Origin of the sequence: Flavobacterium aestivum (genome assembly GCF_026870175.2) — a bacterium.
Lineage (GTDB): Bacteria > Bacteroidota > Bacteroidia > Flavobacteriales > Flavobacteriaceae > Flavobacterium > Flavobacterium aestivum.
This window is the reverse complement of the sequence record NZ_CP113977.2, coordinates 57,672-115,342: the sequence shown is the minus strand read 5'-3', so window position 1 is coordinate 115,342 and position 57,671 is coordinate 57,672. Positions and strand designations below refer to the sequence as shown.

58 protein-coding genes (2 of these 58 cut by a window edge) are annotated in these 57,671 nt (G+C 33.6%); 33 read left to right on the top strand and 25 right to left on the bottom strand.

What is annotated here, in order from left to right; all coding sequences use genetic code 11:
* The 4 genes from OZP08_RS00615 to OZP08_RS00600 all read left to right on the top strand — a co-directional run.
* Positions 1-1,478: the 3' portion of a hydrolase/aminopeptidase gene (locus tag OZP08_RS00615; RefSeq protein WP_268847820.1), read on the top strand. It extends 370 nt beyond the left edge of the window; only the last 1,478 of its 1,848 coding nucleotides appear in the window; its start codon lies off the left edge, out of view; its stop codon occupies positions 1,476-1,478.
* 173 nt (positions 1,479-1,651) lie between these two features.
* Complete coding sequence (locus OZP08_RS00610; protein WP_268847819.1) at positions 1,652-2,209, top strand: carboxymuconolactone decarboxylase family protein; 558 nt, start codon at positions 1,652-1,654, stop codon at positions 2,207-2,209.
* Positions 2,210-2,273: 64 nt separating this feature from the next.
* The gene (locus OZP08_RS00605) at positions 2,274-2,687 is read left to right on the top strand and encodes a nuclear transport factor 2 family protein (RefSeq protein WP_268847818.1); all 414 of its coding nucleotides are present in this window, start codon (positions 2,274-2,276) and stop codon (positions 2,685-2,687) included.
* A 67-nt stretch (positions 2,688-2,754) separates the two neighbouring features.
* A complete protein-coding gene (locus tag OZP08_RS00600; protein WP_268847817.1) occupies positions 2,755-3,633 on the top strand; it encodes a helix-turn-helix domain-containing protein in 879 nt (292 codons plus the stop codon).
* Here the strand turns inward: OZP08_RS00600 and OZP08_RS00595 are convergent.
* A complete protein-coding gene (locus OZP08_RS00595; RefSeq protein WP_281322731.1) occupies positions 3,630-4,874 on the bottom strand; it encodes a glycosyltransferase in 1,245 nt (414 codons plus the stop codon). The genes OZP08_RS00600 and OZP08_RS00595 overlap by 4 nt on opposite strands.
* A gap of 112 nt (positions 4,875-4,986) precedes the next feature.
* Here OZP08_RS00595 and OZP08_RS00590 point away from each other — a divergent pair, with 112 nt between their 5' ends.
* From OZP08_RS00590 to OZP08_RS00570, 5 genes are all read left to right on the top strand, one after another.
* Positions 4,987-5,568, top strand: coding sequence for a MiaE family protein (locus OZP08_RS00590; RefSeq protein WP_268847816.1), 582 nt, complete (start codon positions 4,987-4,989; stop codon positions 5,566-5,568).
* Between the two features lie 65 nt (positions 5,569-5,633).
* Positions 5,634-8,390 carry an AsmA family protein gene (locus OZP08_RS00585; protein WP_281322730.1) on the top strand — a complete coding sequence of 919 codons (2,757 nt, stop codon included), beginning with the start codon at positions 5,634-5,636 and terminating at the stop codon, positions 8,388-8,390.
* A gap of 229 nt (positions 8,391-8,619) precedes the next feature.
* Positions 8,620-9,414 carry an MlaE family ABC transporter permease gene (locus tag OZP08_RS00580; RefSeq protein ID WP_281322729.1) on the top strand — a complete coding sequence of 265 codons (795 nt, stop codon included), beginning with the start codon at positions 8,620-8,622 and terminating at the stop codon, positions 9,412-9,414.
* 104 nt (positions 9,415-9,518) lie between these two features.
* A complete protein-coding gene (locus tag OZP08_RS00575) occupies positions 9,519-10,295 on the top strand; it encodes an ABC transporter ATP-binding protein (protein WP_281322728.1) in 777 nt (258 codons plus the stop codon).
* A gap of 3 nt (positions 10,296-10,298) precedes the next feature.
* The gene (locus tag OZP08_RS00570; protein ID WP_268847809.1) at positions 10,299-11,276 is read left to right on the top strand and encodes an MlaD family protein; all 978 of its coding nucleotides are present in this window, start codon (positions 10,299-10,301) and stop codon (positions 11,274-11,276) included.
* 178 nt (positions 11,277-11,454) lie between these two features.
* Here the strand turns inward: OZP08_RS00570 and OZP08_RS00565 are convergent, their stop codons facing one another.
* Positions 11,455-12,690, bottom strand: a complete 1,236-nt coding sequence (locus OZP08_RS00565; protein WP_268847808.1) for a bifunctional folylpolyglutamate synthase/dihydrofolate synthase — start codon at positions 12,688-12,690, stop codon at positions 11,455-11,457.
* A 129-nt stretch (positions 12,691-12,819) separates the two neighbouring features.
* Between OZP08_RS00565 and OZP08_RS00560 the strand changes: the two genes are divergently transcribed.
* From OZP08_RS00560 to OZP08_RS00550, 3 genes are all read left to right on the top strand, one after another.
* Positions 12,820-13,515 (top strand): MotA/TolQ/ExbB proton channel family protein, encoded by a 696-nt coding sequence (locus OZP08_RS00560; RefSeq protein WP_268847807.1) that lies wholly within the window; start codon positions 12,820-12,822, stop codon positions 13,513-13,515.
* A 4-nt stretch (positions 13,516-13,519) separates the two neighbouring features.
* Positions 13,520-13,915 (top strand): ExbD/TolR family protein, encoded by a 396-nt coding sequence (locus tag OZP08_RS00555; protein ID WP_281322727.1) that lies wholly within the window; start codon positions 13,520-13,522, stop codon positions 13,913-13,915.
* A 123-nt stretch (positions 13,916-14,038) separates the two neighbouring features.
* Positions 14,039-14,659 carry a hypothetical protein gene (locus OZP08_RS00550; protein WP_268847806.1) on the top strand — a complete coding sequence of 207 codons (621 nt, stop codon included), beginning with the start codon at positions 14,039-14,041 and terminating at the stop codon, positions 14,657-14,659.
* 212 nt (positions 14,660-14,871) lie between these two features.
* Here the strand turns inward: OZP08_RS00550 and OZP08_RS00545 are convergent, their stop codons facing one another.
* From OZP08_RS00545 to OZP08_RS00530, 4 genes are all read right to left on the bottom strand, one after another.
* The gene (locus tag OZP08_RS00545) at positions 14,872-15,774 is read right to left on the bottom strand and encodes an energy transducer TonB (RefSeq protein ID WP_268847805.1); all 903 of its coding nucleotides are present in this window, start codon (positions 15,772-15,774) and stop codon (positions 14,872-14,874) included.
* A 136-nt stretch (positions 15,775-15,910) separates the two neighbouring features.
* Complete coding sequence (locus OZP08_RS00540) at positions 15,911-17,137, bottom strand: Glu/Leu/Phe/Val dehydrogenase dimerization domain-containing protein (protein WP_268847804.1); 1,227 nt, start codon at positions 17,135-17,137, stop codon at positions 15,911-15,913.
* A 164-nt stretch (positions 17,138-17,301) separates the two neighbouring features.
* Positions 17,302-17,877 (bottom strand): chalcone isomerase family protein, encoded by a 576-nt coding sequence (locus tag OZP08_RS00535; RefSeq protein WP_268847803.1) that lies wholly within the window; start codon positions 17,875-17,877, stop codon positions 17,302-17,304.
* Positions 17,878-18,072: 195 nt separating this feature from the next.
* Positions 18,073-19,140 carry an anhydro-N-acetylmuramic acid kinase gene (locus OZP08_RS00530; protein WP_268847802.1) on the bottom strand — a complete coding sequence of 356 codons (1,068 nt, stop codon included), beginning with the start codon at positions 19,138-19,140 and terminating at the stop codon, positions 18,073-18,075.
* A gap of 210 nt (positions 19,141-19,350) precedes the next feature.
* Here OZP08_RS00530 and OZP08_RS00525 point away from each other — a divergent pair, with 210 nt between their 5' ends.
* Positions 19,351-20,490: an acyl-CoA dehydrogenase family protein gene (locus OZP08_RS00525; protein WP_268847801.1), complete on the top strand. Its 1,140-nt coding sequence runs from the start codon at positions 19,351-19,353 to the stop codon at positions 20,488-20,490.
* 122 nt (positions 20,491-20,612) lie between these two features.
* Here the strand turns inward: OZP08_RS00525 and OZP08_RS00520 are convergent, their stop codons facing one another.
* Positions 20,613-22,925, bottom strand: a complete 2,313-nt coding sequence (locus tag OZP08_RS00520; protein ID WP_281322726.1) for a glycosyl hydrolase family 95 catalytic domain-containing protein — start codon at positions 22,923-22,925, stop codon at positions 20,613-20,615.
* A gap of 456 nt (positions 22,926-23,381) precedes the next feature.
* On the opposite strand from OZP08_RS00520, the gene OZP08_RS00515 reads away from it, so the two are divergent.
* The 9 genes from OZP08_RS00515 to OZP08_RS00475 all read left to right on the top strand — a co-directional run bounded on the left by OZP08_RS00515 (position 23,382) and on the right by OZP08_RS00475 (position 29,282).
* The gene (locus OZP08_RS00515; protein WP_268847797.1) at positions 23,382-24,059 is read left to right on the top strand and encodes a Crp/Fnr family transcriptional regulator; all 678 of its coding nucleotides are present in this window, start codon (positions 23,382-23,384) and stop codon (positions 24,057-24,059) included.
* 87 nt (positions 24,060-24,146) lie between these two features.
* A complete protein-coding gene (locus tag OZP08_RS00510; RefSeq protein WP_268847796.1) occupies positions 24,147-24,569 on the top strand; it encodes a DM13 domain-containing protein in 423 nt (140 codons plus the stop codon).
* Positions 24,570-24,571: 2 nt separating this feature from the next.
* Entirely contained in the window at positions 24,572-25,471 is a 900-nt protein-coding gene (locus OZP08_RS00505; RefSeq protein ID WP_268847795.1) for a hypothetical protein, read from the top strand.
* Between the two features lie 20 nt (positions 25,472-25,491).
* Positions 25,492-25,953 carry a YHS domain-containing (seleno)protein gene (locus OZP08_RS00500; RefSeq protein ID WP_268847794.1) on the top strand — a complete coding sequence of 154 codons (462 nt, stop codon included), beginning with the start codon at positions 25,492-25,494 and terminating at the stop codon, positions 25,951-25,953.
* A 6-nt stretch (positions 25,954-25,959) separates the two neighbouring features.
* On the top strand, positions 25,960-26,349 hold the full coding sequence (locus tag OZP08_RS00495; RefSeq protein WP_281322725.1) for a DoxX family protein: 390 nt from the start codon (positions 25,960-25,962) through the stop codon (positions 26,347-26,349).
* A gap of 1 nt (position 26,350) precedes the next feature.
* Positions 26,351-26,839 carry a DinB family protein gene (locus tag OZP08_RS00490; protein ID WP_281322724.1) on the top strand — a complete coding sequence of 163 codons (489 nt, stop codon included), beginning with the start codon at positions 26,351-26,353 and terminating at the stop codon, positions 26,837-26,839.
* A complete protein-coding gene (locus OZP08_RS00485; protein WP_281322723.1) occupies positions 26,827-27,537 on the top strand; it encodes an NRDE family protein in 711 nt (236 codons plus the stop codon). The genes OZP08_RS00490 and OZP08_RS00485 overlap by 13 nt, the downstream gene beginning before the upstream one ends.
* 66 nt (positions 27,538-27,603) lie before the next feature.
* Positions 27,604-28,638, top strand: coding sequence for an ATP-grasp domain-containing protein (locus OZP08_RS00480; RefSeq protein ID WP_281322722.1), 1,035 nt, complete (start codon positions 27,604-27,606; stop codon positions 28,636-28,638).
* 5 nt (positions 28,639-28,643) lie between these two features.
* A complete protein-coding gene (locus OZP08_RS00475; protein WP_268847789.1) occupies positions 28,644-29,282 on the top strand; it encodes a hypothetical protein in 639 nt (212 codons plus the stop codon).
* Positions 29,283-29,287: 5 nt separating this feature from the next.
* On the opposite strand, the gene OZP08_RS00470 is transcribed toward OZP08_RS00475, so the two are convergent.
* The gene (locus OZP08_RS00470; RefSeq protein WP_268847788.1) at positions 29,288-29,857 is read right to left on the bottom strand and encodes a GNAT family acetyltransferase; all 570 of its coding nucleotides are present in this window, start codon (positions 29,855-29,857) and stop codon (positions 29,288-29,290) included.
* A 173-nt stretch (positions 29,858-30,030) separates the two neighbouring features.
* Between OZP08_RS00470 and OZP08_RS00465 the strand changes: the two genes are divergently transcribed.
* From OZP08_RS00465 to OZP08_RS00450, 4 genes are read left to right on the top strand one after another with little or no spacing between them, the layout of a single operon-like run.
* Entirely contained in the window at positions 30,031-30,708 is a 678-nt protein-coding gene (locus tag OZP08_RS00465; protein WP_268847787.1) for an SDR family NAD(P)-dependent oxidoreductase, read from the top strand.
* 26 nt (positions 30,709-30,734) lie between these two features.
* A complete protein-coding gene (locus OZP08_RS00460; RefSeq protein ID WP_268847786.1) occupies positions 30,735-31,094 on the top strand; it encodes a four helix bundle protein in 360 nt (119 codons plus the stop codon).
* A 20-nt stretch (positions 31,095-31,114) separates the two neighbouring features.
* Positions 31,115-31,714 carry a SprT-like domain-containing protein gene (locus OZP08_RS00455; protein WP_281322721.1) on the top strand — a complete coding sequence of 200 codons (600 nt, stop codon included), beginning with the start codon at positions 31,115-31,117 and terminating at the stop codon, positions 31,712-31,714.
* A 36-nt stretch (positions 31,715-31,750) separates the two neighbouring features.
* Positions 31,751-32,806 carry a mannose-1-phosphate guanylyltransferase gene (locus OZP08_RS00450; RefSeq protein WP_268847784.1) on the top strand — a complete coding sequence of 352 codons (1,056 nt, stop codon included), beginning with the start codon at positions 31,751-31,753 and terminating at the stop codon, positions 32,804-32,806.
* A 76-nt stretch (positions 32,807-32,882) separates the two neighbouring features.
* Here the strand turns inward: OZP08_RS00450 and OZP08_RS00445 are convergent, their stop codons facing one another.
* The 5 genes from OZP08_RS00445 to OZP08_RS00425 all read right to left on the bottom strand — a co-directional run bounded on the left by OZP08_RS00445 (position 32,883) and on the right by OZP08_RS00425 (position 37,351).
* Complete coding sequence (locus tag OZP08_RS00445; protein WP_268847783.1) at positions 32,883-33,644, bottom strand: ABC transporter ATP-binding protein; 762 nt, start codon at positions 33,642-33,644, stop codon at positions 32,883-32,885.
* A complete protein-coding gene (locus OZP08_RS00440; protein WP_268847782.1) occupies positions 33,641-34,390 on the bottom strand; it encodes an MlaE family ABC transporter permease in 750 nt (249 codons plus the stop codon). The genes OZP08_RS00445 and OZP08_RS00440 overlap by 4 nt, the downstream gene beginning before the upstream one ends.
* Positions 34,391-34,458: 68 nt before the next feature.
* The gene (locus tag OZP08_RS00435) at positions 34,459-35,307 is read right to left on the bottom strand and encodes a glycosyltransferase family 2 protein (RefSeq protein ID WP_268847781.1); all 849 of its coding nucleotides are present in this window, start codon (positions 35,305-35,307) and stop codon (positions 34,459-34,461) included.
* A gap of 99 nt (positions 35,308-35,406) precedes the next feature.
* Complete coding sequence (locus tag OZP08_RS00430) at positions 35,407-35,934, bottom strand: methyltransferase domain-containing protein (protein WP_268847780.1); 528 nt, start codon at positions 35,932-35,934, stop codon at positions 35,407-35,409.
* Between the two features lie 358 nt (positions 35,935-36,292).
* A complete protein-coding gene (locus OZP08_RS00425) occupies positions 36,293-37,351 on the bottom strand; it encodes a 3-oxoacyl-ACP synthase III family protein (RefSeq protein WP_281322720.1) in 1,059 nt (352 codons plus the stop codon).
* Between the two features lie 303 nt (positions 37,352-37,654).
* Between OZP08_RS00425 and OZP08_RS00420 the strand changes: the two genes are divergently transcribed.
* On the top strand, positions 37,655-37,834 hold the full coding sequence (locus OZP08_RS00420; protein ID WP_281322719.1) for a hypothetical protein: 180 nt from the start codon (positions 37,655-37,657) through the stop codon (positions 37,832-37,834).
* Positions 37,835-37,895: 61 nt separating this feature from the next.
* Here OZP08_RS00420 and gcvP read toward each other — a convergent pair whose 3' ends face one another.
* Positions 37,896-40,745 carry an aminomethyl-transferring glycine dehydrogenase gene (gcvP, locus tag OZP08_RS00415; RefSeq protein ID WP_268847779.1) on the bottom strand — a complete coding sequence of 950 codons (2,850 nt, stop codon included), beginning with the start codon at positions 40,743-40,745 and terminating at the stop codon, positions 37,896-37,898.
* Between the two features lie 231 nt (positions 40,746-40,976).
* On the opposite strand from gcvP, the gene OZP08_RS00410 reads away from it, so the two are divergent.
* Entirely contained in the window at positions 40,977-41,789 is an 813-nt protein-coding gene (locus OZP08_RS00410; protein WP_281322718.1) for a UbiA prenyltransferase family protein, read from the top strand.
* On the opposite strand, the gene OZP08_RS00405 is transcribed toward OZP08_RS00410, so the two are convergent.
* The 9 genes from OZP08_RS00405 to OZP08_RS00365 form a co-directional block, all read right to left on the bottom strand.
* Positions 41,784-42,245, bottom strand: coding sequence for an SRPBCC family protein (locus tag OZP08_RS00405; RefSeq protein ID WP_268847778.1), 462 nt, complete (start codon positions 42,243-42,245; stop codon positions 41,784-41,786). The two genes, OZP08_RS00410 and OZP08_RS00405, sit on opposite strands and share 6 nt — an antisense overlap.
* Positions 42,242-43,153, bottom strand: coding sequence for a TIGR01777 family oxidoreductase (locus OZP08_RS00400; RefSeq protein WP_281322717.1), 912 nt, complete (start codon positions 43,151-43,153; stop codon positions 42,242-42,244). The genes OZP08_RS00405 and OZP08_RS00400 overlap by 4 nt, the downstream gene beginning before the upstream one ends.
* Positions 43,154-43,155: 2 nt before the next feature.
* Entirely contained in the window at positions 43,156-43,977 is an 822-nt protein-coding gene (locus OZP08_RS00395; protein ID WP_268847777.1) for a thiol-disulfide oxidoreductase DCC family protein, read from the bottom strand.
* A 75-nt stretch (positions 43,978-44,052) separates the two neighbouring features.
* Positions 44,053-44,556, bottom strand: a complete 504-nt coding sequence (locus OZP08_RS00390) for a GbsR/MarR family transcriptional regulator (protein ID WP_268847776.1) — start codon at positions 44,554-44,556, stop codon at positions 44,053-44,055.
* A gap of 93 nt (positions 44,557-44,649) precedes the next feature.
* Complete coding sequence (locus tag OZP08_RS00385; RefSeq protein ID WP_268847775.1) at positions 44,650-45,309, bottom strand: SanA/YdcF family protein; 660 nt, start codon at positions 45,307-45,309, stop codon at positions 44,650-44,652.
* Between the two features lie 136 nt (positions 45,310-45,445).
* Entirely contained in the window at positions 45,446-47,473 is a 2,028-nt protein-coding gene (locus tag OZP08_RS00380) for a M3 family metallopeptidase (RefSeq protein ID WP_268847774.1), read from the bottom strand.
* Between the two features lie 298 nt (positions 47,474-47,771).
* The gene (purE, locus tag OZP08_RS00375; RefSeq protein ID WP_268847773.1) at positions 47,772-48,257 is read right to left on the bottom strand and encodes a 5-(carboxyamino)imidazole ribonucleotide mutase; all 486 of its coding nucleotides are present in this window, start codon (positions 48,255-48,257) and stop codon (positions 47,772-47,774) included.
* A 90-nt stretch (positions 48,258-48,347) separates the two neighbouring features.
* Positions 48,348-49,499: a 5-(carboxyamino)imidazole ribonucleotide synthase gene (locus OZP08_RS00370; RefSeq protein ID WP_268847772.1), complete on the bottom strand. Its 1,152-nt coding sequence runs from the start codon at positions 49,497-49,499 to the stop codon at positions 48,348-48,350.
* Positions 49,500-49,579: 80 nt separating this feature from the next.
* Positions 49,580-50,128 (bottom strand): HEAT-like fold family protein, encoded by a 549-nt coding sequence (locus OZP08_RS00365; protein WP_281322716.1) that lies wholly within the window; start codon positions 50,126-50,128, stop codon positions 49,580-49,582.
* Positions 50,129-50,220: 92 nt separating this feature from the next.
* On the opposite strand from OZP08_RS00365, the gene hpt reads away from it, so the two are divergent.
* The 5 genes from hpt to OZP08_RS00340 all read left to right on the top strand — a co-directional run bounded on the left by hpt (position 50,221) and on the right by OZP08_RS00340 (position 56,319).
* Positions 50,221-50,751 (top strand): hypoxanthine phosphoribosyltransferase, encoded by a 531-nt coding sequence (gene hpt, locus OZP08_RS00360; protein WP_268847770.1) that lies wholly within the window; start codon positions 50,221-50,223, stop codon positions 50,749-50,751.
* A 32-nt stretch (positions 50,752-50,783) separates the two neighbouring features.
* Positions 50,784-51,356, top strand: a complete 573-nt coding sequence (locus tag OZP08_RS00355) for an adenylate kinase (RefSeq protein ID WP_268847769.1) — start codon at positions 50,784-50,786, stop codon at positions 51,354-51,356.
* Between the two features lie 259 nt (positions 51,357-51,615).
* Positions 51,616-52,839 carry a hemolysin family protein gene (locus OZP08_RS00350; protein WP_281322715.1) on the top strand — a complete coding sequence of 408 codons (1,224 nt, stop codon included), beginning with the start codon at positions 51,616-51,618 and terminating at the stop codon, positions 52,837-52,839.
* A gap of 84 nt (positions 52,840-52,923) precedes the next feature.
* Entirely contained in the window at positions 52,924-53,925 is a 1,002-nt protein-coding gene (gene obgE / locus OZP08_RS00345) for a GTPase ObgE (protein WP_268847767.1), read from the top strand.
* Between the two features lie 249 nt (positions 53,926-54,174).
* Positions 54,175-56,319, top strand: a complete 2,145-nt coding sequence (locus tag OZP08_RS00340; protein ID WP_281322714.1) for a S46 family peptidase — start codon at positions 54,175-54,177, stop codon at positions 56,317-56,319.
* 127 nt (positions 56,320-56,446) lie between these two features.
* Here OZP08_RS00340 and OZP08_RS00335 read toward each other — a convergent pair whose 3' ends face one another.
* Positions 56,447-57,436, bottom strand: a complete 990-nt coding sequence (locus tag OZP08_RS00335; protein ID WP_281322713.1) for a glycosyltransferase family protein — start codon at positions 57,434-57,436, stop codon at positions 56,447-56,449.
* A 19-nt stretch (positions 57,437-57,455) separates the two neighbouring features.
* Positions 57,456-57,671, bottom strand: partial view of a UDP-2,3-diacylglucosamine diphosphatase gene (locus OZP08_RS00330; RefSeq protein WP_281322712.1) — the 3' end only. It continues 600 nt past the right edge of the window; the window shows 216 of its 816 coding nt (coding positions 601-816); its start codon lies beyond the right edge, outside the window — the gene reads right to left on this strand; the stop codon is at positions 57,456-57,458.

Below are 57,671 nucleotides of genomic sequence, written 5' to 3'. Positions count from 1 at the left end.
TTTATTACAATACAACCAAAGATGCTGTTGCATTGCAATGGTTGACACCACAACAAACTGCAGATAAGAAGAAGCCATTTCTTTTTTCACAAGGAGAGAGTATATGGTCACGTACTTGGATTCCGTGTCAAGATTCTCCAGGAATTCGATTTACATATTCTGCGAAAGTTACTGTTCCTAAAGATTTAATGGCAGTAATGAGTGCAGTTAATCCGCAACAAAAAAACGACACAGGAGTTTATACTTTCAAACAAGACAAAGCGATTCCTTCATATTTAATGGCGATTGCTGTTGGAGATATTAAATTTAAAGCTATAGATGATCGTACCGGTGTTTATGCTGAGCCATCTTTACTTGAAAAATCAGCTTGGGAATTTGCCGAATTGGGTAAAATGGTTAATGAAGCAGAAAAATTATATGGCCCTTACCGTTGGGGAAGATATGACGTACTGGTTCTTCCGCCAAGTTTTCCTTATGGAGGTATGGAAAATCCAAATCTAACATTCCTTACTCCTGGAGTAATTGCAGGAGACCGTTCGTTGACTAGTTTATTAGCACATGAATTAGGTCATAGCTGGAGCGGAAATTTAGTTACCAATGCTACTTGGGATGATATATGGTTGAATGAAGGGTTTACAACTTACGTTGAACATCGTATTGGCGAAGCTATTTTTGGTGAGAAAGAAGCAAAAATGCAAGGTGTTTTAAGTCGTAAAGTTTTGAACGATAATATAGCAGAATTTGGAAATACAAACCCGGATACCCGTTTGAAAGTAAATACAACAGGGAAAAACCCAGATGATGCAATAAACGAAATTCCGTATGTGAAAGGGTATGATTTCTTAAAGGTAATTGAACAGGCGGTTGGGCGTGCTAAGTTTGATGTGTTCATTAAGAATTATTTTGATGCTCATGCTTTTCAATCCATTACAACAGAAGATTTTGTAAGCTATCTGAACGAAAACCTGATAAAAAATGATAAAGCTCTAGCTGATAAAATAAAAGCTGAGGAATGGATCTACAAACCAGGAATACCATCAAATATTACATCTGTTATTTCAGAAGATTTTAATGTAATAGACAGTATTCAGAAAAGCTGGAGAAAAACAGGTGTAAAAGGATTGAGTCAGAAAATAAAGTCTACAAATGAGAAACAGCATTTTATAGATTATCTTCCAGAAGATATTACCATAAAGGAAATGGCTGAAATTGATGCTGAGTTTAACTTTACAAAAGGTGGGAACTTCGTGATCAAACGCCAATGGTTTGTGCCTGCAATTCGTCATCACTATACTGTGGCATATCCTGCAATAGAACAATTCATGATTGCAACCAGTAGAACAGGATCGTTAGCGACACTTTATAAAGAAATGGTAAAAACACCCGAAGGAAAAGTTTGGGCAAGGCAGATCTTTAATAAAGCAAAACCAGGTTATCATTTAACAACTGTTCAAGACATTCAAGGTCTGTTAAAATAAGTTTTGCAGATTCATGTAAACATACCCGATTACGTTAAGTAGTCGGGTTTTTTGTTTTGTAAAAATAACGCCAGGAAAATAATCCATCACGTAGCGTGAATTCTCCATGTTCCTAAAAAATCTATCGTCGCATCTTTGTATTGTCAATAAGACATAACATAAAAACCAAAAAGATGACACGATTAAAAGCATTATCACCAGAAGAAGTAACAGGAAAAACTAAAGAGTTATTCAACGCTGTGCAAGGCAAATTAGGTTCAGTTCCTAACATGATGAGAACGATGGGAAACTCTCCAGCAGTATTAGAAGGTTATCTGAATTTTAGTGGTGCATTAAGTCACGGTACACTTGGTGCGAAAACAGGCGAGTTACTTGCTTTGTCTATTTCAGAAAGTAATTCATGCGGTTATTGTTTGGCAGCACATACCTTTATAGGAGAAAATTTAGCCAAAATTGATAAATCAGTTTTGCAAGCTGCTAGAACAGGAAATGCATCAGACTCAAAAACAACTGTTGCTCTACAATTTGCAAAAACGTTGGTAAACAAAAACGGATTGGTAAATGACGAGGATGTAAATGCTGTTAAAAACGCTGGATTTTCAGATGGAGAAATCGGTGAAATTGTTGCACATGTGGCTTTGAATATTCTAACGAACTATTTCAATAATACTGCAAATACCGAAATTGATTTTCCAAAAGTACCTAGCTTAGAATTAGAAATTAATAAGTAAAATAATATATACTAAAGATAGTTATGATTATTTTGATAACTATCTTTAGCATAAAAAAAAGAATATGGAAACACAGAGACATCCTTTACCACCATTTACAATGGAAACCGCACTTCTAAAAGTACAAGCTGCAGAAGATGCATGGAATACTAAAGATCCTGAAAAAGTTGCACTTGCTTACACTATTGATACGGAATGGAGAAACCGAACGGAATTCATTAACGGGAGAGAAGAAGTAAAACAATTTTTGACTCGAAAATGGGAAAAAGAACGAAACTACAAACTTAAAAAAGAATTATGGGGTTTTCGTGAAAACAGAATGGCGGTTCGATTTGAATATGAATGGCAGGATCATTCTGGGCAGTGGTTTCGCAGTTATGGCAATGAACTATGGGAATTTGATGAAAATGGCTATATGCAAAAAAGATTTGCCAGTATCAATGATCTGCAGATCAATGAAACCGATCGTAAATTATAATTTTTAAAGGACACAAAGGCTCTAAGTTTTGATAGGCTTAGAGCTTTTTAAATCAGAAGCTCATCGCATGGATTCTCAAAATGTTTTTACCTTAATCAATCCGCAAAACGGAAATCTGGCATTCAAATTGTTTTATTTTGATGATAACAGTCATTATGATCATTTGCAACGCAATAATTATTATTCTCTGATATGGGTAACCAAAGGCAGTGGAAAGGTAAAAGCGGACTTTGCCGAACATAGTTTTGAAGAAAATTCATTGTTAGCCTTTTCGCCATATCAGCCATTTATGCTTTGTGTAGAAGGAAAAATTCAAGGTGTGGCAATTCATTTTCATCCTGATTTTTATTGTATTCACATGCATCAAAAAGAGGTTTCTTGTAATGGTGTTTTGTTTAATAATATTTATCAACCGCCATTTACGTTAATTGATGAAAAAGCAGCAGAAACGTTTAATATGGTTATAAATCAAATAAAAGAAGAAGTGCAAAATGCAGCATTGGCACAATATGAATTATTAATCTCCTATCTAAAAATATTTCTAATAACCGCTTCACGATTAAAAGCGGAACAACAAGAGAAAATTGAGTCAATTCCAGATGCAAAAGAACCGTTTATTCTTCAAAACCTAAAAACGGCTATTGAGGATAACTTTAAAACAAAACATTCAGCGGGAAATTATGCAAGCTTACTAAATATATCACCCAAAGCTTTGGCTAAAATAGCCAAGACCTATTTCAACAAAACCTTGACTGATCTTATTGCAGAAAGAATTATTATAGAAGCCAAAAGAGAATTGTATTTGACTAATAAAACGATAAAAGAAATTGCCTATGAGTTAGGGTATGATGACGAGCATTATTTTAGTCGTTTTTTTAAAACCAATGCAGATGTTTCTCCACAACTCTATCGCGAAACTGTAGGTTTTGGTAGGGCAGAAGCTTAATTTTTATTCTTAGCTTCAATCCATCTCGACATGTATTTTGTACTATTCAAAGTGTGATGTTGCAGCAAAGAACCCATGAAATTATTTAAACGGTGTTGCTGCAAATTTGCAAGTAAAAATAAGATTCTAGAAATGAAGTTATCTTTAAACAACTCTTTAGAATAACGATGATTAATAATGGCAATTCCGTTTTGTTGTGCAACTTTCCAAAGCTCTTTGTCTTGATACAATTGTACGGCAGCTTTTGTGAATTCATGTGCATCATCAGTTACAAATCCATTCCAAGGTAAATTACCATGCATAGATTCTGCGCCAATACTTGTTGTAACACTTGGAGTTCCGCATTGCATGGCTTCAATCAGCTTTCCTTTTATCCCTGCTCCGAATCGTAAAGGAGCCAAAACTACTCGGGCATTCTGTACTACTTCCTGCGCATTAATCGCACGCCCCATAATGTGAAATCCATTTTTAGGCTGATGCAATTGCATTACTTTTTGCGAAGGATATGCTCCATAAATATGCAAATTGGCATCAGGTAATTGTTTTCTTAGTAGAGGCCAAATAGTTTCTTTTAAATATTGAATGGCATTCCAATTGGGTTCATGAAGAAAATTACCAATAAAAATAAAATCTTTTCTTTCCTCAAATGTTGAGAGTTTCTCAAAAGTTGCGGATGAAATGGGTTCTAATAAAAAAGGTAAATAATGCAATAAACTACTATCTATTTTAAAAACAGTATTCAATAAGTCCATTTCAAATTCAGAAATCATTAAGGATAAATCACATCTCAAAATACTGGCGATTTCTCTTTTGGCTACATCTTGAACAAGTAAGTCAGAAGTGCTAAATGGTCTGTTTTCTTTAAAAGCTTTTTGACGGGCTAATCGTAAACAATGCAAATCTTCGGTGTCTAAAACCCGTAAAGCATTAGGACAATTTTCGATAACACGCCACCCGAATTGTTCTTCCATCATGAACCGATCAAATAAAACTACAGAGGGATTTAATTCCTTTATATAAATATCAAAACTAGAACAATTCAAAGCAATAGATTCTTTTTCAACTCCCCATTCTTTTAAATCAATCATAAAATCACTGTCTTGGGCAGGACTCGCAAAGGTGATTTCAAAGCCTTGATTTTTAAAAAGAGAAATCAACTGTAGCATTCTACCACCTGCGGCAGAAGAATTTGGTTCTGGCCATACGAAACCAATTATTAAAAGCTTTTGAATTTTATTCATGTTAATTAAGATAATAGTGCAAAATAATACAATTTGGACGGTAAAAGCATCATTTGGATAGAAAATCCATGAGAAAACACTAATTTTGCATGACCAAATAAAATCATCTGTTATGCTTGGATTAAAATTAGCTACCGACCCTCGTTGGGTAAATATAGTAGAAACCAATATTGAAGAAATATTGACAGATCACGCTTGGTGTGAACAAAAAGCAGCTTCGAACGCAATTAGTCTTATTACTTACAATTCTGAGTTGGAGGAATTAGTAACGGAACTATTGGTAATTGCAAAGGAAGAGTTAGATCATTTGCAATTGGTACATAATTTGATAAAGAGTAGAGGGTTGACATTGGGTAGGGAACGCAAAGATCACTATGTTAATGAGCTTTTCAAATTCATGAAAAAAGACGGCAGCCGTAAAGATGCTTTGGTTGATCGATTGTTGTTTTCGGCAATGATAGAAGCTAGAAGCTGTGAGCGATTTAAAGTGTTATCCGAAAATATAAAAGACCCGGAATTAGCTAAATTTTATAGAGATCTTATGATTTCAGAAGCGGGACATTATACTACTTTCCTAGGATTTGCGAAAAAGTATACAGACAATTTTGACGTAGATAAACGTTGGAAAGAATGGATCGAGTTCGAAACCTCGATTATTGTAAACTATGGAAAAAATGAAACCGTACATGGTTAATATTCCATAAGCAATATATATTTCTATTATCAAGTTTCATTTTATTTAATTTATATCAAAACATAATGGCTTCAATCAATTATAAAACCATCATTTTAAAATTTTTTAAATACACAGGTATAACGATTGTGGTTTTATTGGCACTTATGTTTATTACACCTCTTATTTTCTCTGATAAAATAGAGGAGCAAGTCAAAAAAACAGCTAACGAAAGATTAAATGGAGAACTCAATTATTCGGAGGCCAAAGTTTCCTTTTTTACTCATTTCCCTTCGCTAACGTTGACTTTAAATAATTTTAATCTTAACGGATCGGCACCTTTTCAAAACGAAAAATTAGTTAGTGCAGATGAGATTGCTTTTGGAATCAATCTAAGCAGTCTTATTTTTGGAAACACTATAAATATTGATCAAATTTTCCTGTCTAATTCATTGATTAATGTAAAAGTCAACAAAAAAGGAGAAGCCAATTATAATGTCTATATCGCCGAGAAGGAAACTGCTCCAAAAGAAGAAAAAAAAGAGACAGGATTAAAATTAGAAGAGATTGAAATCAATAACAGTAAAATCATTTATGATGACCAGTCTACCAATATTCATATAGATGCAATCGGATTCAATTATTTAGGGAATGGGGATTTGAGCAAAGCAATATTTGCATTGCACTCGAAAGCAAAAATCGAAAAACTAAATATCATTTATGAAAATGAACCTTACTTGATGAATAAAAAAGTAAACGGGGATTTGATAACTAAAATAAACACTAATTCATTATCATTTGTTTTTGAACAAAATGACTTGTTGATTAATAAATTGCTGGTTGATTTCACCGGTAAATTTGATTTTTTAAAAGATGGATATGACATCGATTTTAAAATAAAATCAGACAGAAGTAATCTGAATGATCTCTTTACCGCTTTTCCTCCTAAATATATAACTTGGCTTAATGATACGGAATTAAAAGGAAGTATTGATTTGTTGCTTACCCTTAAAGGGAAATACATTGCATCCCAAAATTTAGCACCAGATTTGAATTTGGATTTTAAATTAAAAAATGGATTTATAAATTATAAAAAAAGTGCTTTTCCAATATCGAATTTAAATGTTGATATGGCTACAAAAGTACCATCATTAAATCCTGAACGTTTATTGGTCGATGCCAGAAATGTATCTTTGAATATTGAGAAAAATTACCTTAAGACCAAATTGAAAATGAATGGATTGACAACTCCTGATATTGATATGGTTCTTAACTCTCAAATTGATTTGGAGAAATTTAATCGCGCACTTGGAGTTTCAGATATTGAGTTTAAAGGAATGCTAGTTAGCGATTTAAAAGCTAAAGGAAAATACGATCCCAAAAAGAGACTTTTTCCAAATGCAAATGGAACTTTAGATTTAAAGAATGGATTTGTAAAAACACCATATTATCCAAATGCGATAACTGATATTAATATTGTTTCTAATATAAACAATCAAAAAGGGACGTATGATGGGCTTTCGGTAGTATTGAAACCAGCAGCATTTACCTTTGAAGGAGAACCATTTTTAGTGCAAGCTAATTTGAAAAATTTTGATGATTTGATGTATGATATCAAAGCAAAAGGAACATTGAACATTAGTAAAATCTACAGAGTTTTTTCTCAAAAAGGATTAGATGTAGATGGTTCTATTAAAGCAGATTTGCAATTGAAGGGAATTCAAAGTTATGCTGAAAAAGGAAACTACAGTAAGCTGAAAAATAAAGGAACTTTAGAGCTTAGAAATATAAAAGTTGCTACTGAGTATCTGCCAAAATCATTACTTATAAAAGAAGGAATCTTTAAATTCAATCAGGATAAAATGTCTTTCAAAACATTCCTGGCTACTTATGGCGAGTCTGATTTTAAAATGAATGGTTATTTGCAAAATGTTTTCAATTTTATGTCTCCTAAAAATGGAGCCTTAAGAGGATCATTTACTTTAAATTCAAAATACATCAACGTAGATGAGTTCATGTCTAGTACAACTAGCGTTCCGGTTACTAAGCCAACTGCTACCCCAAATAGTAAGCCACAACCCACTACTCAGGAAACAGGAGTAATTCTTATACCGTCAAATTTTGATTTACAATTTTATGCTACAGCACACAAAATAAATTATCAAGGACTTGTTTTGCAAGACGGAAAAGGTGCTGTAAAAATGAAAAACGGAAAAATGTTAATGCAAAATACAGGATTCAATCTTATAGGTTGTGCAGTAAACATGAATGCCGCTTATCAAGGACTAACTCTTAAAAAAGCAGTTTTTGAATACGAAATACAAGCCCAGGATTTTGATATAAAAAGGGCTTACAAAGAAGTAAAAATGTTTAAAGAAATGGCCAGTGCAGCAGAAAATGCAGAGGGTATTGTTTCATTAGATTATAAAATAAAAGGAAGGCTTAATCAGCAAATGCAACCGGTTTATCCTTCTTTGATAGGAGGAGGTGTATTGTCTATAAAAGATGTAAAAATAAAAGGAATGAAAATGTTTAATGCGGTGAGTAAAACTACAGACCGTGAGGCGCTTAAAAATCCTGAACTTTCTAAAGTAGATATCAAGACAACGGTAAAAAATAATATCATAACCATTGAAAGATTTAAATTTAAATTTGCAGGTTTCAGACCAAGAATAGAAGGAACAACTAGCCTGGATGGTAAACTAAATATAAAAATGAGATTAGGTTTACCGCCGTTGGGAATTATTGGAATTCCGCTAACAGTAACTGGAAATAAAGACAATCCAAAAGTTAAAATTGGTCGAAAAGGTAATGAAATTGAGGAAACTCAAGATGTAGATTAAATACTTCTATAATCTGCAATGTTATTTTGGTATGAACTATAAAATCCATTTTATACTCTTATTTACATCAAATTAGTTTTTTAAAGTAAATTGCTAGATAGGTGTAAGTTATGTAGCTTTTTTTGTAAATTTATAAAGATTTCTTAACCGTTTGTATTAGTAAATAATACTTTCTTTGTGGGAACAGGGAAAATAACGGACTAGAAACTAAATATAAAAAGCGAAAAAAATGGATAGTTTTGGTGCCAAAAAATATTTGTTTTCAAAAGAAATCGATTCTTATTTTGAGGGCGTTTATAACGGCTATCGGTTTACTCGTCGTTTTTTTAAAGAAGTTTTTACTCTCCCTTTTCATTTCCGCGAAATTACTAATCAGTGTTTCGAAATCGGATTAAAGTCACTTTCGTTAATAACAATGACTGGTTTTATTGTTGGTGTCGTTTTTACCAAACAATCTCGGCCTTCATTAGAAAGTTTTGGTGCAGTATCTTGGTTGCCTTCATTAATGGGGATTGCTATTGTGAGGGCTTTGGGGCCATTAGTAACTTCGTTAATTTGTGCAGGAAAAGTTGGTTCCAGTATTAGTGCAGAATTAGGCTCTATGAAAGTAACAGAGCAGATTGATGCAATGGAAGTATCAGCCATTAATCCGTTTAAATATCTTGTGGTTACCAGAGTTGTTGCTACAACCATTTCTATTCCCATACTTTCCTTTTATTGCAGTTTTGTAGGACTAATTGGGTCTTATTATAATGTTTCTACCGAAGAGGCAACAAGTATGCAAGTGTTTTACCATAATGCTTTTTCAAATATTTCTTTTTTGGATATTTTCTCATCAATTACAAAATCATTGGTATATGGATTTACCATTGGAATAATTAGTTGTTACAAAGGTTTTTTTGCATCACATGGAACCCGAGGAGTTGGTAAGGCAACGAATCAAGCGGTAATACTTGCTATGTTCCTTATTTTCCTGGAGGAGTTAATTATTGTACAAATTGTCAATTGGATTAGATATTATTAAATATAAAAACCGCCATAATTCCAAGAATAGAGGAGTGGCAATATAGTACTGTTTAGCCCGCTTGCAATCATTCGGGTTTGATAAAAAATGAATAGTAGCTTAGTATGGAAAATGATAAAGGTCAATTCGCTAATACAGCAGATACTGTTATAAAAATTGAAGGATTGTATAAATCTTTTGATGAACTTGAGGTATTAAAGGGCATTGACCTAACTGTTCAAAAAGGTGAAAATTTAGCGGTGCTGGGTAGATCCGGTTCGGGTAAATCAGTTTTGATAAAAATTTTAGCAGGCTTATTAAAACCAGACAAAGGAAATGTAACAATGCTTGGAAAACAGTTGGGTAAGTTAAAGCAAAAAGAATTGGACGAATTGCGATTGCGTATGGGATTTTCGTTTCAAAATAGCGCTTTGTATGACAGTATGAGTGTATATGCAAATTTATCGTTTCCGTTGACTATGAACGTGAAAAACCTCAGCAAAAAACAAGTAGATGATGCTGTAGAAGAAGCACTGGATGCAGTAGGTTTAATTGATAAAATAGAGCGGAATCCGGCAGAGCTTTCAGGAGGGCAACAAAAGCGATTGGGTATTGCCCGAACACTAATCTTAAAACCGGAAATAATGTTGTATGATGAACCTACATCAGGATTGGATCCTATAACGTGTGCAGAAATTAATGCTCTTATTGTCGATGTACAACAACGATATAAAACAAGTTCTATCATCATAACACATGATCTTACTTGTGCAAAAAATACTTGTGAACGAATTGCCATGCTGATAGATGGATCGTTTGTGAAAATAGGAACATTTGATGAGGTTTTTAAAACCGATGAGGAACAAATAAAAAAATTTTTCTCTTATAATTTTACACTTTAGGATATGAGCGAATCATCAAGTAAACATTCTATATATGTAGGTCTATTTATTTTTATAGGAATGATATTTCTATTAGGAGGTATTCTTATGGTGGGTAATCTTCACGAAACGTTTAAGAAAAAAATGGAACTGGTTTCTGTTTTTGATGAGGTGAATGGATTGCAAACGGGAGCCAATGTGTGGTTTTCTGGGGTGAAAATCGGAAAGGTAAGAAGTATTGAGCTTAATAAAAACAGAAAGGTTTTGGTGACTTTGGCTATTGAAACCAAAGCACAACAATTTATCCTTAGAAATGCTAAAACTAAAATAGGTACGGATGGACTTATTGGGAATAAAGTTGTTGTTATCTACGGTGGCACTGAAAATTCCGACCCAGTAAGAGACGGAGATACTTTGCGTGTTGGTAGTACGTATTCTACAGAAAATTTGATGAATACCTTGCAAAAAAACAATGATAACCTTCTAGCGATAACTACGGATTTTAAAACGATTAGTCATAAGTTGACTATGAATGAAGGAACTGTTGGGAAATTATTGAACGATAATGGATTATATGATAATATTAATGCAGTAGCCCTGTCACTTAATGAAGCTTCGAAAAAAGCAGACAAATTAATAGGTTCACTTAATGATTATAGTGCGAAATTAAATAAAAAAGGGTCTCTTGCCAATGATCTGGTAACCGATACAATAGTTTTTAATTCAATTAAGAAATCAGTTTCAGAATTACAAAAAATGACCACAACTGCCAATGCAATTATGGACAATCTCAAAAAAGCCAGCAGTAATCCCAATTCGACTATTGGAGTTTTATTGCATGATGAAGAATCAGGAGCTAATTTGAAAAACACCATCAAGAATCTAGAAAGCAGTTCGGAGAAATTGGATGAAGATCTTAAGGCAGCACAAAGTAGCTTTTTATTGAGAGGTTATTTTAAGAAAAAAGAAAAAGAGGCTACAAAAGCGAATTCCGAAAAATAGTGCTATTATGTATTTTGGCTAAAAGAAAAAAGAGTATTTGTTTTAAAAAAAAAACTGCACAAATTGAGCCAATGGTATTATCAATGCAATTTGTACTGTTTTTCATTTTGAAGCAACTGGTAAATTGAATTCATAGAAATATATGAATTCAATTTACCAGTTGCTTGGCTTTATTTGTTTAAACCTCTTTATTTAATGGTAATTCGGCTACTACAAAGGTGCTTCCGCCAATATAGATAAAATCGTCTTTTGTAGAATTATTCTGAGTAGCGTTGTAAGCTTCAGCTACAGAGTTGTAGATGTTTCCAGAGAGTGAAAATTGCAATGCTTTTTCCTGTAACAAAGCGGGATCTAAGCCTCTAGGAATATTAGGTTTGCAAAAGTAATAGGTTGCATTTTTGGGAAATAATGGTAATACTTCATCCAGTTCTTTGTCATTGACAACACCAAGCACAATATGCAAATGATCAAATTTCTCTTTTTGTATTTGATTCAAAACAATTTCTAAGCCATTTTTATTATGTGCGGTGTCGCAAATTATTTTTGGATTATCTCCCAATTGTTGCCAACGTCCCAGTAGACCTGTGTTTTTTACAACATGAAGTAAACCTGATTTTATATTTTCGAGACTTACTTTAAAGTTGGTTTGTTCGTTTAAAACGGTAAGGGCTTGAATAACGTTCTTTTTATTATGGGTTTGATAATCACCAATTAAATCAGAAGGGTAAGTTTCTGAAATCAAATCAGAAGCGAAATAGATTTTAGCATTATTTTTTGCAGCTGTTGCCAAAAAAACTGCTTTTGTCTCAGTAGTATATTCGCCAATAACAACAGGAATTTCGGGTTTTATAATTCCTGCCTTTTCAGTAGCAATAGACTCTAAGGTGTTACCTAAAAACTGAACGTGATCAATACCAATATTAGTAATTACAGAAACTAGAGGTGTAATAATATTTGTAGCGTCGAGTCTTCCTCCCATTCCCACTTCTATAATGGCAATATCTATTTTTTCTGTGGCAAAATAATCAAAGGCCAATCCAACAGACATTTCAAAGAAACTCATATCATTGGCTTCAAAAAAGGATTTATGTTGTTCGATGAATTCACAAACAAAAGCTTCGGAAATTTCAATGCCGTTAATCTTGATGCGTTCCCTAAAATCTTTTAAATGCGGAGAAGTATAAAGTCCGACTTTATATCCTGCTTCTTGTAGGATAGAAGCCAGCATGTGCGAAGTAGAGCCTTTGCCATTAGTACCGGCAACATGAATACATTTTATCTTTTTATGGGGATTATCAAGATGGCTTGCCAGTAAATTAACATTGGTTAAGTCTTTTTTATAAGCCGAAGCTCCTTGCAATTGATACATCGGGAGTTGATTAAACAACCAGTTTGTAGTTTCTTGATAGTTCATTTATTTTTGATAAAATAGTTATAAATTGAAATATTTTTTGCTTTTTTTAGTTTAATATTACAGTGAAAAATATTTTCTACAAAATTGAAATATTTTTTAGAATTAATGATTATAAACCAAGAATAATATATGTTTAATTTCATACAATTACAAGCTGATTCCCTTGCCAATGCTGCATCTAATGTTGTTATAGAAAAAGTGGCACCCAATACAGAAATCTCTGTTTTAGGTTTTATTCTAAAAGGAGGATTCTTTTTAATCCCAATCGCAATCTTATTGTTTTATACATTTTATGTAATTATAGAAAGATATTCATACATACATAGAGTGTCTAAGGTTGATCCTCTTTTGATGAGGGATGTTAAAGATCATCTGAATGCAGGAAATTTTGATTTGGCTCGTTCTATAACCGAAAGAACCAATACGGCATCGGGTAATGTGATAAAAGAAGGAATCTTATTAATAGGGCGTCCTATTGCCGAGATAGAATCGAATATGGATCGTGCTGCCGATATAGAGATTGCAGAAATGGAACAACATTTAGGACAATTGGGGCTTATCGCGGGTATTGCGCCAACACTTGGATTTATTGGGACAATCTCTGGGGTAATCAAGATTTTCTATAGTATCTCTGTGACTGAAAACATTAGTATCGGTAACATTTCGGGAGGTTTATATGAAAAAATGATTAGTAGTGGTTCGGGATTAATTGTGGGGATTATCGCCTACAGTGCTTACCACTTACTGAACGGGAAGATTGATAATTATGCTTTGAAAGTGCAAAAGCAAATATTAGAATTCGTAAATATTATTCAAAAAGCATAAGGTCATGTCTATCAAAAGAAAAAGAAGATTTCACGCCGAAGTCGCTACTTCGTCCTTGAGTGACATCATGTTTTTTTTGTTGCTGTTTTTCCTAATTATCTCAACTTTGGCCAATCCGAATGTGATAAAAATGGCTCTGCCAAAGGCAAAATCACATGAAAAGACCAACAAACAATACATTAGTTTATCAGTTACTGAGGATAAAAAATTCTATATTGACAAAGAACCTGTTGCTTTCGAAGAACTCGAAACTGTTTTGATGTCTAAAATGGATTCCCAAAAAGATCAAACAGTTATTGTTCGAATTCCGTTCAACCTTCAAGTACAGGATTTAGTTGATGTTTTGCAAATAGGAGTAAAGAACAATTTGAAATTTGTCATTGCCACAAGTCCGAAATAAAAATAGAAATTTCGTGTGGGCGTGACCACAATAAAAAAGGGCTACTTTAGATTATCTGGAGTAGCCCTTTTTTATGTGGTGGTTTAAAAATCGTAACTTAGTATTTAATTACACTTTACGATTATGAGAGTTTTGTTTGTTTTACTACTTCTCTTGATAGTACAATCGTGTGCTACGAAAAAAGATATTAATAAACGGTTGCTGCCGGAAGGAATAAAATCGGTAACCGAAGAAAAATATGTTGTCGTAAATAATCAGAAAAAACTTTTGTATAAAAAAGAGATGGTCTTTACTGGGAATGGCCGTATCAAATACTCTAAAACGGTTGATTCAGCAGGTAGTCTATTGCAGGAGACAGAAAAAAGATTGTGGTTTGTAGTAGAATCATATCCAGACAGAGAGCCATATTACTGTAAAACACGTTGGAAACCTAAACAACGTGAACGTATTAGTTGTTATACTAAAAAGCAATACAAACAAAACGAAAGCATTTATCATTATAATACAGATGGAACTATTGATAGAATAACAGATAATTTTTCAACTTTCTATACTCAGTATTTCTATTATGTGAATAAAGAGCTCTCCAGAATTGTTATCAAGGACAAAAATGATATGCTTATTGACGAAGTTTTGATAAACTGTGTAGCCAAAGATGAAAAAGGTGCTTGTTTAAAAGAGATTAGAAGTTCAGCTATAGCTAATAATAAAGAAGAAATTCTCTTTTTCCCGAAATACGATTAAGTTATAGTATTGAGATGCGATCGTAATTGCGGATAGTTATTAAGGAAAAGCTGTTTTGAAAAATTAAATTCGTAAACTAGCCCCGATGGAAGTGGAAATCTCCTGATTTAGAAAAACAAGGTTTTGCCGTAGTTTTTCTAAATCGGGAATTGTAGCGTACAGCGGGACTACTGTTGATGAATTGCAAAAAAGGAGTGCTCCTAATTATTGTTTTAATTCAAATTGAAATTATAAACAATCTTGCCAATTTGTTTTTCGGGAGCGTCATTACTGGCATCCCATCTGGTATTCATGGCTGCAATTCGGGCTTGATCCAATAGGCATTTTGCAGTATTGGTTGTGCCTTTGATTCCTGCAACGGCGTTGATGGTATTTCCGTTTCTATCTACAGAGACTTCAACGACCACTTTGCCGGATTCGTTACAAGTGTATTTTGGGGCAGGTTTGGAGAGTGCTTTTCTATTACCAAGCGAATAACCAGATCCACCTCCTGTGCCGCCTCCAGAGCCGCCTCCGCTTCCTGGGCCGTAACCACTACCATTACCAATGCCGTTTCCAGTTCCATTTCCGCCGCCTGTACCACCACCAGAACCGCCTGTGCCATAATAGCCAGTCGCAGTTAAACTTCCGTTGGATTTTCCTTTGTTGCCCGCAGTTTTATCATCACCGTCGCCGCCTTTGTTGGAACCTTTTAGAATGTTGGCTAAAGCATCATTGGTAGAATTCGAAACTTTTGGTTTTACCACTTCAGGTTTTGGAGTTTCTTTGACAACAACTTCCGTTTTTTTAGTTTTTTCTTTTGTTGGTATAACTACACTTTCTTCTGTGGCATTTTCTTGAGATAAAATGGCTTCGTCTGGAGTGCTTTTAGTTGGAGTTTGTTTGACTTGATTCTGAACATTCAAAACTTCACTTTGCATATTTTTTCCCGATCCTAAATCACTATCGCCAAAGTTTAAAGTAACACCGCCACCGCCACCGCCACTGCCAACAATTTCTTCGAGATTAGCTGGAGGCCAAAAACGAATGAAAAACAACAGCAATAGTAATGCTGCATAAATGAGTATAGATAGGGCTAATGATTTCTTTTGATCGTTGGAAAGTGTAGAACTCATTGTGGAAATTGAATTAAAAAAAGTGTACTTATAAAAACGTTGAAATGTACTAAAAATTGTCAAGACAAAAAAACACGGATCAAACAGTTTTAAAGCTGCTTAATCCGTGTTAGGTATTTTGAATGAATTGTGTTTTTTATGTCAATTGCTTTAAGGCAATCTCAAATGCTGTAGCACTAATGTTTGTTTTAGAATTGTTTAATTCGTGTGCTTTTGCAATGGCTTTTTTGATAGTGACAGAAGTGTCATTAAAAATGGCTTCGTCAGTCATTTGTACTTTCTTTTCCATGAAGTAAGCAAAAACTCTTGCCATTCCGCAGTTCGAGATGAAATCAGGAATCAAGCTTACTTTACGATCTACTTCTTCCATGATTGAACCAAAGAAAATTTCTTTGTCAGCAAAAGGAACGTTAGCTCCGCATGAAATTACTTCCAATCCATTGGCAATTAAGCTATCAATTTGGCTTTGAGCCACTAATCTTGATGCGGCACAAGGAGTGAAGATTTCGGCACCAATTGTCCAGATTTTTTCATTGATTTCCTCAAAAGGAATCATGTTATCGGCAACCAATTTATTTCCGTCTTTGGCAAGGAATAAAGCTTTTATTTCTTCAAAAGAAAAACCTTCTTCGTTGATTAATCCACCATCTCTATCAATAATTCCAATGATTTTTGCTCCCATTTCGGCTAAGTAAAAAGCGGCAGCAGAACCTACATTTCCAAAACCTTGAACAATGGCTTTCTTTCCTTTTACAGAACCACCATAAATATCATAGAAATGACGTACTGCTTCGGCAACACCATAACCGGTAATCATATCAGCAACGGTATATTTTCTGTTTACGTCTGGAGAGAATGTTGGGTTTTCGATAACTTTAATTACACCTTGGCGCAATTGTCCAATTCTATTGATTTTATCAGCTTCGGTAGGTTTGAAGTGTCCGTTAAATACACCCTCTTGCGGATGCCAAACACCACATTCTTCAGTCATTGGGATTACTTCGTGAATTTCATCAACATTTAAATCACCACCTGTACCGTAATAACTTTTTAATAAAGGGGAAACCGCTTTGTACCAACGTTGTAAAACGCCTTTTTTTCGCGGATCATTAGGATCAAAATTTATTCCAGATTTAGCACCACCAATTGCAGGTCCAGAAACTGAAAATTTTACCTCCATCGTTTTAGCCAATGATAAAACCTCATTCATGTCAAGTCCTTTTCTCATTCGGGTTCCACCACCTGCGGCACCACCACGTAGAGAGTTAATCACAGTCCAGCCTTCGGCTTCCGTTTCAGAATCTTTCCAGTTGAAAATGATTTCCGGGGCTTTGTTTTCAAATTTTTTCAGTAAATCTTTCATATTTTTGTGATATGTTTATTTTTTACAAATATAAAAAAAGGATTTATGCAGAATATGTATTTGTTGTTTTTTTTGTTTTATCTCATTTATTCATAAAAAAAGTGCTTTTATATCGACCAATGATATAAAAGCACTTTGAGCTTTTTAGCTTTTTTAGAACGGTATTATAATCCCAATAAACTATTTTTTAAATCTTCATCTGCTGGTTTGTCTGATAACCAAATCCCGAATAAAGCTTTCTTAAATTCAAATCCTTCGATTTTTCCTTTAAGCTCATGGTTTTTTGTTACCCACACCGATTTGTCACTTGGATTGTATGTTAATTCAAAAACATCTCCTCTTGTGATTTCGTCAGATAGATAGGTTTTTAATAATTCGATTTTAGGTCGTAAAGAGGCTAAATTGTCACCTGCTGATTTTTCAAAGCCAGCATTCATTGCGCGGGTTAATTTTCCTGAAGAAACTAAGGCGGATGTTACTTCAATTCGAATTGACATTTCTAAATTATCGTTAATAATTTCTTTTGGATTTTGAGAAAGTTGACTCAAATACAATGCTTGGATGTATACCTCAACCCACATCTTTGATCTAGATCCAGCGCCATTAAGTTGTAAGGTTTTGTTTTGGAATGTAATTGTTCTTGGTATAGTTACTCCTTCAAAAACGATTTGTTTTTGAGCATTTGCTTCAGAGAATAGTGCAGTAATAACAAGTGTTATTACTAATAGCATTTTTTTCATAACATTGGGGCTTTATTAATTTGGCGCAAAAATAATGCTAATTCATCATAAATGACAGATTTAAGTCTGTTTATTTTCACTAACAACGTAAAATACAGTCTAGTTGCAGTTTATTTGGCGTAAAATGTAAAATTCTAGTAAATAAACGCTTACGTTTTGTTTGTTGAAATAGTTGATGAGGTGATTTTTTTGCAATTATAAAGGATAAATAACGCCAGAACAATGGTCATATTGTGCACCGGTCACACTTTGAAGTACATTAATTTCTTCTCGAAGTTTTAATACTCCAAGTAAAGCAAAAATTAAAGCTTCTTTGAATTCTAAAATGGTATTAGAAGGAATAATGATCTCCATTTCGGGCAAATGAAATTGAATGCGTTCGATGAGAAAATCATTGTATGCTCCACCACCTGTAATTAATAAAGTTCCTTTTTTATTAGGTAAGGCTAATGCTATTTGTAAAGCTATGTGCTCTGTAAAAGTGTTTAATTTGTCTTCAATAGAGATTGGGAAATTCTCTATCATGGGTAAGATTGTAGTTTTAACAAATTCAAAACCTAATGATTTAGGATGTTTCTTTTGATAAAAATCTAAAGAATTTAATTGATTCAATAAAATCTCGTTGCAGTTACCGGTTCGGGTAATTTGTCCTTTGTTGTCATAATCAAACCCCAATTGATTGGCATAGAAATTAAGAACTGTATTTACAGGAGAAATGTCAAAAGCAATTCGTTTGTTGTTTTCTTCGAACGAAACATTCGAAAATCCTCCAAGATTCATACAATAATTATATTCTGAAAACAGGATGCGATCTCCAATAGGCACTAACGGAGCACCTTGACCACCCAGTTGAACATCTTGTACTCTAAAATCACAAACGACTGTTTGTTGAGTCAATTTTGAAATTTCGGGTAAGTTTCCAATTTGTAATGTAAAACCATTTTGAGGCTGATGCAAAATAGTATGTCCGTGAGAACATACGGCATCTAGATTTTCTATTTTATGTTTTTTGATGAAATCAGAAATAATAGAGGCGAGTAGTACTGTGTATTCTTTGTTTAACTGTTGAAGTTCTATTTCAGAATAACCGACTGCAGTTTTTAATTTGTCAATCCATTTTTTACTATAACCAATGGTTTCGCTTTCGAGAATTTCAAAAGTCCAATTATGATTGTGTATGGTAAATTTTATATGGGATAAATCTACGCCATCAAGCGAAGTTCCAGACATCACTCCGATAACGTTATAGTTTTCTGATTTCATGAGATAAATTTACAGATCAAAATTAATAAATTCACAATAAAAAAGTATCTTTGACTGATTTTTTTAAATATAAACAGAGTTAATTCTAAAAAAGTAAAACAATCATCAAGGAATAATCAGAAAATACAGTCTAAAAGAAATTGCGATATTTTCTGTATTTAGATATTTTTTTTATTAAAAACACAAACATACTAATTTAAAACAAGGTTTATGGACTTTAATTTAACAGAAGAGCAATTAATGATTCAACAAGCAGCTAGAGATTTTGCTCAAACTGAATTGTTAGAAGGGGTGATTGAAAGAGATGAACATTCAAAATTTCCGGCAGAGCAAGTCAAAAAAATGGCAGAGCTTGGATTTTTAGGAATGATGGTAGACCCAAAATATGGCGGTTCGGGATTAGATAGTGTTTCATACGTTCTGGCCATGACAGAGATTGCAAAAGTTGATGCTTCGGCTGCAGTTATTATGTCTGTAAATAACTCTCTGGTTTGTGCCGGAATAGAAAAATATTGTAATGAGGAACAAAAAATGAAATATTTAGTTCCGCTTGCAAAAGGTGAAGTAATTGGAGCATTTTGTTTGTCAGAACCAGAAGCAGGATCTGATGCGACTTCACAAAAAACAACTGCTATAGATAAAGGAGATCACTATCTATTGAATGGTACCAAAAACTGGATTACCAATGGATCAACTGCATCAACTTATATAGTGATTGCTCAAACTGATGCTGAAAAAGGTCATAAAGGAATCAATGCTTTTATTGTAGAAAAAGGATGGGCTGGTTTTGACATTGGACCAAAAGAAAAGAAAATGGGAATTCGCGGTTCTGATACTCATTCTTTATTATTTAATGATGTAAAAGTGCCTAAAGAAAATAGAATTGGAGCTGATGGTTTTGGATTCAATTTTGCGATGTCAGTATTAAACGGAGGACGTATTGGTATTGCTTCTCAAGCTTTAGGAATTGCAACGGGAGCTTACGAATTGGCTTTGAAATATTCACAAGAGCGTAAAGCTTTTGGTAAAGAAATCTTCAAACATCAAGCAATTGCTTTCAAATTAGCCGATATGGCAACTCAAATTAGCGCAGCAAAATTATTATGTTTTAATGCAGCTTTTCAAAAAGATGCAGGAATGGATATTTCTCAATCTGGAGCAATGGCCAAATTATTTGCTTCTCAAACTGCAATGGATACTACTATTGAAGCCGTACAAATTCACGGAGGAAATGGATATGTTGCAGAATACCATGTAGAGCGTATGATGCGTGATGCAAAAATCACTCAAATTTATGAAGGAACTTCGGAAATTCAACGTATTGTAATTTCTAGAACATTGGTTTCTTAATGAAAATATAGATCTGGATAAAATATCCGAGTATTATCAAAAAAGCCCTTTCAGAGTCTGGTACTCCGAAAGGGCTTTTAAATTAAAAGAGATTTAGGATGATTGTTTTTTTATTGAAATGATTAAAAAGTGGCTTCTAACTTTTGTCCCTTATTGAGCTTTACTTCGTATATATTTCCAATCTTTTTTATTTTGCTAAGGTTCCATTTGGGAGATTTCCCCTGAAAATTATCCTGTATTCGTACTGTTCCGGTTTTGTTTGCTACGATACTAAACCAAACCGTTTGGTTGTTTTTTCGTGTTGCCGAAACGGTATATCCTCCCTCGGCTCTTAAATCAGTAAAAGAGGCATTGGCCCATTTTTTGGGTGTGGCAGGAAACAAACGGAGTATGCCAGTGTTGATTTTTCCCGCTGTGGGACTCCAACTTTGTAATAACATTTCGTGAACCGCTTGCGAGGCTAGAAAATTTCCTTCTAATGTAAATGGACGATACGTAAAATTAGAATAGCCACTTTTGGTTTGATCTCCATTGACATGAAAACCGTTGCGCAACACAAAGGCTTTGACGAAAATATCTAGATTCTTAACTGCTTCTTCAGCATTTCCTACTCTTGCTTGCATGCAACTCATCCATGAAAAAGTATATCCACACCATTCACTAGTTCCTTTTGTTTCCCAATTTTTTAAACTGGCAGTTATGATTTTTTCATCGGTTACTCCACCTTCTTTTGTAGTCAGATTAAAAGGGTATAGTCCAATAATATTAGAGAGATGTCTATGGCTTTCTGGTAATTCAGTTACAGCATCAATTAATAAGGTGCCATCAGGTTTGGTGTGGAAATCTCCTAATGCTGCTGCGGCTTTTGACCATTTTTCAGCCTCAGTAAATTTTTTGCTGGCAATTGCCATTTCATTCAAAGAGAGGAATAACATTTTCAGACACATCAAATCGTAATTGCTGTTAGGTTGCAGCCAGGCTTTAGGGCTGTCATCAAAGATTTCCGGAGATGAAGATAACGGTAGTTTTAATATTCCTTTTTTATCAGGCTTGAGTAATCCCAACATGCATTCGCCCACGCCAGAGCACCAAGGATAAGCTTTCTCGTTTAGAAAATTGTCATCAGCAGTGTAAAGCCAGTGTAAGTAAAAAAGATGTGCACTCCAAGCACTCATGGTAGGGGACAAGCTGTATTGACCCCATCCTCCCAATGGTTGACCGGAATAGGACATCACTCCTGGGCAAGCTAAACCATCAATCTGATAAAAATCTCTGGCAAAATCCTTAAAAACCTGACGGCGATTCCATAAATAATTGATGTATGAACTCCCTTCGCTAAAACGGCCAGATTCCTGATAACCCATATAGATCATTTGAGAGTTGAGATCATTATGATAATCACCTTTCCAAGGAGGTAGCGAACCATTGTCTGCAGTCCATACACCTTGAAGAGGCATTGGTGGGGAATCAATCCGAGAAGCAGAACCATAAAAATACTGTGCCAAATTGTATTGCATTTGTACAGCTTCATCGGGAATACTAACACTAGATTTTGTCCAGAACTGCTTCCACCATTGTTTGTGTTTATTTAAAATTAGGGCATAATCCTTGTTTAAAGCGTTTTCACATCTCGTTTTCGCCAGTGAAAGAAAATCTGGGCTATCGTTGGTAGAAGTGATGGTTATCGCTAGAAGTGTATTGTTCTTAAGTTGTTTTGATTGTGCGTAGACGCAATATTTTAGTCCATTCGCAGCTTCTTGGGTATACCATTGTGCAGTCTTTGAGCTTCCTTTTACAGCTTCTGGATAGCCTAATTTCTCCATAGTGCCACCGCTTGAAGGTCCAGCTTGAACCTTACTATTTTTTCGAAACACATCCATAGTACTTAATAGATGGAGAGCATTCACACTCATTCCGTTTATAGAAAGTAATATAACGGGTTCTGTGGCACTGTAAATAACTTTAATATTCGAATTGGATTGGAAATTGGCAATTCCTTCGGCGGAAGCCAAATTTAATTCGAAATTTTTAACGATTTCTGTAGCAGGTAATTGTATTTCTACACGACCTGCGGGTAGTTTTGTAGGCGTCACGCCATCATAGGGAATATTCCACCAGTCATTTACTAATTCGGGTTTATTTTGATTGATAAATTCTACTCCTTTTTTGTATGTATTTTTTTTCCACCAGTTAGGTTCGCCATTGATTCTTTCGTCCCATAAATCCCCTCGATCCAGTGATAATCTAATGATGTTATTTTCACCCCACAAAAGACCACCCATTAACCCGTTGCCTAATGGGATAGCCTCATCCCAATTATTGATGGGGGCTTGCAATACAAGTTTATTTACAGGAAGTTCAGGGCTACTGTTTCTTTGGCTGAAAATAGAATGAAATGATATGGTGGTGATTAAAAGAAGTACTATTTGTCTCATTTTTTTATGATTTTTTTCTTTTTCATTCTTTTTAAACAATCTAAAAGGAGTAGTTAAGAGGCAAAAAAAGCTCGAACCATTTTTTTTTTGATTATTACTTTCTAAGGGCAATAGTATCACGAAACTATGGATTATATTTTTAGTAAACAATAAAAATACCAGAAATTGTGTTCGAACACATTTTTGAGATGATAAATTATTTTTTATTGTAAAGTATTGATTATTTAGTAATTGCGATCATCGAATTAATTGAAAGTCATTTTAGCAAGAATTGCTCTGATTTATGAGAGAATATTTGTGATTCTACACACTATAAATTCAATAATGGTAATCGCATAACTAAATTTGTCCTTTGAAGAATAGTATATATCTATACTTGGATTTCCAATTTTCTGGGTAGAACCCTTTTTTTTAATACAGCTTTACTTAATTTTACATAAGCTAATAACAAACTCAATGTACGACGAATTAAAATATTGGTACCTACGGGATCACAAATTATTTTGGACATTAAGCATGTCGCAAATCAAACAATTGTGCATCGTCACAGGATTTAAAAAAGCCAATAAAGGTGAAATTATTTATTTCTCTAATTCGGATGTACCAAGGATTTTTCTTTTAAAAAAAGGAAGTATCAAGATTGTTGCTGTAGATGAAGAAGGGAACGAGACTATTAAAGACATTATTCAAAAAGGAGATCTCTTTGGGGAATTGACACTTGAGAATGATACTCAATCTAATGAATATGCTAAAGTGCTCTCGGATGATGTAGTTATTTGCAGTTTCCTAATGTCTGATTTTGAAAATTTATTACTTCAGAACCCTAGCTTAGCCTTATCATATACCAAGTTCGTGGGGTTGAAAATGAAGCGAATCAAGAATAGTTATGCCAATCTAATTTCTAAAGATGCCAAAACCAGATTGTATCAATTTCTAAAAGATTGGGCCGAGAGGGAAGGCAAACGCATCGACAATAAAGTGGTTATTGAAAATTATCTGACCCAAAATGATATTGCTCAGATTATTTGTACCTCCAGACAAACAGCCACTCAATTGCTGAACGAGATGGAAACCAAAGACTTATTGGTTTACAATCGTAAAGAAATAATTATTACAGATATTACAAAACTATAATTTTTAAACTATTTTGATCGAACTGTAAAATAGCCGACAATTACCATTTTCATATAGATTTACCTTTGGTTTATAAAAAAAATCAATATGAAAAATAAATTTTTGCTACTCACCTTTTTGGGATTGCTTTATTCTTGCGAGCAAGAAGGTAGTCTTACAGGTGATGTCCCTTCGGCTATGATTGATGAACAAACATCTATGCTTAAAAAGCAAGGTGTTTTCGCTCCCACTTCCAGTATAACGGTTAATGGAGGTGTGAAAATTTTTTCTGAAAATAGTGAATACAAATTAAGATTAGTAGATTTTAGTATTTCTAACGGACCAGATTTGAAAGTGTATTTATCAAAATCAAATACACCAACAGAGTTTGTCAATTTAGGAAATTTGAATGCTTCGACCGTATATGTTCTTCCGAAAGGGATAGATTTAAAACAATATCCATTTGTTCTTATCCATTGTCAGCAATACAATCATTTGTTTGCAGTTGCTGAATTAACTCCAAATGAATAATGATGAAGAAGATATTTTTAGTCAGTAGTGCGTTTTTGATTTCGGTCTTTGCTTTTGGGCAGGGTTGTAGCGATGCAGGGATTTGTTCCATCGGGAATGGTTTTCACCCAACAGCAAAAGAGTTGAAAAACAATATAGAAGTTGCGGCCATTTTTGGTGCAGGAGAATCGGATGTGAAATATTTTTCTCCTTTTGTTTCTTATACACGACAGTTTAATGAAAAATTTGCATTGAGTACAAAGATTACTTTTTCTAGTGCAACTGGAAGTTTTGGTACACGAGCAGCATTTGGCGATGCTTTTTTGATTGGGAAATATACTTTTCCAGAGAAGAACAAGAAACAATGGAGCACATTATTTGGGTGGAAATTCCCATTTACATCCTCTAATTTGAAGATTAACGGTTATTCGCTTCCGTTAGATTATCAATCAAGTTTGGGAACATTTGATTTGCTTTTGGGAACTAATTTTAAATACAGTCAATGGGATTTTAATGTTGCAGTTCAAATTCCGGTTTTTAATATTAACAAAAATTCCTATTTCAAAGAATATTCGGGGACAGATGATTTTCCAACAACTAATTTATTCCAACGAAAATCGGACGCTTTGTTTAGAACAACATATACATTAAACACAAAAAATCAAAAATTTAGTTTCAAACCCAATGTCTTATTTATTTATCATCTTGGCGAAGATAGTTTTGAAAATATTTATGGCATAAGAGAAAATTATGTAGGCTCAGAAGGGTTGACTATAAACGGAAATCTGATAAGCACTTATAATCTTAACAAACAACAAAGTATAGAAGTTTCTGTTGCGACTCCTTTTGTTGTCAGGGATATTAGACCAGACGGATTGACTAGAAGTTTTGTCTTGGCACTTCAATATAAAATTTTGTTTTAATACTAATACTTATAAATATTATGAAAAAGATACTTTTAACTTTAATCATCGCATTGGTAACAATGTCGATTTCGGCTCAAACGGTTTCTAAAAGAACAGCTGAATTTAATTTAGAAAAAAAAGTAGCCATTCAAGGTTATGATCCCGTAGCTTACTTTAAACAAGGAAAAGCTCTAAAAGGCAAGAAAGAACTAATCGCAACTTATGAAGGAGTAACATATCAATTTTCATCGGTTGCAAACAAAGATCTTTTTGTGAAAAATGCTGCGTCTTACGAGCCACAATACGGTGGTTGGTGTGCTTACGCGATGGGAAGTTCAGGAGAAAAAGTCGAAATCAATCCTGAGACATTCAAAATTATAGACGGGAAACTGTTTTTGTTCTATAATGCTTTTTTCAACAATACCTTAAAAAGTTGGAATAAAGATGAGGTTAGCTTGAAAGCAAAAGCGGATGCAAATTGGAAAAAAATCTTAAAATAAGAAAACATGATGAAGTTAATTTTAATATGGGTATTTCGGCTAACGGCAGCAATCATTTTGTTGCAAACGTTGTATTTTAAATTCACAGGTGCCGAAGAAAGTGTTTATATTTTTTCTACTTTAGGAATGGAACCGTATGGTAGAATTGGTTCTGGAGTAGTCGAGCTGATTGCTGCTGTTTTAATCCTGATTCCTCGAACTACTTTATTAGGTGCTTTAATAGGAGCAGGAGTTATGCTTGGAGCTATTTTTTCGCATCTTTTTGTATTAGGAATTAATGTACAAAATGATGGAGGGGAGTTGTTTATTTTAGCAATAATTACTTTTCTTTGTTGTATTGCATTGATTTATTGGAATAAAAGTAAAATAAAAACTATTTTAAAACTAAAACTATAATATGCTAATTCCATCTATAAATAATAGTTTAGACGAGTTGGTTGATTTGTTAAATCAATTGTCTGAAAAAGAATATTCAAAATCTTGTTATGAATTGAGCGGTGCAAGCATAGGAGAACATACTCGGCATATAGTTGAAATGTTTCAATGTCTGAATCAGAATTATGATTCAGGAACTGTGAATTATGATAAAAGAGAGCGAAACGTATTGATTCAAACAAATACTGATTTTGCTATTCAAAAGATTTTTGATGTCAAAAACAGTATTCAGAAAGAAAATAAAGAACTCGAATTGGAACAAATGATTGATGGAACAGCCATCAAGATTCAAAGTAATTATTACAGAGAATTGCTATATAATCTAGAGCATTGCATCCATCATCAAGCATTAATTAAAGTGGCAATTTTAAAATTTGAAAACGTAGCAGTTCATGAAAATTTTGGAGTAGCCCGTTCTACAGTCGAATACAGAAAACAATGTGTACAGTAAGTTTTGTTAGCACTAATGATAAAATTATCATTACCTCAAATCGTGATGAAAAAGTAATCCGACCTGATGCAATTCCGCCTCAGAATTACACCTTGAACGGGAAAAATATAATTTATCCCAAAGATCCCAAAGCAGGTGGAACTTGGTATGTTGTTGATGAAAATGGTACTGTTTTGGTCTTGCTCAATGGAGCCGCTGAAAAGCATCAATTAGAATTGCCTTATCGAAAAAGTAGAGGTTTGATTGTTCTTGATATGATTGGTAGTGTTTCGCCAAAAGAGTTTTGGAACGAAATTGATTTAGAGAGGATAGAACCCTTTACTTTAGTACTATTTCAGGATAAACAGCTTTATCAATTGCGTTGGAACGGAGCCGAAAAATCAAAGGTAAGTTTAGAAACTGATAAAAATTATGTTTGGTCTTCATCAACCTTGTATTCAAAGGAGATTAGAGAACAACGTTCGAAATGGTTCTATGCTTTCTTAGATTCCAATCCAGAAATTACAGAAGACAAGATGCTACATTTTCATCGTTATACCGAAGCTGATAATAACGAACATGGTTTGGTTATAAATAGAAACAATGAATTGAAAACATTGAGTATTACACAAACAGTCATTGAAAAAAACAAAGTAATGATTCATCATCTGGATTTGATTGCATCCAAAAAATATTCAAAAACATTTATTTCTATTTAATTGTAGGCATTCTGAATTTCAATTACCGAAATAAAATCCAATAAAAATTAATCTTAAATACAACTCTTGAAACTATTCTTTCACAAATTGACCCATTGGGAATACTGGCCTTTTCAGATGGTATATGTACCTATATATTTTCTTTGGGCCTATTATTCGATAAAAGCCAAATCTATTTTTTTCTTTAGTGCTTCCAACCCGACCATCAAAAATGGAGGCTTTATTATGGATAGTAAAAAACAAATTTATAATTTGATTCCACAACAGTATTATCCAAAAACAGAACTGGTAAAAGTCGGAACTACTATTGATGAAATAAATAAAATACTTGAAAATTCAGGGATTAAATATCCTTTTATTGCCAAACCAGATATTGGTTTGCGAGGTTCTGCTGTGAAAAAAATAGAAACTCCAGCTGATTTAAAGCAGTATATAGATAAAGCAGATTTTGATTTTATTGTACAAGATTTGATTCCGTATGAAAATGAGGTTGGTATTTTTTATGTTCGATATCCACACGAAAAGGAAGGACGAATTACAGGTATTGTAGCAAAGGAATTTTTAATCATTACCGGAAATGGCGTAGCAACTATTGAAGAATTAATAAAAGAAAATGCTAGATACGAACTACAGTTAAAAGCGCTAAAAAAAGAATACGGAAATAAGTTACTGAAAGTTTTGCCTATGGGCGAAAAAATAAATCTCGTACCGTACGGGAATCACGCTCGTGGGGCTAAATTTCTAGACGGGAGCCATAGGATAACACCAGAACTTACAGCTTCCTTCAATGAAATGTGTCTGCAAATACCAGGTTTTCACTTTGGGAGATTAGATATTATGTATGATACGTTTGAAGCATTAGAGCAAGGGAAAAATTTCTCTGTTGTAGAATTGAATGGTGCTGCGAGTGAACCAACACATATTTATGACCCTAGGCATAGTTTGTTTTTTGCATGGAAGGAACTTGCCCGACACATTACATACATGTATGAGATAAGCGCGGCCAATCATCAAATGGGGTTCCCTTATTTGACACACAAAGCAGGAATGAAAGAATACCGTTTGCATCAAAAGCAAAGCCGTAGAATCGTTAGTTTTTAAATAAAATGAAAGCTCTTAAAAATATAATAGTTGGATTTATTGTGAGCTTTGTAGGATCTCTACCTCTTGGATATTTGAATATTATAGGAGTTGAGGTCTTCTCTAAATTTGGATTAAATTCCTTGGTTTCTTATTTGTTGGGGGTGATTGTTATTGAAGCAATTGTAATTTATTTTACAGTGATTTTTGCAAACCAACTAATGGATAACAAGAAATTAATGAAGTGCATTGATTTTTTTGCTGTGTTTTTCCTTTTGTTATTAGCCTACTTGTTTTATGCTCATTCTAATCAAACGGTAGAAGAGCATAATTACTTAGAGGATTATGTTCAGTATTCTCCTTTTTTAATCGGAATGGTATTGTGCGGATTGAATTTTCTTCAAATACCGTTTTGGATGGCTTGGAATTTGTATTTAATGAATGCCAATCATATATCACTGAAGCATAAACTTAAGTTCCATTATATTTTTGGCACTTTAGTGGGTACATTTTTCGGGATGCTGGCAGTAATAGTTTTATTAGATTCTTTATCCCAAAACACAATTCCTTTTTCAAAATACATTGTACCAATAGGTATTCCGTTGTTTTTTGTAGTCTTGGCTATCGTCCAAACTTTTAAAGTCTATAAAAAATATCTTCGCTAGATTATTTATTGAACCGGCTGATTCATATCATAAGCCAAAACGAAATAGTTATTATTGTTGAATTGGAAATCGCCAATAACAGACCATTTCAATTTTTCAATATGTGCCTTTTGAGAAGGAATATTGGTTTTGTTGATGAAAGTAATGCTTACTGGAAAACGTTTCATAAGATGAATTCGCATAAATTCAAAGAAAGGATTAATTAAGCCTTTACCTCTGTATTTTTTGTCTATGCAAATAGGACCATATTGAAAAGTATTAGTATCAGTAAGATTAAAATCTTTGAATGAAAGCCCAGGAAGCATAGGAGTCATGTGATTAAAAATAGCCCACTGACTGAAATAGTTCCAGCTTGCTGCAAAAATATAAGCGATTATTTTATTGTCGTCTTTGGCAATAAACAAACCTTCTTGACTAATTACCTCTTGAAGTTGCTCAACAGAAAAAGGGGTTGTAACAAATCCGGATGACTTTTCTTCCTCAGTCATATTCGATACCAAATAAATATCCTGTAATGCCAGTACACCTTCTATGTCTGTATTTTTTGCTACTTCAAATTGTATGTTATCAATCATCTTTTTTAAATTCTGAGTTGGTATATTTCTTTGCAAAAATAAATAAAATAAAGTAGCCACGTTTTTTTATATTGTCATAAATCCGTTTATTTAAAATAGTGCCTCTTTTGTTGGTTTTGTTTATTTTTGCTACATGAAATCGCTAGGATTTCACAATTAAATATTATCCTTGAATGAAAAATATAATTATTACAGGAACAAGTAGGGGAATAGGATTTGAATTGGCTTTGCAATTTGCGAATGCAGGACATAAAGTGCTTGCATTATCCAGAAAAACACACCACGATTTGGTTTCTCATGAAAATATTACTTGTCTTTCGGTTGATTTGTCTAACGAAATAGAGCTGGATCAAGTAAACGATTTTCTTTCCAGCACTTGGAAAAAAGTAGATGCTATTATTCATAATGCGGGAAGTTTGTTATTAAGACCTTTTTCGGAAACGACACAGCATGATTTCGAAAATATATATAAAGTAAATGTTTTTGGAGTAGCTAATCTTACTCGTGTTTGTTTACCTTATTTGCAAAAAGGCAGTCACGTAGTAACAATTAGTTCTATGGGCGGTATTCAAGGAAGCCTCAAATTTGCAGGATTGGCAGCTTATAGTTCTAGTAAAGGAGCTGTAATTACTTTATCTGAATTATTAGCTGAAGAATATAAAGAGCAAGGAATTTCTTTTAATGTTTTGGCCTTGGGCTCTGTTCAGACCGAAATGCTGCAAGAAGCATTTCCAGGTTATCAAGCACCACTTTCGGCTAGTGAAATGGCCAATTATATTTATGAATTTACCCTTACGGGAAATAAATACTTTAACGGTAAAGTGCTGCAAGTTTCTTCTACGAACCCATAGAAATTATGAATTGTGAGTTATGAATTATGAATGAAAGCATTATTAAGAATAAAAGTTTTGAGTTAGCAAAAAGAGGCGTTGATTTTTATAAATATTTGATTTCTGAAAAGAAAGAATTTGTAATGAGTAAACAATTTTTACGTTCTGTAACTTCAGTGGGAGCAAATGTTCGTGAAGCTATAAATGCTCAAAGTAAGGCTGATTTTATTCATAAATTATCGATCTCACAGAAAGAATGCGATGAAACTATGTATTGGCTTGAGCTTTTGAAAGAAACAGATTATATTTCAGAAATTGAATTTAATTCCATTCATCAACAAAGTAACGAGGTTCTAAAAATAATAAGAAGCATAATAATAACTTCAAAAAAAACTCTTAACTCATAATTTATAACTCATAATCAATTTTGCCAGAAACTCTTTTAAAATATTTGCCGGAACATGCCGTAAAGCCAGTTTTTGATCTGATTGTTACGCATCAGGTGCACCTTAAAATTGTCAATGAAAGACAAACACGTCATGGGGATTATAGAAAAGGGATGAATGGGAAGCATGAAATTACGGTTAATTCGAGTCTCAATAAATACAAGTTTTTAATTACGCTAATTCATGAAATATCGCATTTAGTTGCTTTCGAAAAATTTGGAAGAAATATAAAACCGCATGGTGGGGAATGGAAACATTCTTTTCAGAGAATGATGGTGCCTTTTATTAGGCCAGAGATTTTCCCGAATGATTTGCTGCCTTTGTTAGCTAGGCATTTCAGAAATCCTACGGCAAGCAGCGATACCGATGCAACATTAGCATTGGCACTAAAACAGTATGACAAACCAAATGATAAAAATTTTATCTTTGAAATACCATATGGAGGAATTTTTAGAATTCCTAACGGAAAGATTTTTAAAAAAATTGCCATACGAACCAAACGTTACGAATGCTTAGAAGTAAGCACTGGGCGTTTGTATTTATTTAACCCAAATGCTGAGGTAGAACTATTGCCTGGGTAAAAATGTTCATTATAGAGTGAACTAAAGAAAATTAAAATGAACAAAAATTATTACGCAATATTGATGGCAGGCGGAATCGGTTCTCGATTTTGGCCAGTAAGTACGAGAGAATTTCCAAAGCAGTTTCATGATATGTTGGGTTCAGGTGAAACCTTAATTCAAAAAACATTTAGTAGACTATCACAAATTATTCCGAAAGAGAATATCTTGATTCTGACTCATGAGAGCTACAATGATTTGATTCTGGAACAATTGCCATTGGTCAAACAAGATCAAATTGTTTTAGAACCAGCTATGAGGAATACAGCGGCTTGTATTTTATATGCATCATTAAAGATTAAAAAAATAAATCCAAATGCAGTAATGGTTGTTGCGCCAAGTGATCATTGGATCGAGGATGAGATGCAGTTTGTGGCCAACTTACAGCGCTCTTTTGATTTATGCGAAAGGGAAGAAACCTTGATGACATTAGGGATTTTACCAACAGCTCCTAATACAGGCTATGGTTATATCGAATTTGATAAATTAGATAGTCGTTCTATTAAAAAAGTGGTTCAGTTTAGAGAGAAACCAGACTTTAAAACCGCAAGGCGATTTATTCAAAGCAGAAATTATTTATGGAATGCCGGAATTTTTATTTGGAGTGTGCAATCAATTTTGAAGGCTTTTGAAGAATTTCAGCCAGATATGTATGCTCTTTTTATGAAAGGGTATGAGGTATATAATTCAGATAAAGAAAATGCTTTTATTCAAGAAAATTATCCTAAAGCGACCAATATTTCTATAGATTATGCCATAATGGAAAACGCTAAAAATGTGTATGTACTTCCTGCTACTTTTGATTGGAATGACTTAGGAACATGGGGAGCATTGCATGAAAAACTACCAAAAGATGATAATAATAATGCGGTAGTAAATGCAACGGTATTACTACAAAATGCATCAAACAACATGATTAGAACTGCCATAGGAAAACAAGTAATTGTTGATGGTCTAGATGATTATATCATTGTAGATAAGGACTCGATTTTGTTGATTTATCCAAAAAGTAAAGAACAGGAAATAAAGGGTATCGTTTCTCAGTTACAATAGTTAGAGGAACTTATTATAAAAGAAAAAGGTAGAAATGTTTTTAAAACAATTTCTACCTTTTTCTTTTTTTTGAAGATTACCCTTTTAAATAAGCTTCTCTAACTTTCTTGAACAAATTGGATGAATAAACAAATTCTACAATTGCTTCGTTGTCGGTTAGGAAAACATCTTGATTGGTTCCTTCCCAAGCTTTAAGACCATTTTTAAGAAATACAATTTTATCTCCAATCTCCATTACAGAGTTCATGTCATGGGTGTTTACTACCGTAGTAATGTTGTATTCCTCTGTAATCTCTTTGATAAGATTATCAATCAATATGGCAGTATTAGGGTCTAATCCAGAATTAGGTTCATCACAAAATAAATATTTTGGATTGTTTACAATGGCACGTGCAATAGCAACCCTTTTTTGCATACCACCAGAAATCTCCGAAGGCATTTTTTTATGGGCTCCAATAAGATTTACTCTTTTTAAAACGAAATCAACTCTTTTTTGAATTTTATCGTTACTATCGTTGGTAAACATTTTCAGCGGGAAACCCACGTTTTCGGCAACAGTCATACTGTCAAAAAGAGCACTGCCTTGAAAAAGCATTCCAATTTCGGTACGTATTTCCCTTTTCTCGTCTGCGTTTAATTCGGAGTAGATTCGGCCGTCAAACGAAATAGTTCCTGCTTCTGGGGAATGAATTCCTAGTAATGATTTTAATAAAACCGTTTTTCCTGATCCACTCTGACCAATAATTAAATTGGTTTTTCCAGCCTCAAAAACAGCAGAAACCCCTTTAAGGATTTTGACACCGCCAAATGATTTTTCTATGTTTTTTATTTCGATCATTTAGTTAAAAGTAATTGGGTTAATACGTAATTCATCAAAATGATAGTCACAGATGTCCAAACAAATGCAACAGTACTGGCTTTACCAACTTCAAGTGCTCCACCTTTCATATAATAGCCATGGAAGGAAGGTATGGTAGCCAAGAACATTCCGAATATAAAAGTCTTTAGAAAAGCATAAAATATATGAAAAGTATTAAAATCTCTTTGTAATCCATCGATAAAGTCAATATCAGCTCCAAAACCACCATATACAGTAGCTACATATCCGCCAAAAATTCCCAAAAACATACTAATACCAACCAAAAATGGATAGATCATTAAAGCAATTATTTTGGGAAAAACTAAGTAATTTAAAGAGTTAACTCCCATAACTTCAAGAGCATCGATTTGCTCGGTAACTCTCATAGATCCGATACTTGATGTAATGAAAGAACCCATTTTCCCAGCCATAATAATAGACATAAAAGTTGGGGCAAATTCTAAAATCATAGATTGTCTTGTAGCAAATCCGATGAGGTATTTAGGTATAAAGGAATTGGTTAGGTTTAAAGCCGTTTGGATGGCAACAACTCCACCAACAAAGAAAGATATGAAGGCAACAATTCCCAAGGAATCGATAATTAAATCTTCTACTTCTTTGAAGATTAAACCTTTCATAACAGACCATTTTGTTGGTTTGTTAAAAATTTCTTTCCACATTAAAAAATATTTTCCGATCTGGGATGTATAGCGAATGAGCATCATAGTGATATAGAATATGGGCTAAATTACAAACTTGTTATGAGTTATAAGTTATGGGTTAATATTTTTCATTAGAAAAGTTTCTGTTTCATTTTTTGCAAACGGTAGTTTCGAATGAAACGAGCCTGCTCTTCTGTAACCAATAATGGTGTTTTGGCTTTTTTGGCTTTCCAAAATCCTTTAATGTAATCAAAGAACAGAAGTGGTTTCTTCTTCATCATTGCTAGTTTTGCCGATGCAATTGCTGTAATCCAAAAACCATATCCAAGGGTGTAAAAAGCTTCTCCTTGTTTATAGCGTGCAGTTTTGTTATAACTGGCACCTGTTGGTTTAAGGTGTTTTACATGCAGTGAGGTATCGGTAACGACTTTCCAATTGTAGTATTTGCAAAGCAATTCGTCAACCGTATCCCAACCCATTGCCGGTTTTAAGCCACCAATTTGTTGAAATGTTTCTTTACGATACGCTTTCAATGCACCACGAATGTGATCTTTGTCAGTTAAGTTTTCCAGAATCCAGTCTCCATTTTTTTCGATATAACAAAATCCACCAGCCATACCGATTCTTGAATCCGATTTAAAATGATTGATTATAGTTTCAAAATAATTGGGAGGAAAAATTAAATCTCCGTCTAATTTTACAATAACATCATAATCATTATCTAAAGTCTCAAAACCTTTATGAAAGGCTTGAATTACCTTGCTTCCTGGTAAATGAATTGTCTCGGATGTTTTATTGACTAAGGTAATAAACGGATTGTCTTTGGCGAAAGCCAAAACAATTTCGGCAGTTTTATCCGTAGAATTATCATTGACAACCACAACTTTTTTTGGCAAAACAGTTTGCGATACCAAGGATTGCAAAGTCAAAGCGATAAAAGCTTCTTCGTTATAAGCAGGTATTACGATGTAGTAGTTCATTTAAAAATTTTTAGATTTTAGATTTTTAGATTTTAGATCAACGATTTGTTTTAAAGCGTTAGTTAAAATTCAAAAATCAGAAACCATTAATCAGCAATCTTAATTCTTGATTTTCTCTGCGTAAACAATATAATATCGAGGAGTGAAAAATCGCAAAAACGGACGAAATCCAATTTTTTTAACAGGATGGGTAAATTTTTCCCTGTCGATGATTTTCCAACCTGTTTTTTCTAATAACCAGTCTAATTGCCAATCTTCAAATTCGTGGTAATGTCTATCCCACATATCAGTTTTACTGCGGTAGGCAGATGAAAACCAAAGTCGCAAAGGAATTGATATTAATAGTTTATCTGATTGTATTTCGTTTAGAATAGTGTACGGATTGAGTAAATGTTCGAAAATTTCAAAAGCAGTAACAACATCTTGCTTGCCTTCTGAAAAAACACTTTGATTCACGTCTAAATCTTCTCCAGTAGTATTCTTTACAGTGAAACCTTCTTTCTTCATGATTGCAGAAAAGGGATTTTCTACACCCAAATCTAATATGGTTTCAGAGGTTGAGATATGCTTTTTTAAAAATTCTAAAGTATGTTTGAATCTTTTATTTGGAAATGTTTTTTCGTACATGTTTTTTTATTTTAACTATCGCGTTCGCTTTAGAGTTTGCAAATATAAAGATTCTGTTTCTTATACGGTTTGTAATTTCAAATTTGTAGAAAGTAAATACATGCTTTTTTTACCGCAAATTCGCAAATTTTTAGTCACTTTTCGGATGATTTATCAGTTCTTAAAGGAATTGAAAGACATTGTCTTTTACAATTCAGAAATTCTAATTTTGAAAAATATAAATTGGCGAATTTGCGGTCATCTTTTTGCTCAAAAATATCTTATTCAGATTTGGGTTTGTTGGTATTTTGTTTCCAAAAAGAAAGCCCACTTCCATAAAAAAGAAAGCAGGCTTCAAAAAAACATACAGGGGGTATTCTTAATATCGATAAACAAAGGCATTGATATTCATTCCTGCCCCTACAGAAGCAAATATAACTACATCACCTTTATTGATTTCCTGATCTTTAATTTCTCCTCGAATAAGTAGATCATAAAGAGTAGGAACCGTAGCCACACTGCTATTTCCTAGCTCATGTATGCTCATAGGCATAATGTTTTTTGGAGGGGTTTGATCGTATAATTTATAAAAACGATGAATTATGGCTTCATCCATTTTTTCGTTGGCTTGATGAATAAGGATTTTTTTGACCTCGCCAATGGCAATGCCACTTTGGTCTAAACAGCTTTTCATGGCTGCTGGAACTTGACTTAAGGCAAATTCGTAAATTTTGCGACCGTACATTTTGATGTACTTGGTGTCTGGATTTAATTCTGGATTGTATGATTTTCCGAAGAAAAGAAAGTTAGCCTCTTCTGCAGCATAAGTGGCGCTTTCATAAGACAGCATTCCGGTTTCATCGTTTGATGCTTCAATAACTGAGGCACCAGCTCCATCAGAGTAAATCATAGAATCTCTATCGTGAGCATCGACTACACGAGATAAAGTTTCGCCACCTATAACAAGGCATTTTTTTGCCATACCCGATTTTATAAAAGCGTTGGCTTGTAATACGCCTTCTATCCAACCTGGACAGCCAAAAAGAATGTCATAGGCAACACATTTTGGGTTCTTTATCTGTAATTTATTTTTGACTCTTGTTGCTAAACTTGGAATAATATCAGATTGATTCGTTCCTTGCTTTACATCGCCAAAGTTATGGGCAAAAATAATATAATCTAGAGTTTCAGGATCTATGCCTGCATTTTCTATTGCTTTTTGAGATGCAAAAAAAGCCAGGTCCGAAGCGGTATAATGATCTTCGGCATACCTTCTTTTTTCGATTCCCGTAATCTTTTTGAATTTATTAACTACAACTTCATTTGGATATGCAAATGGAGAGCCATCTTCGTTCAAGAAAACATGTTCACTAAAATCGGTATTGCTAATTGTTCTTTCAGGAATATAACTTCCTATTCCAGTTATTTTTATTTTCATTTTTGATAATTTCCAGATGTATATGTCGGCTAAAGTAATTATAAAAAATGTATAAAAAACAAAATAATTACTATGCATGCATATAATTGTGTAATATTGAATTTATTGTAAATTTATTGAATATATCGCATTGGATATTGCTAAATGATAGACTTTATCTTTAATTTAATGAAAATAGCAAAGGCTGTGAGTATACTCTTAAATAAACTATTTTGTTTATTAAGGAATACATTTGTTAAATTGAAAAAGAGTAAAGCAGTTGTGTTTTTGTTTCGACTTTGATTCTCTGTTTTGAAAATAAAAATGGGTAAAATAGCCCTGATGGAAGCGGCATCTCCCGATTTAAAAAAAAAGGCTTTTGCCGTAGTTTTTGTTAATTGGGAATTACTTCGTCAGTTCGCTATCGCTCGTGTGCAGCGGACAGCAGGAGGAATTAGGATGAAAACTTGTAAAGGTTTGCTTCTTATTAATGCTTGTAAATGAAAAACCCTTTCAGTTTTTAGTTACTGAAAGGGTTTTTTCTATATTTTGAAATCTAAGATTCCTAGCTTTCCATGTAAGCCTCGATAGGTGCACAGCTACATACTAGATTTCTGTCTCCGTAAGCATCATCAGCTCTACGAACTGTAGGCCAGAATTTGTTTTCGGCGATGTAATCTAATGGGAAAGCTGCTTGCTCTCTGCTGTATGGGAAATCCCAAGTTTCAGCTGTAAGCATAGCTAATGTATGAGGAGAATTTTTCAATACGTTGTTGCTATCTTCTATAGATGCTGCTTCGATTTCTTTACGAATAGCAATCATAGCGTCACAAAAACGATCTAATTCTTCTAAGTTTTCACTTTCAGTAGGTTCAACCATTAAGGTTCCTGCTACTGGGAAAGAAACGGTTGGCGCGTGGAAACCATAATCCATTAAACGTTTAGCGATATCAGTAACTTCGATTCCTTTTTGTTTGAAAGGACGACATTCTAAGATCATTTCGTGAGCTGCACGACCCATTTCACCAGAATATAATGTATCGTAATGACCGTTTAATTTTTCTTTAAGGTAATTAGCGTTTAATATAGCACGTTCTGTAGATTCTTTTAAACCTTCAGCTCCAAGCATAGTGATGTAACCGTAAGAGATTAAACATACTAATGCAGATCCCCAAGGTGCTGCAGAAATACCTGTGATGGCATTATCTCCACCAGTAGGAATAACTGGGTTAGATGGCAAGAAAGGAACTAAGTGTTTCGCTACGCAAATTGGTCCAACACCTGGTCCACCACCACCGTGAGGGATTGCAAATGTTTTGTGAAGGTTCAAGTGACAAACGTCAGCTCCAATAGTTGCAGGGTTAGTTAAACCAACTTGTGCATTCATATTAGCTCCGTCCATGTATACTTGTCCACCGTTTTCGTGGATTAATTGTGTGATTTCGATGATAGCACTTTCGTAAACCCCGTGAGTAGATGGGTAAGTAACCATCAAACAAGATAGGTTATCTTTGTGAAGAATTGCTTTTTCACGTAAATCATCTACGTCTATATTTCCGTTTTCTAATGTTTTAGTTACGATTACTTTCATACCTGCCATAGCTGCAGAAGCTGGATTAGTTCCGTGAGCTGATGATGGAATTAAAGCAATGTTTCTGTGGTGATCTCCACGAGATTGGTGGTATGCGCGAATTACCATTAATCCTGCATATTCTCCTTGTGCACCTGAGTTAGGTTGTAAAGTTGTTCCTGCAAAACCAGTAATTACGTTTAATTGTTGTTCTAATTTAGACAACATTTCTTGGTATCCTTGTGCTTGATCTAATGGTGCAAATGGGTGAATGTTGTTCCAAAGTGCATTGCTTAATGGTAACATTTCAGAAGCTGCGTTCAGTTTCATTGTACAAGATCCCAAAGAAATCATAGAGTGGTTCAATGATAAATCTTTACGCTCCAACATTTTGATGTAACGCATCATTGCTGTCTCAGAGTGGAATTTGTTGAAAACATCATGTTGTAAGAAAGATGATGTTCTGTTTAATTCTTCTGGGAAATGATTAGTCTCTGATAAAGTCTCAATGTTTGTTGCTTGTTTTCCGTTTGCAGAAGCAAAAATACCAGCTATTTTATTGATGTCAGCAATACTTGTAGTTTCGTTCAAAGAGATAGAAACTGTATTTTCGTCTACGTAGTAAAAGTTTACTTCGTTTTGTTCAGCAATAGCACGAACTTTTTTAGCATCGGCTTTGATTACGATAGTATCAAAGAAAGCTGTATTGGTTTGTTGTAAACCTTGTTTCTCTAACTCGTTTGCTAATGTAACTGCCAAAGCATGTACTTTGTCAGCGATATACTGCAATCCTTTTGGACCATGGTATACAGCGTACATTCCGGCCATAACAGATAATAAAACCTGTGCAGTACAGATATTTGAAGTCGCTTTATCACGTTTAATGTGTTGTTCACGAGTTTGCAAAGCCATACGAAGTGCACGATTACCGTTAGTATCAATCGTTACCCCGATGATTCTTCCTGGCATAGAGCGTTTGAACTCTTCTTTGGTAGCAAAATAAGCAGCGTGTGGTCCACCATAACCTAACGGAATTCCGAAACGTTGTGTAGTTCCAACAACAACAGCAGCTCCCATTTCTCCTGGAGGAGTTAGTTTTGTTAAACTCAAAATATCAGCAGCTACAGCTACTTTAATTTCACTTGCAGCAGCTTTTGCGATGAATGAAGTATAGTCATTTACTTGACCATATTTTCCTGGATATTGAAGGATAGCACCAAAAAATTCTGTTGAAAAATCAAAGTTTTCGTGATTTCCAACAACCAATTCTATTCCGATAGGAGTAGAACGTGTCTCTAAAACTGATAACGTTTGTGGTAATATTTCTTCAGAAACGAAGAACTTATTAGAGTTGTTTTTCTTTTGGTCACGTGTTCTTACGTCAAATAATAATGCCATTGCTTCAGCAGCAGCTGTAGCTTCGTCAAGTAATGAAGCATTAGCGATTTCCATTCCGGTAAGTTCAACAACCATTGTTTGGAAATTCAAAATAGCTTCTAGACGTCCTTGAGCAATTTCGGCTTGGTAAGGCGTGTAAGCGGTATACCATCCTGGATTTTCAAAAATATTTCTTTGAATAACCGCTGGTACGATTGCTTGATTGTATCCTAATCCGATATAAGTTTGGAACATTTTGTTTTTGCTACCTAACTCAGCAATATGATTTGAATACTCATATTCTGTCATCGATGGATCTAATGCAAGTGGTGCTTTAAGGCGAATGTCATCTGGAAGTGTCTCATAAACAAGTTGTTCAATGGAGTCAACTCCTATGGTTTTTAACATGTGTTGTAAATCGGTTTCTCTAGGCCCGATGTGTCTTAAAGCAAAAGAATCTGTTTTCATGTGTAGTTAATGTTTTTTTTTAAGTCTAAAGGAAATGCCTGATTGTTTAATGAATCATAATATATTCGATCCAAAGTCTATCAGGACTATTTAGTGTAGAAATAAAAGCGTTGTTTTTTTTATGGCGCAAAATTAAATATTAATCTATTAATAATCCTTTTTTTTAACTTGATTTTATGGAGATTTTTCAACTAATGAATTGATTTATTAACAATTGATTAAATTTGCCTAATGAAGGTTTTAAAAAGTGTTCTCAGATTCTATATAAACAGCAGTATTCATGTTGCTTTATCCTGTTTTGCATTGGTGCAAATTACATTTCATGTGTTTAATATTCAGTGTGATAAGTCAATGGCGCTGTTCGTTTTTTTTGGAACAATTGTAGGATATAATTTTGTAAAATATGATGCTTTGGTTCGGGTGAAGAAAAAGCGGATTGGGAATCAATTGAAGATTATTGCCGTTTTGAGTTTTATTTCGTTGCTTTTAGTGGGATATTATTTTTTCCATTTAAAGCGAATTACACAAATTGTCGCTATGGCGATTTTAGCCATAACAGCACTTTATACCTTACCTTTTTTTCCGAATAGGAAAAATGCAAGGAATTGGGCAGGAGTAAAAATTTATATAGTATCGCTTTGTTGGGTAGGAGCAACTCTGGTTTTACCTTTAATAAATGCCGAAATTCCGTTTGCATTTGATTTTTTTATAAAGTGTATTCAGCGGTTTATTTTGGTTTTTGTATTGATTTTGGTTTTCGAAATAATTGATTTAGCGAATGATGATCCTCATTTAAAGACGGTTCCGCAAACAATTGGTGTAAAATGGACTAAAATATTAGGACTTAGTCTTTTGATGCCGTTTTGGATTTTGGAATTTTTTATTTCGACTTTTAATTACCATGATCTTTTTATTAATCTGATTATGGTGCTCATGCTAATGTTGTTTATTGTATTTGCAAATCCAAATAGGTCTAAATATTATACTTCCTTTTGGGTAGAAAGTGTACCGATTTTATGGTGGCTGATGGTTGTTTTTTTATAAACTAATAGTCTTCTGTGAAACTTCTTTCAAAATTTTATTCCTTTCTAAAAGAAGATTTATAATATGTTTTTTCAGAAAATAGATATCAAATAATTTTCCAATGAATCCGAAAGGCGTTTCGTATTGCAGTTTGTCTTTCATGATTGTAATACCATTTTCTTCTTTAAAAAAATGTTCATGTCTGAAAGATTTGAATTTTCCATCTTCCATTTCATCCACAAAATAATCATAAAGATTCATAGAGGTGATTCGGCTTTTATGAGTTAGATAAAAACCAAAATGTTTGCCACGCCAAGTCACCGTTTCGTTTAAATTTATTAAGCCATAAGTTGTTCCATCAATTGCTTTTTCTTTCGTTGAACTTGTTGATAGCTGGTGAAAGTCAATATTTCGAGAGGCATCAAAAACTGTTTTTCGAGAAGCATTTATTTTTGTTGTGAGATGAATGGTTGTCATTTGTTTAGTAAATTTTGAAAAGCCTGATCTATATTTTCAAACTTAAATTTAAATCCATTTTCTAAAAGTTTTTTAGGAATCACATTTCTGCTTTTTAATACTAACTCAGTTTCTGTTCGAATAAAGAAAGATCCTATTTCCAGAAGAAAACTGTTAATTGGAATTCCGAAAGGAAAGCCAACAGCTTTTCGAAGTTTTTGCATAAAATCAGAATTACGAATTGGTTCAGGAGAAACAATATTGATAATTCCAGTGATTTCTTTTTGAATAATGAACTCTATAGCATTGGCAAAATCTTCTTCATGAATCCAGCTTATAAACTGATTTCCCTTTCCTTGTTTACCTCCAAAACCAAATTTTGTTAAAGTTCTTAACGGGATAAATGCTCCGCTATTTTTTCCTAGAACAATTGAAGTTCGCAAAGCGGTTTTTAAAGTATTTGGAGTTTCGGTTTTAAAGAATGCTTTTTCCCAAGACAGCGCCACATTTATAGAAAAGTCATTTCCAATCTCGCCATCTATTTCATCCATTTGTTTGTCTAAAGAAAATCGATAGATAGTTGAAGTTGATGAATTCAACCAGTGCTTTGGTGGATTTTTGCAATTCAGGACAGCTTTGTTTAAAATTTTAGTGCTTTCTATTCTTGATAATAAAATCTCTTTTTTGTTTTCTTTGGTATAACGACAATCAACTGACTTTCCTGTAAGATTAATTAAAAACGTAGCATTTTCTAATTCATTTTCCCAACCTGTAAAAGTTTTTGCATTCCAGTTTACATACTTAATTCTATCAATTGTTTGTGATTTTCCTCGAGTTAGAATTACGATTTCGTCAAATTTATTTTTGAAATGATTTACCAGGACTTGTCCTAAAAAACTAGTTCCAGCTGCAATAATAAGTTTTGTCATTGTTATAAAATTAAAATTAATTGTAATGCTATAATTCTATAAAGTATCCAAGTGTAAGATAGATAAAAAGGAAGTTTTAAAATTTTAACTCTTCTAAAGTGTTCAGTACACATTATAAAGATGGTTACTCCAAACCAACCTAAAATTATCTTTTCTGGGAGAGGAATAAATTGATTTAGAATTAGTATCGGACTTAAAATTAAAGAACCCATTAGAGAAACGGTCATTAAATTTCCTGTGTAATTTAGAATAGTTTTTTTATCAAATTTTAAAAGAAACAAACTCTGAAAAATAATTTGTCCAAAGGCTAAAATGATTTCTCTTGCGATACTTGCTTTTGGTAAATTTGGAATCAAATTAGAATATCCAAATAAGATAAAAGTGGTTATTGTTAATGCAAATCCAATGTATAGAAATCTATACTTGTAATTGAAATCTGGTGTACACTGAAATTTGTTTTCATCTTTTGCATTAGCCGGAATGATTATTTTTCGATTATAAGAAACAAAAGAATATAATTTTGTTAGGATGTAATAAACGGGTTTAATAGCTGTAATTTTTTCAATCAATGGGAAAGAGAAACCAATAACTTTTATCAAACTATCAATGCCATAAGTTACTGTTTGCGTTTCATTATTAACCAAAGCAATTTCGTTTGAAGCACGTTTTAAGTCTATAAAATTTTGTTCTTCAAGAGATAATTGACAGTATGATTTTCTTCCGTTTTGATCCAACATTCCGCTTTTTATAAAGCCAGTTGTGTATAAGCCGCAAAGGGGACAATCTTCATCATAAAGCAAAGTTTGGTTTTCTAGCGTTTTCATAATTATGGATTTTATAGATTGATATTTTAATTTTCTAAACTTTCAGAAAAAATTGAAAGTTTAAGGTAAATTTTTTTATTTCATGATTTTTAGAACCAATTTTCCTAACCAGTTTTCATTGAATTCAGTCATTTTGTCTAACATATTATCTGCTTTTAAAACGAAGTCATACAATTTAGTGGTTTGATCAACAAAGTGTTTTTCTTCAGTCGAATCTTTCGCTTCAATAGTCGAAACTTCTTTTAAGATTTTAAGCGCAGGTTTGATTTCTCTTTTGCTTCTTTCTCTTGCAATTTTTACTGCTAGTTCGTCTAAATCTTTTTCGGCAGTGAAGAATTCTTTTCTTTCTCCAGCTTTAAATTCCTTATAAACAATTCCCCAGTCCATTAAGGCTCTTAAGTTCATGCTGGCATTTCCACGAGAAATTTGTAATTCCTCCATAATGTCCTCCATAGAAACTGCTTCGTTTGAGACCATTAATAAAGCATGAATCTGTGCCATGGTTTTATTAATTCCCCATTGAGAACCTAATGCTCCCCAAGTTTGTACGAATTTATTTTTTGCTTCTTTGAATTCCATAGTTCAAAAGTAAACAAAAGTTTTTAAACTTTCAAAAATAATTGAAAGTTTGTTTCGAAATAAAACCGAAAGGATCAGTTTCGGTTTTATTTTTTATCGTTTATCGTCTTTAGAATAATTTGAAGCTCCATTAATATCAATACTATTTCCTAAAAAATGAGGTTCACGGTTTCTTAAAACATCAAAAAAGCATTTGAAAATAGAAAGATATTCTCTGAAAGAGACATAATAATATCCAGGATATTCACCTTTGTTAGCAGAAAAACCAACGGATTTTATGCCTAGTTTATTTCCGATATAAATGGCTCGGTTTAAATGATATTTCTGAGAAATTAAAGTTGCTCTTTTAATTTTAAAAATATATTTAGCGCGGTACATTGTAGAGTAGGTATCGAAACCGGCATAATCTATGAAGATTTTAGTAGTGTCTACTCCATGATTAAAACAGTACTTTTTCATAACCGTTAATTCATCATGTTCATCGCTACCATTGTCTCCGGAAAGTAGAATTTTGTTTATTCTTTTCGTTTTATACAATAAAATACCGGCGTCAAGTCGATCTTTTAGATATTTACTGGGCTGATCTCCATTAATTCCGGCTCCAAAAATAATTCCGATATTATTTTTTGGAGTCTTCTTCACCGAATAATAAATACGTGTTTTGGTTGATGATTTTACATAATAATTTACAGAAACAATCGCAATCAATCCAAGAATTGCAAGATAAAGAGCTATTTTAAAATATTTTTTCACGACGTGATTTTGTAAGATTAAGATTTGAAAAGTGCGAAGATAAGTAAATTTATCATTGCTCTAAATTGAATAAAAAAACCGAAGCATTTCTACTTCGGTTTCTATCTGCGTTCTAAAATCTAAATTCTGTATTCTTTTAAACCAACCCCGCTCTTTTTAATAAAGCATCCGGTTTAGGTTCTTGCCCTCTAAAACGTTTGTATAAAACCATAGGATGTTCGGTTCCACCTTTTGAAAGTACATTTTCTTTGAATTTTTCGGCCACTTCTTTGTTAAAAATACCGTTCTCTTGAAAATAGTCAAAAGCATCGGCATCCAATACTTCGGCCCATTTGTAACTGTAATATCCAGAAGAATATCCACCTTGAAAAATATGTGAAAAGGCGGTGCTCATTGCATTTTCGGTAACATCAGGATACAATTGGGTAGAAGCAAATTGCTCATTTTCAAAAGTTTTAATGTCTGTAATATCAGTTGGATCTTGTCCGTGCCAGCCCATATCCAGTAAACCAAAACTCAATTGACGCATCGTTGCCATTCCTTCTAGAAAACTTGCGCTCTCTTTAATTTTTTGTACATATTCCTGCGGAATAATTTCGTCAGTTTCATAGTGGTGCGCAAACAATGCCAAAGCTTCTGGTTCATAGCACCAATTTTCCATAATCTGGCTTGGTAATTCTACAAAATCCCAATAAACAGAAGTCCCAGAAAGATTCGGATATGTAGTGTTAGCCAACATGCCGTGTAATCCGTGACCAAATTCATGAAACAAGGTTGTTACTTCATTAAAAGTCAAAAGTGATGGTTTGGTTTCGGTAGGTTTTGTAAAGTTGCAAACATTCGAAATGTGTGGTCTTTCGTTCTTACCGTCTTTAATGTATTGTGATTTGAAAGAAGTCATCCAAGCTCCGTTTCGTTTTCCTTTTCTAGGGAAAAAATCGGCATAGAAAATAGCAATCAATTCGTTGTTATTATCTTTTACTTCATAAGTTGTAACTTCTTCATGGTATTTATCAATGTCGAAAATCTCAGTAAAAGTTAATCCGTACAGTTTTCCCGCAATGGTAAAAGCACCATTTAATACTTTTTCTAATTGGAAATATGGTTTCAATTTTTCATCATCCAAATTGAATAATTGTTGTTTTAATTTCTCCGAATAATAAGCGCCGTCCCATTTTTCAAGCTGTTCTATACCGTCTAGTTTTTTGGCAAAAGCGGATAATTGTTCAAATTCTCTTTTCGCAGCAGGTTTGGCTTTGGATAGTAAATCATTAGAAAACGATAATACTTTCTCAGGGCTTTCGGCCATACGCTCTTCAAGAACAAAATGTGCATGGGTTTTATATCCTAAAAGATTAGCTCTTTCAAAACGCAGTTTGGCAATTTTTAGAACAATTTCCTGATTGTCGAATTCGTTATTCTGAAAGCATCTTGCACCAAAAGCTATAGTTAACTTTTTGCGCAATTCACGATTGTCTGCATAAGTCACAAACGGAATATAACTTGGATGATCCAGAGTAAAAATCCAGCCTTCTTTTTCTTGGGCTTTCGCCAAAGAACGAGCAGCTTCTATTGTTCCTTCCGGTAAACCAGCTAAATCTTTTTCATCCGTTAGGTGTAATTCAAAAGCATTGGTCTCTGCCAAAACATTTTCTCCAAATTGCAAGCTTAATTTAGATAATTCTTTGTCAATTTCTCTTAACTGATTTTTCTTGTCATCTGGTAAATTAGCTCCGTTTCTGGAAAAACTTTTGTATTGTTTGTCTAGAAGTGTAGTTTGCTCCGGATTTAAGTTCAAAGAATCCATTTGTTCATAAACCGTTTTTACTTTGGCAAATAAATCAGCATTCAATCGAACATCATTTCCAAATTCAGCTAATAAAGGAGAAACGTCTTGAGCGATTTTTTGCATTTCATCACTGGTTTCGGCCGAATTTAAATTGAAAAAAATGCTTGAAATTCTGTCCAAAGTATCTCCACTATACGATAATGCTTCAATGGTATTTTTGAATGTAGGATTTTCAGTGTTGTTTACAATAGTGTCAATTTCGGCTTTAGCCAAAACAATTGCTTCTTGAAATGCAGGAAGATAATCTTCGTTTTTTATTTTAGAAAATGGCGCCGTGTCTAGCTTGGTGTCAAATTTTTGAAGTAGTATATTCATGATTTTATGTTCTTTTTTGATTCAAATAATTGGTTTTTATAGCTTTATAACTTTTTATTTTGAAAATAAAAACAAGAAAAATTTGTTAAAATTCACAAACAGCATGTATTTTGTCGATTATTTGTCTACTTTTGCCGAAAATTAATTAACAATGTTAATCAATTTTGTTGAATTATAAGCTCTTTTTGTCCCAAATTGAAAGAAATTTATATTAAAAAATATTTATTGCGAATCCTAAATTTCCCCGAGTTTAGAATTAACAATATCAAAAAAAGCTCCTAAATTTAGGAGCTTTTTTTTATTTATTTAGGTTTTCAGAAGATTTATAAACTGCTTCTTTCAATCCTTCTTTATATAAGATGATTTTGTCTAAAACGTTTTTGTCTGCACTACCAATAATTTGAGCAGCAAGAATTCCAGCATTTTTAGCTCCGTTTAAAGCAACAGTAGCAACGGGAACTCCACCAGGCATTTGTAAAATAGATAACACACTATCCCAACCATCAATAGAATTACTTGATTTTACAGGAACTCCAATAACTGGTAATGGAGACATAGAAGCGACCATTCCTGGTAAATGTGCAGCACCTCCAGCTCCGGCAATAATTACCGAAATACCACGAGTATGGGCATTTTTGCTAAAATCAAATAATTTTTCGGGTGTTCTGTGTGCCGATACAATATCGACTTCTACAGCTATATCAAATCCTTTTAAGATATCTATGGCGTCTTGCATTACCGGCATATCCGAAATGCTTCCCATAATTATGGCTACTTTGCTCATTTATTTTTATTTAAAGATTAAATGATTGAAAAGATTTAAAAATTATTGCATCAATCTTTAAATTTTTCAATCTTTAAATTTTTTAATTATTTATGAAATCACTCTAATCGTATTCTTTACATCCTCAGCAATTTTTCTTGCTATATTGATGTCTTCGTTTACTATCGTTACATGCCCCATTTTTCTAAAAGGACGTGTTTGTTTCTTGCCATAGATGTGAGGTGTAACACCAGTCCAACCTAATATTTTATCAATGTTTTCGTAAATGACATCTCCAGAAAATCCTTCGGCTCCTACCAAATTTACCATAATTCCTGCTACTTTACTGTCGGTGTTTCCTAATGGTAAATTAAGAATTGCTCGTAAATGGTTTTCAAATTGTGAAGTATAACTGGCTTCAATAGAATAATGTCCTGAATTGTGTGGACGAGGAGCTACTTCATTTACCAAGATTTCATCATCTTGAGTCTGAAACATTTCTACAGCCAATAGTCCAACATGATTAAATTGTTTCGAAACATTCAATGCAATGGCTCTTGCTTTTTCGGCTACTTTATCATCAATTCTAGCAGGACAAATTACATATTCTACTTGATTGGCTTCAGGATGAAACTCCATTTCAACCACTGGATAGGTTTTTATTTCACCTTTTGGATTGCGACAAACAATTACGGCCAATTCATTTTTGAAAGGAACCATCGTTTCAGCAATACACTCAACATTTGGTAAATTTTCTAAATCGGTAGTTTGTCGAATGACTTTTACGCCGTTTCCGTCGTATCCAAATTCGGTGCATTTCCAAACAAAAGGAAGTTGAATATTAGAATCAACTAAATCAACCACTAAATCTTTCAATGTTGCATAACGCTTAAAAGGAGCGGTTGGGATATTATTTTTTATATAGAATTCTTTTTGGACACCTTTGTTTTGTATCAGTTTTAGTGTTTTTGGCGAAGGATATACTTTTAGACCTTCGTTTTCCAATTTTTCTAGTGCATCAAGATTCACCAATTCAATTTCAAAAGTCAAAACATCTACTTGTTTTCCAAAATTGTAAACCGTTTCAAAATCCATCAAGTCGCCTTGAAAAAAATGATTGCAGGCTATTTTGCATGGAGCTTCGTCACTAGGATCGAGTACATAGGTTTGGATGTCAAATTTTCGGGTGTCAAATAATAGCATTTTACCTAATTGTCCGCCACCAAGTATGCCTAATTTGAAATGGGATGAAAAATAGTTCATTGTGATTGTATTTACTTTATTTCTTCGGCAGATTGCCTTGAATATGCAAAGATACTTTTTCCTAATCGAATAGGAAAATGCTATTTTATTTTCTTTAAAACTTCTTTGGCGACAGCCTTGTAAGCTGCAGTATGATTAGGAAAATCTTTAGTAACTATGGTTTTCAATTCGGGATGAATCCAATCATAATGATGTCCTAAAAGAAATAGAGTACGAATCGCGTATGATTTTGAAGCCACTTTGGTATCATTAATTAACCAGTCAAAATTGGTTTCTATGATTTCATCTAAATGTTTTGGGGAAAGCTGTATTTCCTTTTTCTTATAATGAGAAAAGGTTAAAAGCTGACAAACCTTGGCTACAGTTCGTATCGCACTTTCGTCTTTTAGGTTTTTAATTTGGGAACAAAAAAAATCCAAATGTTCTTGCATCCATTCTAATTTTTGGTAACAAACAAATTCCAGAATCCAACAAGCTTTAGGAGCATTCTTGTCCGAAACTTGAAAACACAGTCGGATCAATTCAGGAAAAAGCTCCGGATTGTCAAGGACTTCATCAGCATATTTTTGCCTATTGATTCTATAGGCAGTTACATATTCTAATTTTTTTTGGAATTCAGTAGGTATCATCTCCGTTTTTTTTGATTTAAAAGTACAAATCAATTATCAATAGTCAAAAGTGAAATCCCTATCTTTGCCAAATATTTTAAAAATATAAAACTGTGATACAACTACACGATAAACAATTTGTTCCGTTTATTTCTGCCAAAGAAATAGAATTTGCAATTGCAAAAATGGTGGGGCAAATCGAAGATGATTTTTTTGACGAGACGCCAGTGTTTGTAGGTGTATTGAACGGATCGTTCATGGTTGTTTCAGATTTTTTAAAATTATATAAAAAACCCTGCGAAGTATCTTTTGTCAAATTAGCGTCTTACGAAGGGACTTCCTCTACAGAATCGGTAAAACAATTAATTGGACTGAATCAAGATCTGACAGGCCGTACCGTAATTGTTTTAGAGGATATTATCGATACCGGAAATACTCTGGAAGAATTAAAAGAATTGTTCAAACAACAAAATGTTAAGCATTTTAAAATTGCAACGCTTTTCTTCAAACCAGATGCTTTCAAAAAGGACCTTAAAATTGATTATATAGGAATTAGAATTCCAAATAAATTTATAGTAGGTTTTGGACTAGACTACGATGGTCTGGGCAGAAACTTACCCGAAGTATATCAATTAAAAGAATAAATAAAATAGTAAAAACCACATATAATAAAGGAATGATTAATATAGTTTTATTTGGAAAACCAGGAGCAGGAAAAGGAACTCAAGCTGAGTTTTTAAAAGAAAAATACAATTTAACACACATTTCAACCGGGGATGTTTTTCGTTATAATTTAAAAAACGACACCGCTTTAGGAAAAGAAGCAAGAGTATACATGGATGCTGGAGATTTAGTGCCAGACGAGTTGACTACCAAAATGCTTATTGATGAGGTGAACAAACACCCAAATACTAACGGGATTTTATTTGATGGGTACCCAAGAACAATTTCTCAAGCTCAAGCATTAGACGCGTTTTTACCAACAATTGGTTCAGAAGTTGCAGCAACAATTGCCCTTGAAGCCGATGATAATATATTAGTAGAAAGACTGCTTGAAAGAGGAAAAACTAGCGGAAGAATAGACGATCAAGACGAAGACAAAATCAGAAATCGTTACCAAGAATACAACGAAAAAACAGCTCCTTTGATGGGGTATTATAAAGATCAAAATAAATTTTATGCTGTAAACGGAATAGGATCTATTCAAGAAATTACAGAAAGATTAACAGCGGTTATCGATAATTTATAGGAGCAATCTCCAGCTGTACGTTACAAGTCCTCGCCATAAAAAACTGTTTTTCTATGCCACAAAAGGAGCTTCCTTTGGTCGCTCTTTTATAACAAGAAAAATTAATTTTTTATGGTTGTGGGCTTTTCACTTCCATCTGGGCTATGAAAATAAGATTGCACAAAAACAAGATTCTAAGAATCAAAAATATAAACGAATCATCTAAACATTGGAAATACTCATAATATTTTTTCTAATACTCTTAAATGGGGTTTTCTCTATGTCGGAAATCGCATTAATTTCGGCTAGGAAAAATAGATTAGAAACAGCTGCAAAAAAAGGGAATAAAAGCGCACAAATCGCATTAGATTTAGCGAATTCGCCAAATAAATTTCTTTCTACAGTACAAATAGGAATAACGCTTATTGGTATACTTACCGGTATTTACAGTGGGGATAAAATCACGGCAGATGTTGAGGCCTTCATAAGAGGTTTTAAGGTACTCGCTCCATTTGCAGATTCAATAGCAGTAGGTATTGTAGTTGTGATATTAACGTTTTTTTCTTTGGTATTAGGAGAGTTATTACCCAAAAGAATTGGGTTAAATCATCCAGAAGGAATTGCCAAAGCAGTGGCATTACCAATGAAAATGGTATCGATAATTACGGCGCCGTTCATATGGTTGCTAACCACTTCGACTGAATTTTTATTGGATGTTTTACAAATTAAACCCACAGCAGACGGTAAAGTAACTGAAGAAGAAATCAAAGCCATCATCAAAGAAGGTACGGAAGTGGGTGAGGTGCAAGAAATAGAACAAGATATAGTAGAACGTGTATTTCATATCGGAGATCGAAAAATCAATTCGTTGATGACTCATAGAAAATCAGTTGTGCTTTTACCTTTACAGGCAGATAAGAATCAGGTAAAGGAATCCATGTTCAAAGAATTGCATTCTATTTATCCTGTTTATGGCGAAAACCATGATGATATTGTAGGGGTAGTAAATTTGAAAAATATTTTCTCCCATTTTGAAAATGAAAGTTTCAATTTGGCCGAAATTATGACTGATGCTCCTTTTATGATGGAACAAACCACAGCTTATAGAGCGTTGGAGGAATTCAAAAAAACAGGAATTCATTATGCATTGGTTTCAGATGAATATGGAGTTTTTCAAGGAGTAATTACTTTAAATGATATTCTTGAAGCATTAGTTGGTAATGCCTCAGATTTTTATAAAGACGATTTTCAGTTAATCGAAAGAGAGGACGGAACTTGGATGGTAGACGGGCATTATTCGTTGCATGATTTCCTTACTTATTTCGAACTGGATGATTTGATAAATGATTATGAAGTGACCACAGTGAGCGGATTAATCATGACAGAGCTATCACATATCCCAAAAGAAGGAGAAAAGTTGATTTGGCAAAAATTTGAGTTAGAGGTCATTGATATGGATGGCGTAAAGATTGATAAAGTATTAGTTAAGGCTTTAAAAATGTAGAAAATTTTGTTTTATGTTTAAAAGTTTCAGGTTCGCAGAACGGTAATCAATTTTAAACATGAAGCTATATATAAACAAATAAAAATGACAGAGGGAAATTTTGTAGATTACGTAAAAATTTATGTTTCTTCCGGTAAAGGAGGAAAGGGGTCTACGCATTTGCATAGAGAAAAATTCATCCAATATGGAGGTCCAGATGGAGGAGATGGAGGTCGTGGTGGACATATTTATTTGGTGGGAAATAAGGCACTTTGGACTTTATTTCACTTGAAATTTGCTCGTCATATCAAAGCAGGTCACGGTGGTGATGGAGGAGGCGATAGAAGCACAGGTGCCGATGGTGATGATAAATACATCGAAGTTCCATTGGGGACAGTTGTGAAAGACAAAGAAACCGGAGAAGTTCTGTTCGAAATTACCGAAGATGGTGAGAAAAAAATACTCGCAAAAGGTGGTAAAGGAGGATTAGGAAACTGGCATTTTAGAAGCTCAACCAATCAAACACCACGATATGCCCAACCGGGTTTGCCAGGTGTAGAGATGGACGTGATTTTGGAACTTAAAGTATTGGCAGATGTAGGTTTGGTAGGTTTCCCAAATGCAGGAAAATCAACTTTATTATCAGTGATTACTTCTGCAAAACCAAAAATTGCTGATTATCCTTTTACAACATTAAAACCAAATCTTGGAATTGTAGCTTACAGAGATTTTCAATCATTTGTAATAGCCGATATTCCAGGGATTATAGAAGGAGCAGCCGAAGGAAAAGGATTGGGGCACTATTTCTTGCGTCATATAGAGCGTAATTCGACCTTATTGTTTTTGGTTCCGGTAGATACTCCAAACATCAAAGAAGAGTATGATATTCTAGTGAATGAATTAACCAAGTACAATCCGGAAATGCTAGATAAAGAACGTTTATTGGTGATTTCAAAATGCGATATGCTGGATGATGAATTGAAAGCAGAATTGAAAGTAGAATTAGATGTTGCCTTCAAAGACGTTCCATATATGTTTATCTCATCAGTTGCCCAACAAGGTTTGACTGAATTGAAAGACAAACTATGGAAGATGTTGAATGAGTAAAACTTCAAATTTTTTATAACAAAAGGTGTTCTAGCAATAGAGCACCTTTTTTTGTAATTATTACAAAATTCATAAAATTGAGTTGGCAATTAAAGGTTTGTTTTTGATTTTGTGTGGATAATTAGTCTTGAATTGCGAAAATGATTTATATTCGCATCACTTAAAAAATTATTCAGATAGAAAATTGCCGAGATTCAAATTAGCAATTAGAAATGGCAGCTTCTATTTTAAAACAAAAAGCGAGTATTTATGAAAAAAATTGTGTTATTCTTAACCATGAGCTTGATGGCTTTTCCTGTGAGAGCTGATGAGGGAATGTGGTTTTTAATGTTTATCGAAAGGTTAAACCATAGAGATATGGAAAAAATGGGCTTGCAATTGACAGCCGAAGAAATTTATAGTATCAATCACCATAGTTTGAAAGATGCTGTAGTGCAATTCAACGGTGGGTGTACAGCAGAGATCGTTTCGAAAGATGGTTTGGTATTGACTAATCACCATTGCGGATACGATGCCATTGCAGAACTTTCTACAGAAGAGCAAAATTATTTGAAAAACGGATTTTGGGCTAAAGATAGAAGTGCTGAATTGAAACCAAAATCATTATACGTGCGTTTCTTTGTTCGTATGGATGATGTTTCTAAAAGAATTTTATCAAAAGTAAATGATAAAATGACCGAGGCAGAACGCAATAAAGCGATTCAGCAAGAAATAGCTTTGATAGAAAAAGAAAACAATGAAGGAGGAAAGTATACAGTATCTGTTCGTCCTTTCTTTCAAGGAAATGAGTATTATTATTTTGTATACCAAGATTATAAAGACGTTCGTTTGGTAGGAACACCTACAGAAAGTCTTGGGAAATTTGGTGGAGATACAGATAACTGGGAATGGCCTCGTCACACAGCAGATTTTTCTATGTTTAGAGTATATGCAGATAAAGACGGAAATCCGGCTGAATATTCTAAAGACAATGTGCCTTTACAGCCAAAACACCATTTACCAATTAGTATAAAAGGGGTAAAAGAGAATGATTTTGCCATGATTTTGGGTTATCCAGGAAGAACAAACCGTTGGATGCCATCAGGAGGGATAGCTCAAAACGTTGGATATGCTTATCCTGCATGGGTTGAAGGTGCAAAAACCGGAATGGATAACATGAAAAAGTATATGAGCAAAGATGCAACCATAAACTTGAAATATGCTTCTAAATATGCATCAACTGCCAATTACTGGAAAAACCGTCAAGGAATGATCGATGCATTGACTAAAGCGAAAACAGCTAGTACAAAGTCAAATGAAGAAGCTAAGTTTAATACTTGGGCAAATAAGGCAGAGAATAAAGAAAAATACGGAAACGTAATTGCTACAATAAATGATTATTATGCCAAAACAAATTTAAAATCACGCCATGATAATTATCTTTCTCAATTAATGAGAACTACTTCTTATGGTGCTGGTCCGTCTGTATTAGGAAATGCTTTGATTGCTTATTATAAAGAGAATGAAGCCAAAAGAACCGAAATGCTTCCTAAAATTAATAGTTTAATCGAAAATTATTATGGAGAGTTTTATGCACCATTAGAAAAAGACGTATTGACAGCACAACTTAATCTGTATGCTTCTAAAGCATCAGAGTATGGATTAGCTCCTGTAATTGCTACAATGAAAACGGCTAATGGAGGTAATTTTGCTGCAGATGTTGATAAAGCAGCTACAGCCAGTATTTTTGGAACAAAAGAATCGGTTGAAGCTTTTATGAAAGACCCAAAAGCTGAATCAATTGCAACAGATCCTTTATATGTAATCTCAAATGATTTGATGACTAAAATCAGAGCTAAATCGCCAGAACAATTAAAATCGGATGATGATTTCGCTATCGCTTACCGCAAATTGGTAGAAGGTTTAAGAGAATCAAAGTTGAATACTATTCAGTATCCAGATGCCAATTCTACTTTGCGTTTAACATATGGAAAAGTTCGTGCTTTACCTGCAGACAAACGTAATGATGCTAAAATTAATAACTATACTACAATGACTGGTATGGTTAAAAAATACAAAGCAGGAGATGCAGAGTTTGATTTGCCAGCACGTTTGTTGGAATTAAACAAAGCACAAGATTTTGGTCAATATGCAGATAAAGGAGGTTACATGCCAGTGAATTTCTTAACTGATAACGATATTACTGGTGGTAATTCTGGTTCTCCAGTATTAAACGGAAAGGGAGAATTAATTGGTGTGGCTTTTGATGGTAATATCGAAGCTATGGCTGGAGATGTTATCTTTGATAAAAAACTACAAAGAACAATCAATTTAGATATTCGTTATGTACTATGGATTATTGACAAATATGCAGGAGCACATAACATTATTGAAGAAATGACTATAATCAAATAGTCGAGAAGCACCGTTGTGCGTCTTTTGAAAAAAAGCCGTCTCATTAATAAAAATGAGACGGCTTTTTCATTTTGAATTGTGTTGAAACTATTTTTTAATTTGAGCTAAGCTGCATTACAAATTGTCCTTAATCATGATAAGTATCAAATAAGAATTCCAGGGTTTCGTGAATATTGTTGGCTTTCATTGTTGGGCATTTTATAGGAGAATCAAGCCAGCTCTCAATAATCAAATCAAAATCAGGGCCAACATCATACAAAACAGGAACGCCCAGTTTTTTGAGAGCTGCGGCATTACATTCTTGTTCATAATGCTTTCGGATAGGGATAGAGAGTAATTTTTTGCCTAGATACAAAGCTTCTGCAGGCGTTTCAAATCCTCCACCAGTAATAATACCGTCACATTTTATGAGACTTTTGTTGAAGTACTCTTGATTGACCGGAAAATAAGTAATGTTTTTTATAGTGTGTTTGGTTTTTACAGTGTCTAAAAACCAATGGAAAGATAAATTAGGAAGTCTGTTGAATGCCCGTTCTAAGCAATCTTGTTGAAAGGAGGGTAGATATACAGTGATATGTCCTGCATTTTTGGGATCTGCATTCATGATTTCATCTTTTATAATCGGAGGATAGATAAAGTCATCGTATTTGTCAAAATGCAAGCCAATGTGTTTTGGAGAGGGAGCATAATGCTTTAGTATCATTTCACCCATAAGATTCTTTTTTTCGGGTCTGGGTGTATTAGGGGAAATAAAACTGGCTTGATGTCCAAATTGTATTGAATGGACTTTTTGTAATTTACAAGCTAATGAAGTAATTGAATCAAAATCATTGATAATCACATCATAATTTTTCAAGGGCAATGCTTCGGCATCTTTATAGATTTGTCTTGGCTTTACATTTTTGACAATGTCCCAATAATTCAAACCGCCACATTTACTGTAATGCAAACTACAACCTTCACTTTTGAATTTTATAGGTAAATTAATGTCCAAACTGGCATTGCAGCCACTTAAGAAAAAATCAACCTCACCAAATTTTTGTAGATAAGGATACAATTGTACAGCTCTGCTGATGTGTCCGTTGCCCGTTGCCTGTATAGCGTAAAATATTTTCATTACTTACTGTTTAGGGTTTTTAGGAGAGGATTTTGTTGACAATATCATTAACTATTTTCTCCTCATGGCTTTCTACATCTTTATAATGTTCCGTTTTATAATGATAAAGACTCCATTTTTGTTTTTTATATTCTAATGCCGTAAGGTTTTCAATCCAATCTCCGCTGTTGAGGTACAATACTTTTCCATGTTCATTTTCTATCTCCTTCATTTGAGGTTTATGAATGTGTCCGCA

Bases quoted from the DNA above. Each gene is read 5' to 3' on its own strand.
- OZP08_RS00545 (WP_268847805.1), bottom strand. From the start codon at position 15,774: ATGAGTTCTACACTTTCCAACGATCAAAAGAAATCATTAGCCCTATCT.
- OZP08_RS00515 (WP_268847797.1), top strand. From the start codon at position 23,382: ATGTACGACGAATTAAAATATTGGTACCTACGGGATCACAAATTATTT.
- OZP08_RS00435 (WP_268847781.1), bottom strand. From the start codon at position 35,307: ATGAACTACTACATCGTAATACCTGCTTATAACGAAGAAGCTTTTATC.
- OZP08_RS00540 (WP_268847804.1), bottom strand. From the start codon at position 17,137: ATGAAAGATTTACTGAAAAAATTTGAAAACAAAGCCCCGGAAATCATT.
- OZP08_RS00405 (WP_268847778.1), bottom strand. From the start codon at position 42,245: ATGACAACCATTCATCTCACAACAAAAATAAATGCTTCTCGAAAAACA.
- OZP08_RS00535 (WP_268847803.1), bottom strand. From the start codon at position 17,877: ATGAAAAAAATGCTATTAGTAATAACACTTGTTATTACTGCACTATTC.
- OZP08_RS00555 (WP_281322727.1), top strand. From the start codon at position 13,520: ATGTCTATCAAAAGAAAAAGAAGATTTCACGCCGAAGTCGCTACTTCG.
- OZP08_RS00465 (WP_268847787.1), top strand. From the start codon at position 30,031: ATGAAAAATATAATTATTACAGGAACAAGTAGGGGAATAGGATTTGAA.
- OZP08_RS00350 (WP_281322715.1), top strand. From the start codon at position 51,616: ATGTCGGAAATCGCATTAATTTCGGCTAGGAAAAATAGATTAGAAACA.
- OZP08_RS00570 (WP_268847809.1), top strand. From the start codon at position 10,299: ATGAGCGAATCATCAAGTAAACATTCTATATATGTAGGTCTATTTATT.
- OZP08_RS00395 (WP_268847777.1), bottom strand. From the start codon at position 43,977: ATGAAAACGCTAGAAAACCAAACTTTGCTTTATGATGAAGATTGTCCC.
- OZP08_RS00370 (WP_268847772.1), bottom strand. From the start codon at position 49,499: ATGAACTATTTTTCATCCCATTTCAAATTAGGCATACTTGGTGGCGGA.
- OZP08_RS00355 (WP_268847769.1), top strand. From the start codon at position 50,784: ATGATTAATATAGTTTTATTTGGAAAACCAGGAGCAGGAAAAGGAACT.
- purE (WP_268847773.1), bottom strand. From the start codon at position 48,257: ATGAGCAAAGTAGCCATAATTATGGGAAGCATTTCGGATATGCCGGTA.
- OZP08_RS00475 (WP_268847789.1), top strand. From the start codon at position 28,644: ATGAAAGCTCTTAAAAATATAATAGTTGGATTTATTGTGAGCTTTGTA.
- OZP08_RS00520 (WP_281322726.1), bottom strand. From the start codon at position 22,925: ATGAGACAAATAGTACTTCTTTTAATCACCACCATATCATTTCATTCT.
- OZP08_RS00450 (WP_268847784.1), top strand. From the start codon at position 31,751: ATGAACAAAAATTATTACGCAATATTGATGGCAGGCGGAATCGGTTCT.
- OZP08_RS00340 (WP_281322714.1), top strand. From the start codon at position 54,175: ATGAAAAAAATTGTGTTATTCTTAACCATGAGCTTGATGGCTTTTCCT.
- OZP08_RS00445 (WP_268847783.1), bottom strand. From the start codon at position 33,644: ATGATCGAAATAAAAAACATAGAAAAATCATTTGGCGGTGTCAAAATC.
- OZP08_RS00430 (WP_268847780.1), bottom strand. From the start codon at position 35,934: ATGTACGAAAAAACATTTCCAAATAAAAGATTCAAACATACTTTAGAA.
- OZP08_RS00495 (WP_281322725.1), top strand. From the start codon at position 25,960: ATGATGAAGTTAATTTTAATATGGGTATTTCGGCTAACGGCAGCAATC.
- OZP08_RS00410 (WP_281322718.1), top strand. From the start codon at position 40,977: ATGAAGGTTTTAAAAAGTGTTCTCAGATTCTATATAAACAGCAGTATT.
- OZP08_RS00390 (WP_268847776.1), bottom strand. From the start codon at position 44,556: ATGGAATTCAAAGAAGCAAAAAATAAATTCGTACAAACTTGGGGAGCA.
- OZP08_RS00335 (WP_281322713.1), bottom strand. From the start codon at position 57,436: ATGAAAATATTTTACGCTATACAGGCAACGGGCAACGGACACATCAGC.
- OZP08_RS00470 (WP_268847788.1), bottom strand. From the start codon at position 29,857: ATGATTGATAACATACAATTTGAAGTAGCAAAAAATACAGACATAGAA.
- OZP08_RS00605 (WP_268847818.1), top strand. From the start codon at position 2,274: ATGGAAACACAGAGACATCCTTTACCACCATTTACAATGGAAACCGCA.
- OZP08_RS00460 (WP_268847786.1), top strand. From the start codon at position 30,735: ATGAATGAAAGCATTATTAAGAATAAAAGTTTTGAGTTAGCAAAAAGA.
- OZP08_RS00510 (WP_268847796.1), top strand. From the start codon at position 24,147: ATGAAAAATAAATTTTTGCTACTCACCTTTTTGGGATTGCTTTATTCT.
- OZP08_RS00610 (WP_268847819.1), top strand. From the start codon at position 1,652: ATGACACGATTAAAAGCATTATCACCAGAAGAAGTAACAGGAAAAACT.
- OZP08_RS00590 (WP_268847816.1), top strand. From the start codon at position 4,987: ATGCTTGGATTAAAATTAGCTACCGACCCTCGTTGGGTAAATATAGTA.
- OZP08_RS00425 (WP_281322720.1), bottom strand. From the start codon at position 37,351: ATGAAAATAAAAATAACTGGAATAGGAAGTTATATTCCTGAAAGAACA.
- gcvP (WP_268847779.1), bottom strand. From the start codon at position 40,745: ATGAAAACAGATTCTTTTGCTTTAAGACACATCGGGCCTAGAGAAACC.
- OZP08_RS00420 (WP_281322719.1), top strand. From the start codon at position 37,655: ATGGGTAAAATAGCCCTGATGGAAGCGGCATCTCCCGATTTAAAAAAA.
- OZP08_RS00500 (WP_268847794.1), top strand. From the start codon at position 25,492: ATGAAAAAGATACTTTTAACTTTAATCATCGCATTGGTAACAATGTCG.
- OZP08_RS00600 (WP_268847817.1), top strand. From the start codon at position 2,755: ATGGATTCTCAAAATGTTTTTACCTTAATCAATCCGCAAAACGGAAAT.
- OZP08_RS00530 (WP_268847802.1), bottom strand. From the start codon at position 19,140: ATGAAATCAGAAAACTATAACGTTATCGGAGTGATGTCTGGAACTTCG.
- OZP08_RS00560 (WP_268847807.1), top strand. From the start codon at position 12,820: ATGTTTAATTTCATACAATTACAAGCTGATTCCCTTGCCAATGCTGCA.
- obgE (WP_268847767.1), top strand. From the start codon at position 52,924: ATGACAGAGGGAAATTTTGTAGATTACGTAAAAATTTATGTTTCTTCC.
- OZP08_RS00485 (WP_281322723.1), top strand. From the start codon at position 26,827: ATGTGTACAGTAAGTTTTGTTAGCACTAATGATAAAATTATCATTACC.
- OZP08_RS00365 (WP_281322716.1), bottom strand. From the start codon at position 50,128: ATGATACCTACTGAATTCCAAAAAAAATTAGAATATGTAACTGCCTAT.
- OZP08_RS00575 (WP_281322728.1), top strand. From the start codon at position 9,519: ATGGAAAATGATAAAGGTCAATTCGCTAATACAGCAGATACTGTTATA.
- OZP08_RS00490 (WP_281322724.1), top strand. From the start codon at position 26,351: ATGCTAATTCCATCTATAAATAATAGTTTAGACGAGTTGGTTGATTTG.
- OZP08_RS00580 (WP_281322729.1), top strand. From the start codon at position 8,620: ATGGATAGTTTTGGTGCCAAAAAATATTTGTTTTCAAAAGAAATCGAT.
- OZP08_RS00505 (WP_268847795.1), top strand. From the start codon at position 24,572: ATGAAGAAGATATTTTTAGTCAGTAGTGCGTTTTTGATTTCGGTCTTT.
- OZP08_RS00380 (WP_268847774.1), bottom strand. From the start codon at position 47,473: ATGAATATACTACTTCAAAAATTTGACACCAAGCTAGACACGGCGCCA.
- OZP08_RS00440 (WP_268847782.1), bottom strand. From the start codon at position 34,390: ATGATGCTCATTCGCTATACATCCCAGATCGGAAAATATTTTTTAATG.
- OZP08_RS00550 (WP_268847806.1), top strand. From the start codon at position 14,039: ATGAGAGTTTTGTTTGTTTTACTACTTCTCTTGATAGTACAATCGTGT.
- OZP08_RS00585 (WP_281322730.1), top strand. From the start codon at position 5,634: ATGGCTTCAATCAATTATAAAACCATCATTTTAAAATTTTTTAAATAC.
- OZP08_RS00400 (WP_281322717.1), bottom strand. From the start codon at position 43,153: ATGACAAAACTTATTATTGCAGCTGGAACTAGTTTTTTAGGACAAGTC.
- OZP08_RS00595 (WP_281322731.1), bottom strand. From the start codon at position 4,874: ATGAATAAAATTCAAAAGCTTTTAATAATTGGTTTCGTATGGCCAGAA.
- OZP08_RS00525 (WP_268847801.1), top strand. From the start codon at position 19,351: ATGGACTTTAATTTAACAGAAGAGCAATTAATGATTCAACAAGCAGCT.
- OZP08_RS00565 (WP_268847808.1), bottom strand. From the start codon at position 12,690: ATGAACTATCAAGAAACTACAAACTGGTTGTTTAATCAACTCCCGATG.